57 protein-coding genes and 1 pseudogene (2 of these 58 cut by a window edge) are annotated in these 55,362 nt (G+C 69.2%); 28 read left to right on the forward strand and 30 right to left on the reverse strand.

The genetic code is table 11. The features are described from left to right. Both OIE13_RS02115 and OIE13_RS02120 read left to right on the forward strand, forming a co-directional pair. Positions 1 to 1,463, forward strand: partial view of a PEP/pyruvate-binding domain-containing protein gene (locus OIE13_RS02115; RefSeq protein ID WP_326829456.1) — the 3' portion only. The gene continues 1,195 nt to the left of window position 1, outside the view; only the last 1,463 of its 2,658 coding nucleotides appear in the window; the start codon falls outside the window, past its left edge; the stop codon is at positions 1,461 to 1,463. A 240-nt stretch (positions 1,464 to 1,703) separates the two neighbouring features. After that, on the forward strand, positions 1,704 to 2,873 hold the full coding sequence (locus OIE13_RS02120; protein WP_326643692.1) for a M20 metallopeptidase family protein: 1,170 nt from the start codon (positions 1,704 to 1,706) through the stop codon (positions 2,871 to 2,873). A gap of 176 nt (positions 2,874 to 3,049) precedes the next feature. On the opposite strand, the gene OIE13_RS02125 is transcribed toward OIE13_RS02120, so the two are convergent. Next, entirely contained in the window at positions 3,050 to 4,015 is a 966-nt protein-coding gene (locus OIE13_RS02125; RefSeq protein ID WP_326643690.1) for a D-isomer specific 2-hydroxyacid dehydrogenase family protein, read from the reverse strand. Between the two features lie 863 nt (positions 4,016 to 4,878). Between OIE13_RS02125 and OIE13_RS02130 the strand changes: the two genes are divergently transcribed. Next, positions 4,879 to 5,832 (forward strand): hypothetical protein, encoded by a 954-nt coding sequence (locus OIE13_RS02130; RefSeq protein WP_326829457.1) that lies wholly within the window; start codon positions 4,879 to 4,881, stop codon positions 5,830 to 5,832. Positions 5,833 to 6,277: 445 nt separating this feature from the next. Here OIE13_RS02130 and OIE13_RS02135 read toward each other — a convergent pair whose 3' ends face one another. The 5 genes from OIE13_RS02135 to OIE13_RS02155 all read right to left on the reverse strand — a co-directional run bounded on the left by OIE13_RS02135 (position 6,278) and on the right by OIE13_RS02155 (position 12,869). Then, positions 6,278 to 7,537 (reverse strand): NAD(P)/FAD-dependent oxidoreductase, encoded by a 1,260-nt coding sequence (locus OIE13_RS02135; protein ID WP_326829458.1) that lies wholly within the window; start codon positions 7,535 to 7,537, stop codon positions 6,278 to 6,280. A gap of 68 nt (positions 7,538 to 7,605) precedes the next feature. Next, positions 7,606 to 9,024, reverse strand: coding sequence for an NAD(P)/FAD-dependent oxidoreductase (locus OIE13_RS02140; protein ID WP_326643683.1), 1,419 nt, complete (start codon positions 9,022 to 9,024; stop codon positions 7,606 to 7,608). Further along, positions 9,021 to 10,454, reverse strand: coding sequence for an FGGY family carbohydrate kinase (locus OIE13_RS02145; protein WP_326643681.1), 1,434 nt, complete (start codon positions 10,452 to 10,454; stop codon positions 9,021 to 9,023). The genes OIE13_RS02140 and OIE13_RS02145 overlap by 4 nt, the downstream gene beginning before the upstream one ends. Then, a complete protein-coding gene (locus OIE13_RS02150; protein WP_326643679.1) occupies positions 10,451 to 11,998 on the reverse strand; it encodes an amino acid permease in 1,548 nt (515 codons plus the stop codon). Before OIE13_RS02150 ends, OIE13_RS02145 begins: the two co-directional genes overlap by 4 nt. 103 nt (positions 11,999 to 12,101) lie before the next feature. After that, positions 12,102 to 12,869: a DeoR/GlpR family DNA-binding transcription regulator gene (locus OIE13_RS02155; protein ID WP_326643677.1), complete on the reverse strand. Its 768-nt coding sequence runs from the start codon at positions 12,867 to 12,869 to the stop codon at positions 12,102 to 12,104. A gap of 406 nt (positions 12,870 to 13,275) precedes the next feature. Between OIE13_RS02155 and OIE13_RS02160 the strand changes: the two genes are divergently transcribed. Then, positions 13,276 to 13,410 carry a hypothetical protein gene (locus OIE13_RS02160; RefSeq protein ID WP_326643676.1) on the forward strand — a complete coding sequence of 45 codons (135 nt, stop codon included), beginning with the start codon at positions 13,276 to 13,278 and terminating at the stop codon, positions 13,408 to 13,410. A gap of 429 nt (positions 13,411 to 13,839) precedes the next feature. Here OIE13_RS02160 and OIE13_RS02165 read toward each other — a convergent pair whose 3' ends face one another. Next, positions 13,840 to 14,181: a hypothetical protein gene (locus OIE13_RS02165; protein ID WP_326643675.1), complete on the reverse strand. Its 342-nt coding sequence runs from the start codon at positions 14,179 to 14,181 to the stop codon at positions 13,840 to 13,842. A 457-nt stretch (positions 14,182 to 14,638) separates the two neighbouring features. Here OIE13_RS02165 and OIE13_RS02170 point away from each other — a divergent pair, with 457 nt between their 5' ends. Then, on the forward strand, positions 14,639 to 14,827 hold the full coding sequence (locus OIE13_RS02170; RefSeq protein ID WP_326643673.1) for a hypothetical protein: 189 nt from the start codon (positions 14,639 to 14,641) through the stop codon (positions 14,825 to 14,827). A 562-nt stretch (positions 14,828 to 15,389) separates the two neighbouring features. On the opposite strand, the gene OIE13_RS02175 is transcribed toward OIE13_RS02170, so the two are convergent. The 3 genes from OIE13_RS02175 to OIE13_RS02185 all read right to left on the reverse strand — a co-directional run bounded on the left by OIE13_RS02175 (position 15,390) and on the right by OIE13_RS02185 (position 18,077). After that, entirely contained in the window at positions 15,390 to 16,304 is a 915-nt protein-coding gene (locus OIE13_RS02175; protein WP_326643671.1) for a hypothetical protein, read from the reverse strand. After that, a complete protein-coding gene (locus tag OIE13_RS02180) occupies positions 16,304 to 17,191 on the reverse strand; it encodes a DUF692 domain-containing protein (RefSeq protein ID WP_326643668.1) in 888 nt (295 codons plus the stop codon). Before OIE13_RS02180 ends, OIE13_RS02175 begins: the two co-directional genes overlap by 1 nt. A 259-nt stretch (positions 17,192 to 17,450) precedes the next feature. Beyond that, positions 17,451 to 18,077, reverse strand: a complete 627-nt coding sequence (locus OIE13_RS02185; protein WP_326643666.1) for a TetR/AcrR family transcriptional regulator — start codon at positions 18,075 to 18,077, stop codon at positions 17,451 to 17,453. 84 nt (positions 18,078 to 18,161) lie between these two features. Between OIE13_RS02185 and OIE13_RS02190 the strand changes: the two genes are divergently transcribed. Further along, positions 18,162 to 18,554 carry a VOC family protein gene (locus OIE13_RS02190; RefSeq protein WP_326643664.1) on the forward strand — a complete coding sequence of 131 codons (393 nt, stop codon included), beginning with the start codon at positions 18,162 to 18,164 and terminating at the stop codon, positions 18,552 to 18,554. Between the two features lie 208 nt (positions 18,555 to 18,762). On the opposite strand, the gene OIE13_RS02195 is transcribed toward OIE13_RS02190, so the two are convergent. The 6 genes from OIE13_RS02195 to OIE13_RS02220 form a co-directional block, all read right to left on the reverse strand. After that, the gene (locus OIE13_RS02195) at positions 18,763 to 20,901 is read right to left on the reverse strand and encodes a hypothetical protein (protein ID WP_326643662.1); all 2,139 of its coding nucleotides are present in this window, start codon (positions 20,899 to 20,901) and stop codon (positions 18,763 to 18,765) included. Between the two features lie 238 nt (positions 20,902 to 21,139). Next, entirely contained in the window at positions 21,140 to 22,285 is a 1,146-nt protein-coding gene (locus tag OIE13_RS02200) for a hypothetical protein (protein WP_326829459.1), read from the reverse strand. 281 nt (positions 22,286 to 22,566) lie between these two features. Continuing rightward, on the reverse strand, positions 22,567 to 22,986 hold the full coding sequence (locus tag OIE13_RS02205) for a PPOX class F420-dependent oxidoreductase (protein ID WP_326643659.1): 420 nt from the start codon (positions 22,984 to 22,986) through the stop codon (positions 22,567 to 22,569). Positions 22,987 to 23,335: 349 nt separating this feature from the next. Continuing rightward, positions 23,336 to 24,028, reverse strand: coding sequence for a formylglycine-generating enzyme family protein (locus OIE13_RS02210; RefSeq protein WP_326643657.1), 693 nt, complete (start codon positions 24,026 to 24,028; stop codon positions 23,336 to 23,338). Between the two features lie 255 nt (positions 24,029 to 24,283). Then, positions 24,284 to 24,688, reverse strand: coding sequence for a VOC family protein (locus OIE13_RS02215; protein WP_326643655.1), 405 nt, complete (start codon positions 24,686 to 24,688; stop codon positions 24,284 to 24,286). A gap of 303 nt (positions 24,689 to 24,991) precedes the next feature. After that, the gene (locus OIE13_RS02220; protein ID WP_326643653.1) at positions 24,992 to 26,137 is read right to left on the reverse strand and encodes a damage-control phosphatase ARMT1 family protein; all 1,146 of its coding nucleotides are present in this window, start codon (positions 26,135 to 26,137) and stop codon (positions 24,992 to 24,994) included. A gap of 279 nt (positions 26,138 to 26,416) precedes the next feature. On the opposite strand from OIE13_RS02220, the gene OIE13_RS02225 reads away from it, so the two are divergent. Then, complete coding sequence (locus OIE13_RS02225) at positions 26,417 to 26,809, forward strand: hypothetical protein (RefSeq protein ID WP_326643651.1); 393 nt, start codon at positions 26,417 to 26,419, stop codon at positions 26,807 to 26,809. Here the strand turns inward: OIE13_RS02225 and OIE13_RS02230 are convergent. After that, entirely contained in the window at positions 26,781 to 27,029 is a 249-nt protein-coding gene (locus tag OIE13_RS02230; protein WP_326643649.1) for a hypothetical protein, read from the reverse strand. The genes OIE13_RS02225 and OIE13_RS02230 overlap by 29 nt on opposite strands. Here OIE13_RS02230 and OIE13_RS02235 point away from each other — a divergent pair. Next, positions 27,015 to 27,389 (forward strand): hypothetical protein, encoded by a 375-nt coding sequence (locus OIE13_RS02235; RefSeq protein ID WP_326643647.1) that lies wholly within the window; start codon positions 27,015 to 27,017, stop codon positions 27,387 to 27,389. The two genes, OIE13_RS02230 and OIE13_RS02235, sit on opposite strands and share 15 nt — an antisense overlap. A 19-nt stretch (positions 27,390 to 27,408) precedes the next feature. On the opposite strand, the gene OIE13_RS02240 is transcribed toward OIE13_RS02235, so the two are convergent. The 3 genes from OIE13_RS02240 to OIE13_RS02250 all read right to left on the reverse strand — a co-directional run bounded on the left by OIE13_RS02240 (position 27,409) and on the right by OIE13_RS02250 (position 30,211). Then, complete coding sequence (locus OIE13_RS02240) at positions 27,409 to 28,191, reverse strand: hypothetical protein (protein ID WP_326829460.1); 783 nt, start codon at positions 28,189 to 28,191, stop codon at positions 27,409 to 27,411. Between the two features lie 32 nt (positions 28,192 to 28,223). Beyond that, positions 28,224 to 29,918: a hypothetical protein gene (locus OIE13_RS02245; RefSeq protein ID WP_326643643.1), complete on the reverse strand. Its 1,695-nt coding sequence runs from the start codon at positions 29,916 to 29,918 to the stop codon at positions 28,224 to 28,226. A 101-nt stretch (positions 29,919 to 30,019) separates the two neighbouring features. Then, the gene (locus OIE13_RS02250; RefSeq protein WP_326829461.1) at positions 30,020 to 30,211 is read right to left on the reverse strand and encodes a hypothetical protein; all 192 of its coding nucleotides are present in this window, start codon (positions 30,209 to 30,211) and stop codon (positions 30,020 to 30,022) included. Positions 30,212 to 30,288: 77 nt separating this feature from the next. On the opposite strand from OIE13_RS02250, the gene OIE13_RS02255 reads away from it, so the two are divergent. Then, positions 30,289 to 30,450: a hypothetical protein gene (locus OIE13_RS02255; protein WP_326643639.1), complete on the forward strand. Its 162-nt coding sequence runs from the start codon at positions 30,289 to 30,291 to the stop codon at positions 30,448 to 30,450. A 68-nt stretch (positions 30,451 to 30,518) separates the two neighbouring features. On the opposite strand, the pseudogene OIE13_RS36530 reads toward OIE13_RS02255, so the two are convergent. Further along, positions 30,519 to 30,647: pseudogene (locus OIE13_RS36530) on the reverse strand (hypothetical protein); the annotation flags it as partial. Between OIE13_RS36530 and OIE13_RS02265 the strand changes: the two are divergent. After that, on the forward strand, positions 30,607 to 30,810 hold the full coding sequence (locus tag OIE13_RS02265; RefSeq protein ID WP_326829462.1) for a hypothetical protein: 204 nt from the start codon (positions 30,607 to 30,609) through the stop codon (positions 30,808 to 30,810). The pseudogene OIE13_RS36530 and the gene OIE13_RS02265 sit on opposite strands and share 41 nt — an antisense overlap. Before the next feature lie 32 nt (positions 30,811 to 30,842). On the opposite strand, the gene OIE13_RS02270 is transcribed toward OIE13_RS02265, so the two are convergent. Beyond that, positions 30,843 to 31,619, reverse strand: a complete 777-nt coding sequence (locus OIE13_RS02270; RefSeq protein WP_326643636.1) for a crotonase/enoyl-CoA hydratase family protein — start codon at positions 31,617 to 31,619, stop codon at positions 30,843 to 30,845. A gap of 73 nt (positions 31,620 to 31,692) precedes the next feature. Between OIE13_RS02270 and OIE13_RS02275 the strand changes: the two genes are divergently transcribed. The 7 genes from OIE13_RS02275 (at position 31,693) to OIE13_RS02305 (ending at position 39,383) form a co-directional block, all read left to right on the forward strand. Then, entirely contained in the window at positions 31,693 to 32,925 is a 1,233-nt protein-coding gene (locus OIE13_RS02275) for an acyl-CoA dehydrogenase family protein (RefSeq protein ID WP_326643634.1), read from the forward strand. A gap of 100 nt (positions 32,926 to 33,025) precedes the next feature. Continuing rightward, positions 33,026 to 33,805 carry an IclR family transcriptional regulator gene (locus OIE13_RS02280; protein ID WP_326643632.1) on the forward strand — a complete coding sequence of 260 codons (780 nt, stop codon included), beginning with the start codon at positions 33,026 to 33,028 and terminating at the stop codon, positions 33,803 to 33,805. An 8-nt stretch (positions 33,806 to 33,813) separates the two neighbouring features. Continuing rightward, positions 33,814 to 35,001 (forward strand): CaiB/BaiF CoA transferase family protein, encoded by a 1,188-nt coding sequence (locus tag OIE13_RS02285; RefSeq protein ID WP_326643630.1) that lies wholly within the window; start codon positions 33,814 to 33,816, stop codon positions 34,999 to 35,001. A 63-nt stretch (positions 35,002 to 35,064) separates the two neighbouring features. Continuing rightward, on the forward strand, positions 35,065 to 35,889 hold the full coding sequence (locus tag OIE13_RS02290; protein ID WP_326643629.1) for an enoyl-CoA hydratase/isomerase family protein: 825 nt from the start codon (positions 35,065 to 35,067) through the stop codon (positions 35,887 to 35,889). Beyond that, positions 35,886 to 37,001, forward strand: coding sequence for an acyl-CoA dehydrogenase family protein (locus tag OIE13_RS02295; RefSeq protein ID WP_326643628.1), 1,116 nt, complete (start codon positions 35,886 to 35,888; stop codon positions 36,999 to 37,001). Before OIE13_RS02290 ends, OIE13_RS02295 begins: the two co-directional genes overlap by 4 nt. Next, positions 36,998 to 38,455, forward strand: a complete 1,458-nt coding sequence (locus tag OIE13_RS02300; protein ID WP_326829463.1) for a class I adenylate-forming enzyme family protein — start codon at positions 36,998 to 37,000, stop codon at positions 38,453 to 38,455. The genes OIE13_RS02295 and OIE13_RS02300 overlap by 4 nt, the downstream gene beginning before the upstream one ends. Beyond that, a complete protein-coding gene (locus tag OIE13_RS02305; RefSeq protein ID WP_326829464.1) occupies positions 38,445 to 39,383 on the forward strand; it encodes an acyl-CoA dehydrogenase family protein in 939 nt (312 codons plus the stop codon). The genes OIE13_RS02300 and OIE13_RS02305 overlap by 11 nt, the downstream gene beginning before the upstream one ends. Before the next feature lie 94 nt (positions 39,384 to 39,477). On the opposite strand, the gene OIE13_RS02310 is transcribed toward OIE13_RS02305, so the two are convergent. Together OIE13_RS02310 and OIE13_RS02315 are read right to left on the reverse strand one after the other, a co-directional pair. Beyond that, positions 39,478 to 40,230 (reverse strand): SDR family oxidoreductase, encoded by a 753-nt coding sequence (locus OIE13_RS02310; protein WP_326643623.1) that lies wholly within the window; start codon positions 40,228 to 40,230, stop codon positions 39,478 to 39,480. Positions 40,231 to 40,367: 137 nt separating this feature from the next. Next, positions 40,368 to 41,516 carry a thiolase family protein gene (locus tag OIE13_RS02315; protein WP_326643622.1) on the reverse strand — a complete coding sequence of 383 codons (1,149 nt, stop codon included), beginning with the start codon at positions 41,514 to 41,516 and terminating at the stop codon, positions 40,368 to 40,370. Between the two features lie 77 nt (positions 41,517 to 41,593). On the opposite strand from OIE13_RS02315, the gene OIE13_RS02320 reads away from it, so the two are divergent. The 10 genes from OIE13_RS02320 (at position 41,594) to OIE13_RS02365 (ending at position 50,588) form a co-directional block, all read left to right on the forward strand. Continuing rightward, the gene (locus OIE13_RS02320; protein ID WP_326643619.1) at positions 41,594 to 42,745 is read left to right on the forward strand and encodes an acyl-CoA dehydrogenase family protein; all 1,152 of its coding nucleotides are present in this window, start codon (positions 41,594 to 41,596) and stop codon (positions 42,743 to 42,745) included. 8 nt (positions 42,746 to 42,753) lie between these two features. Next, positions 42,754 to 43,794, forward strand: coding sequence for an LLM class F420-dependent oxidoreductase (locus tag OIE13_RS02325; protein WP_442811717.1), 1,041 nt, complete (start codon positions 42,754 to 42,756; stop codon positions 43,792 to 43,794). Between the two features lie 235 nt (positions 43,795 to 44,029). Further along, a complete protein-coding gene (locus OIE13_RS02330) occupies positions 44,030 to 45,118 on the forward strand; it encodes an ABC transporter substrate-binding protein (protein WP_326643615.1) in 1,089 nt (362 codons plus the stop codon). After that, positions 45,118 to 45,861: an SDR family NAD(P)-dependent oxidoreductase gene (locus OIE13_RS02335; protein WP_326643613.1), complete on the forward strand. Its 744-nt coding sequence runs from the start codon at positions 45,118 to 45,120 to the stop codon at positions 45,859 to 45,861. Before OIE13_RS02330 ends, OIE13_RS02335 begins: the two co-directional genes overlap by 1 nt. Positions 45,862 to 45,912: 51 nt before the next feature. Further along, positions 45,913 to 46,332 carry a VOC family protein gene (locus tag OIE13_RS02340; protein ID WP_326643611.1) on the forward strand — a complete coding sequence of 140 codons (420 nt, stop codon included), beginning with the start codon at positions 45,913 to 45,915 and terminating at the stop codon, positions 46,330 to 46,332. Between the two features lie 34 nt (positions 46,333 to 46,366). Then, on the forward strand, positions 46,367 to 47,239 hold the full coding sequence (locus OIE13_RS02345) for a branched-chain amino acid ABC transporter permease (protein ID WP_326643610.1): 873 nt from the start codon (positions 46,367 to 46,369) through the stop codon (positions 47,237 to 47,239). A 14-nt stretch (positions 47,240 to 47,253) separates the two neighbouring features. Then, the gene (locus OIE13_RS02350) at positions 47,254 to 48,234 is read left to right on the forward strand and encodes a branched-chain amino acid ABC transporter permease (RefSeq protein WP_326643608.1); all 981 of its coding nucleotides are present in this window, start codon (positions 47,254 to 47,256) and stop codon (positions 48,232 to 48,234) included. Continuing rightward, on the forward strand, positions 48,215 to 48,982 hold the full coding sequence (locus OIE13_RS02355; protein ID WP_326643606.1) for an ABC transporter ATP-binding protein: 768 nt from the start codon (positions 48,215 to 48,217) through the stop codon (positions 48,980 to 48,982). The genes OIE13_RS02350 and OIE13_RS02355 overlap by 20 nt, the downstream gene beginning before the upstream one ends. Further along, positions 48,972 to 49,733: an ATP-binding cassette domain-containing protein gene (locus OIE13_RS02360; protein ID WP_326643604.1), complete on the forward strand. Its 762-nt coding sequence runs from the start codon at positions 48,972 to 48,974 to the stop codon at positions 49,731 to 49,733. Before OIE13_RS02355 ends, OIE13_RS02360 begins: the two co-directional genes overlap by 11 nt. A 9-nt stretch (positions 49,734 to 49,742) precedes the next feature. After that, positions 49,743 to 50,588 carry an NAD(P)-dependent oxidoreductase gene (locus OIE13_RS02365; protein ID WP_326643602.1) on the forward strand — a complete coding sequence of 282 codons (846 nt, stop codon included), beginning with the start codon at positions 49,743 to 49,745 and terminating at the stop codon, positions 50,586 to 50,588. Positions 50,589 to 50,699: 111 nt separating this feature from the next. Here the strand turns inward: OIE13_RS02365 and OIE13_RS02370 are convergent, their stop codons facing one another. The 6 genes from OIE13_RS02370 to OIE13_RS02395 form a co-directional block, all read right to left on the reverse strand. Continuing rightward, positions 50,700 to 51,503, reverse strand: a complete 804-nt coding sequence (locus OIE13_RS02370) for a hypothetical protein (protein ID WP_326829465.1) — start codon at positions 51,501 to 51,503, stop codon at positions 50,700 to 50,702. Between the two features lie 14 nt (positions 51,504 to 51,517). Then, a complete protein-coding gene (locus OIE13_RS02375) occupies positions 51,518 to 52,075 on the reverse strand; it encodes a hypothetical protein (protein ID WP_326643599.1) in 558 nt (185 codons plus the stop codon). Between the two features lie 293 nt (positions 52,076 to 52,368). Beyond that, entirely contained in the window at positions 52,369 to 52,806 is a 438-nt protein-coding gene (locus OIE13_RS02380; RefSeq protein WP_326829466.1) for a hypothetical protein, read from the reverse strand. A 178-nt stretch (positions 52,807 to 52,984) separates the two neighbouring features. Beyond that, the gene (locus OIE13_RS02385) at positions 52,985 to 53,614 is read right to left on the reverse strand and encodes a DUF6879 family protein (RefSeq protein ID WP_326829467.1); all 630 of its coding nucleotides are present in this window, start codon (positions 53,612 to 53,614) and stop codon (positions 52,985 to 52,987) included. Continuing rightward, a complete protein-coding gene (locus OIE13_RS02390) occupies positions 53,607 to 53,876 on the reverse strand; it encodes a hypothetical protein (protein WP_326643592.1) in 270 nt (89 codons plus the stop codon). Before OIE13_RS02390 ends, OIE13_RS02385 begins: the two co-directional genes overlap by 8 nt. 581 nt (positions 53,877 to 54,457) lie before the next feature. Then, on the reverse strand, positions 54,458 to 54,811 hold the full coding sequence (locus OIE13_RS02395) for a hypothetical protein (RefSeq protein WP_326643591.1): 354 nt from the start codon (positions 54,809 to 54,811) through the stop codon (positions 54,458 to 54,460). 240 nt (positions 54,812 to 55,051) lie between these two features. On the opposite strand from OIE13_RS02395, the gene OIE13_RS02400 reads away from it, so the two are divergent. Then, on the forward strand, positions 55,052 to 55,362 hold the beginning of the coding sequence (locus OIE13_RS02400; protein WP_326643589.1) for a hypothetical protein. It continues 361 nt past the right edge of the window; 311 of the gene's 672 nt are visible here — the first part of the coding sequence; the start codon lies at positions 55,052 to 55,054; the stop codon falls past the right edge of the window.

Raw genomic sequence — 55,362 nt, forward strand, 5'->3', positions numbered from 1 at the left:
ACTCGCCGTGCCGGCTGCGGACCGCCACCTACCAGGGCTACCTCTACATGGGCGAGGACCTCGCCACCGGTGACCTGCCCGATGATCATCAGGTCGCGTACGAGGTGGCGATCGACCGCATGGTGGCCGAGGCCCCGGTGCGCTGGCGCGACGGGTGGCGCGAGGCGGTCCAGCGGAGCAGCAGGGAGATCCTGGCGGCGGACCTGACCGCCCGCTCCGACGCCGACCTCGTGGGCGGGCTCACCGCCTGGCTCGCCGGGCGGGCCGACGACGACGAGATCGGCGGCATGGTCGGCATGACACCGGTCTTCGTGATGGCACGCCTGGCCCGGATGGAACCCGAGATCGCCCAGGAGCTGGCCAAGCACGTCCTGCACGGCCTGCCGAGCATGCTCGGCGAGCTGGAGGAGGCGCTGTGGCTGCTGGTCAGGGAGCTCGAAGCCGACGACTGGACGCGCCGGACCCTGACGGGCCTGGAGGCGCCGGCCGCGCTGGAGGCGCTGCGCACCCGGCCGGAGGCGTGGGCTCCGATCGCCGCGTTCCTCGGTGAGTACGGCTATCACGGCATGGACGGCATCGAGTCGACCCCCTGGATGGAGGACACCGTCCCGCTGATCGCCGTACTCGCGGCCAAGGTCGGGCACGAGGAGGAACGGCCGAGCACCAGGCTGGCCAGGCTCGCGGTCGAGCGGCGGCACGCCGTGGACGCCCTGGTCGCCGAGCACCCCGGCCGGGCCGAGGCCATCCGCCGCCTCGTCGTCGAGCTGGAGTCGTGCCTGCCACTCGGGCAGGACCGTTATGTCGCGCTGACCGAGGTGGGGCACGCCGCCACCCGCTACCAGCTGCTGGAGATCGGCCGCAGGCTGTGCGCGCGGGATCTGTTGCGCGAGCCGGTGGACGCCCTGTACCTGGACGCCTCGGAACTCGAACAGGGCCTGATCGGAGGCCTGGACCGTCGAGGCCTCGTCGCCGAGCGCAAGCGCATCCGGCACTGGCAGCGGGGACTGCGGCCACCGATCACCATCGGGGCCGAGCAGTCACTCGACGCCGTGCCGTACGTGATCGACTCGATCCTGTCCGACCGGGCGAGCGGTCTCGACTTCAGCGTGGGACCGGGGTCGGCCGACGGCGAGCAGGTGCTGGTCAGCGGGGTCGCGGGATCGGCCGGTCGCTACGTGGGTCCCGCGCGGGTCTGCGCGTCGGTGGCCGATGCGGTGCGTCTGCGCCGCGGTGACATCCTGGTGTGCTCGACGACCTCGCCTGCCTGGACCCAGTACTTCGGCCTGATCGGTGCCGTCGTGACCGACCAGGGAGGGCTGCTGTCGCACCCGGCGGTGGTGGCCAGGGAGTACGGGATTCCAGCGGTGATCGGCGCCGAGGGCGCGACCACGACCATCGTCTCCGGCCAGTCGGTCGGGGTCGACGGCGGTAGCGGGATCGTCTTCACGCCCGGCTCTCCCTGAACTGTTGAAACCGCACCTGTGGTTCAGATGGTTCAGGAGGGTATGACGAGCCTTGTCATGTCCGGTAGCCGGGCCTGCCGACCACAGGAGAGTCTTCGATGGATCGCACCTGTCCGACAGGATCGCCGTGAGCAGCGGCGTGAGCGGGGGCATGAGCGGGGGCGTCGGCCCGGCCGTGGCCGCGCTCGGCGGGGAGGGGCGCATGAGGGGTGACCGCCCCCGCGCTCTCGGGGAGAGACCGTGAACGAGCTCGGCGCGCGGCTCCGCGAGGCGCTCCACGCCGAGTTGCCCGCCGCCTACCGGCTGCGGCGGGAGCTGCACGCCGAGCCGTGCCTGTCCGGCAAGGAGGAGCCGACACTCAAACGGATGCTGGACGCGCTGCCCGAGGGCAGCGCGATGGAGCGGGTGGCGGAGACCGGCGCGCTCCTCCGGGTCGGCGGCGACGGCCTGGCCGTCGGGGTACGCGGAGAGCTGGACGCCCTGCCGATCCCGGAGGAGACCGGGGTGCCCTGGGCTGCGCAGAACGGTGCCATGCACGCCTGCGGCCACGACGTCCACCTCGCCGCCCTGGTCGCGCTGACCAGGGCGGTCGACCACGTACAGGCGCCGGCACCGATGGTCGCGGTGCTGCAGCCACGTGAGGAGGGTCCCCCCTCCGGCGCCCGTGACATCGTCGCGTCGGGCGCGCTCCAGCGGAACCAGGTCGGCGCGATGATCGCGTCACACGTCCAGCCGGTGCTCGAAGCCGGTCAGACGGCCTGCACTCCCGGCGCTGTCAACGCCTCCTCCGACCGGTTCGCGGTCGTCGTCCGGGGCCGGGGAGGGCACGCGGCCTACCCCCACCTGGCCCAGGACTCGGTCCTGGCACTCGCCCAGATCATCGTAGCCGCGCAGCAGCTCGTCAGCCGCGACGCCGACCCGATGACGCCGACGGTGGTCACCTTCGGGATCGTGTCGGCGGGCACCGCCCCGAACGCGATTCCAAGGAAGGCCGTCGCCCAGGGCACCTTCCGTACGATGTCGGAGGCCTGGCGTCAACGGCTGCACCAGCGCTTCCACGAGATCGCCGAGGGTGTCGCCCGTGCCTACGGCTGCGAGGCGGAGGTGCGGATCACGTACGGGGAGCCGGTGCTCGTCAACGACGCCCGCCTCGCCGAGGAGACCGGCTGCATCCTCGTCGAGACGGGCCACCACATGCCCGCCACGCTGCGCTCCTGCGGTGCCGATGACTTCGCCCACTTCGCGTCGGTCGTGCCGTCGCTGATGCTGTTCGTGGGCACCGACACGGTGGCCGGGCTGCACAGCCCGCACTTCCTGCCGGGAGACGAGACGGTGAAGGCGCTCGCGGAGAGCCTGCTCGCCGGTTACCTCGGGGCCGCGCAGGTGATCGGCGCGGGCCAGGGCCACTGACAGAACCACCCGCTCCGGTCGCGGGACCGTTTTCCCGGCCACGGCGGCTCACCGGTGCCGTCTCCGGGAACCGAGGAGCGCGGGGGCGACACACCGCCGGCCGAAAGCGCCTAGGTGAGCCGGATCCACCGCGATGCCGGTTCCGCGGTCCGGGACGCAGACGATCGCGGAGCCCGTCAGTATCCCGCGGCGGGATCGATGACCCCCTCCAGCGGGAGGCCCGTCCGCAGATTGCGCACGTTCCGCTCGACCCGCTCGCAGAACATCCGGGTGACGTACTCGGCGGAGTCGGCGCAGTGCGAAGTGATGAGCACCCTGTCCTCGGCCCACAGCGGGTGCCCCTCGGGGAGCGGTTCCGGGTCCGTCACGTCCAGCCCGGCGGCGGAGATCGTCCCCGCGCGGAGGGCCTCGACGAGCGCGTCGGTCTGAATGTGCGCGCCGCGGGCGACGTTGACGACGACGGCGTGCGCCGGCAGCAGAGCCAGCTCGGCGGCGCCGATGACGTGCGTCGTCTCCGGCGTCAGGGCGAGGGCCAGCACCAGGATGTCGGTCTCCGGAAGCACGGCGGGCAGGGCCTCGGGCGGCAACGTCTCCTCGGCGCCCTCGATCCTCTCCGCCCGGCGGCGGATCACCCGGATCCGGCACTCGAACGGCCGCAGGAGCCGGATGAGCTCGGTCGCTATACCGCCGCCGCCGAGGACCGTCACCCTCTGGCCGTGCAGAGACCTGGGATCCACCGGGTACCAGCGGGGGGTGCGCGCCTGCCGGGCGAGGTTGCGCAGGCAGGCCAGCACCAGCATGAGCGCGTGCTCGCCGACCTGCCCGGCGAACGCCCCCTTGGCGCAGCTGAAGACCACGGGGCGGTCGAGCACCCCGGACGCGGTGAACCTCTCCACCCCCGCCCAGGGGAACTGCACCCAGCCGATCCGGGGGTGGGCATCCAGAGCCGAGCGGAGCAGTTCCGGCTCGCCAGGGATGAGCCACACCAGGCCGTCCGCCTCGGCGAGCGGGACATTGACGCCACCGCCGCCGGACACGGCCTCCTCGACCCTGAGGCGCAGGCGGTCGAGGCCGGGGGAGTTGGGACGGTCGTAGGCCGCCCCCGCCTCCGGGGACGGGGCTATCGCGATTCGGGCTTCCATGAACGACATTCTGTACGTGGCCCACCGGCCGCGTACCTCGGCGTCCCGCACCCGTCACCGAACGGGATCGATCACCCGAACCCGTCACCGAACGGGATCGATCACCCGCACCCGTCACCGAACGGGATCGATCACCCGAACCCGTGCCTCTCACGTTCCTTGACCAGCTTGAAGAACTCGTGCTCGGAGGCCGCGACGCGGGAACGGCGCCGCCACCAGCTCACCTGCTCGTGTCGAGGAAGGCGTTGGAATCCCTCCCCTGGAGGGCGTGTGCTGCCGTTGCCGACGGATGATCATCGTGGGATCGGCCCCTGCGGGGCAGTTGGACACGGGTTCATACCTACGGCACCGCCCAGGGCATGTACGGGGTGGTTGGGGGCCGTTGGCACCTGCGGCGCTGTCCGGTGTGAAGGTCAAAACCGCGTCGAGGGTGAGTGGGTGGTCAAGCGCCGTTCGGATTTGCGGGCTGTCCGGGGCTGAAGGTCAAAACCGCAGCGACGGCAGGTGGACGGGTGGGCGCCGTTGACGCCTGCGGACCGTACGGGGTGAAGGGCGCGTTGGGGGAGGTGGTTGGGGGTGGTGATGGTGGGGGTGGTGATGGTGGGGGCGAGGAGAGGGGGCAAAGCGGGGCAAAAACCTTACGGTCGGCCTCTGGTGAGCTTTTCCGTAGGGGGTTCCTTGATCTGGGTGATTGAGCACACCCCCGGTGTGCTCAATCACCCAGATCAAGGACTGATCGGTGCAACTCATCGGGCGGATGGGGGCAGGGTGCTTATCCACAGAAAGGAATTCGGTCCTACGGGCTTCCTCTCTCACAGGGCATCCTGCGGCGTATGCGAGCACTGGCCCATCAACGTCTCCCCTTGGCACTGGAGCGCCTGATGCACCATCAGGCGGGGGTCGTCACCCGGCAGCAGGTGCTGGGATACGGAATCTCCCGGAGCGCCGTCTCCCATTACCTTGGTGGTTGTCGGTGGCGGGCCGTCTATCCCGGCCGAGGCGTCTATGCGACCTTTACCGGACCATTGAGTAGAACCGCTGAGCTGTGGGCCGCGGTTCTCGCCTGCGGGACAGGCGCGATGCTCAGTCACCACACCGCTGCAGAGTTGTGGGGAATCACCGAACGGCCGAGTGGCCTGATCCACGTGACGCTGTCCCACGGTCATTCGGTCAGAGCACTGAGGGACATACGGATCCACCGATCTTCCAAGGCAGATCGGATCAGGCATCCGGCGGCATCTCCGCCGCGAACCAGGTTGGAGGAGACGGTCATCGCGCTGACCCAGCTCTCCTCTGATCTTGACGAGGTCACCGCATGGGTAGCGCAGGCTTGCGGCTCCCGACTGACCACCGCGGCTCGGCTGGCCACCACACTCGCAGGGCACGGCAAGCTTCGCCGGCGGCCGGAGTTGATCGCGTTCGTGGGTGTGGCCGCCGAAGGTGCCCATTCGCTGTTGGAGACACGCTACTTCCAGAGAGTCGAGCGGGCTCATGATCTCCCCCGAGGTCGACGCCAGCTCCGGCGCACCGAAGACGGCGTCAGCCAGTACGACGACGTGACTTATGAGCAATATCGCACGATCGTTCACCTCGATGGCCGAGTCGGTCACCTTGGGCGGGATGTCTTCCGGGACATGCGCAGAGACAACGCCGCCACGGAAAAGAACAAAGCCTCGCTCCGATATGGCTACGCGGATGTCACCCACCGCTCCTGCGAGGTCGCCGCCCAGATCAGCCACGTCCTCATCGCCCATGGCTGGACCGGGCGCCCCAGTTCCTGCGGTCTGGCCTGTTCGGTCCTTGATCTGGGTGATTGAGCACGCTGGGGGTGTGCTCAATCACCCAGATCAAGGAAAACCCCTACGGAAAAACGCGCCAGAGGCCGACCAGTAAGCCTTTTGCCCCGTTTCGTCCCGGCCCTTCGCCTCGACCCCCAACTGCCTCCCCCCAACCGCCTCCCCCCAACATGCCCTTCACCCCGTACGGTCCGCAGGCGTCAACGGCGCCCGCCCGTCCACCTGCCGTCGCTGCGGTTTTGACCTTCAACCCCGGACAGGCCCGCAGATCACACCCTCGGCGCATCCCCGACCTTCACCACGGACGACGCCGGACGTGTGAACGGTGCCTGTCCACTCACCTGCCGTCGGTGTGCCCCTCACCTTGCACATACGAGCGGCCCCCGACCAGTGTGGCCGGGGGCCGCTCGTTGAAGGTGTGTCAGGGCTCCACGCCTGTGGCCGGGGGCCGCTCGTTGAAGGTGTGTCAGGGCTCCACGCCGATGTGTACCGGACCGGCGTCCGGTCTGACCGCGCTGAGGATGCTCGTCGGGATGCGGAACACCCGGCCGGGAGCCGCCGGCCACCACAGCCGCTTCCGCACGACGACCTTTCCCTCTTGCCGAAGAACGATCCGGGGGAACGGGATGTAGCGGTCGCTCCACAACAGCAGGCGGCGACGGGCCGGGGCCGGATCCTTCGGGCGGAAGATCTCCGGCGCCACCCAGCGGAAGGGCGCGTCGGCGACGAGACGTACCTGTTCGGCCGGTGTCCTCCTCCCCTCCACCCAGGCGATGACGGAGCGCACGACATGGGCGCCGTCGATCGCCGCGATGTCGGCGGTGTCAACCGGGTGGAGCAGGTTGCCCACGGCGAACACGCCCGGCCTGTCGGTACGTAGCGCGTTGTCGACCAGCGGGCCGTTCGTGCCGGGGTCCATGGCGATTCCCGCCGCGCGCACCAGCTCGTGGTCGGGGATCCAGTCGCCGGTGAGGACGAGCGTGTCGCACTCGACGACCCGCCTCCTGCCGGTGTCGATGTCCTCGATCTCGACGGCCCGCAGCTCCGGTCGGCCGATGACCTTCGTCACCCGGGTGCGGGTGGCGACCCGGGTGCGGAAGAGGATCCTGCCGGGGACGCTGAACAGGGAGTAGGAGTCCGGCCGGGGATACTCGGTGGTCATCAGGACGGTCCGGCAACCGGCCTCGCGCAGGGTCAGCGCGGCCGACCAGCTGACCAGTTCGGCGCCGACGATGACCGCTCTCTTCCCGACCTTCCCGTGCTGCAGGTGGACGAGATTCTGCAGGTGCCCTGTGGTGTAGACGCCGTGGGCGCGGTCTCCGGGGATGAGCCGGGCCGGTCGTGGACGCTCCCGGGCGCCGGTGGCCAGGATGACTGCCTGCGCCTCGACGCGGATGCGGCCCCGCGGGGTGGTGGCCTCGATCGCGCGGTCACCGGCCCAGTTCGTCACGGTGGCGTTCGTCAGGATCGTCGCACCGGCGGCCTCGGCCTGCCGGACGAGCCTCCTGGCGTAGGCGGGACCGCTCATGAAGCGTCTCATGTCCCTGATCCCGTAGCCGGGATGGTCACTGTGCCGGGGAATGCCCCCGGCCGTGCTCTCCCGGTCCAGGACAAGGACCTCGCCGTTGATTCTCGGCGCGAGTTCACGGGCGGCGCTCAGCCCGGACGGTCCGGCGCCGATGATGACGACGGCCGGGGTGAGAGTGGTGATATCGCCGGACGTCATCGGCAGGCCTCCTGCGGTGATATCGCCGGACGTCATCGGCGGGCCTTCCGCGGTGTTGTCGCCGGACGTCATCGGCGGGCCTCCTGCGGTGCGTGGCTCTGCCCGCAGGCGCTCTCGCCCCTGCTTTCCAGCAGCTTCTTGACCTCGGCGCCGCAGAAGAACCCCTGGCAGCGTCCGTTCATCGCCCGGGTGCGGCGGCGCAGCCCTTCCAGGGTGGCCGGTGGGATCGGCGACCGGAAGGTGTCGCGGATCTCGCCGGCGGTCACCCGCTCGCAGAAGCAGACCACGTGGCCGTAGGCGGGGTCGGCGGCGATCCGGGCGGCGTCCTGGTACGGGCGGGTGAAAGCCTCCCCGAGGTTGGGCATGCGGGGCGGCTCCGGCAGGTTCTCCCGTGGTACGAGCACCAGCCCGGCGCCACGGGCGAGCTCGGCGACGTGCTCGGCGATGGCGATGCCGGCGGTCAGGCCGGTCGAGCGGATCCCGCCGACCAGCACGTAGCGCTGTCCGGCGTCGGCCTCGATGAGGTAGTCGGGGTGGTCGCTCGCCGCGCGCAGACCGGCGTAGGTCGCGGTGACCTCCTCGCGCAGCAGGTCGGGCATCAGCTTCTCGCCCTTGCCCAGCAGGAACTCCAGCCCCTTCTCCGAGGTCCCGGTGTCGGTGCGGTCGACGAGGTCCTCGGCGGTGGGACCGAGCAGCACGTTGCCGTAGACGGTGGGGCTGATCAGCACGCCCTTGCCGCGCGAGCTGGGCACCGGCAGAACGATCTTGTTGACCATCGGGCGGGCGAGCTTGTCGTAGACCAGTAGCTCACCGCGGCGCGGCGTGACCGTGAAACGGTCGTGGCCGAACAGCCGGTCGATGACGTCGGCGCCGAGCCCCGCCGCGTTGACCACCCAGCGGGCCTTCACCTCCCCGCCGGAAGCGCGCAGCACCGTGTGATCGCCGAGGTCCTCGACCGAGGTGACCGCCCGGTTCAGCAGCAGCGTCACGCCGCGGCCGACCGCGTCCGCGGCCAGGGCGAGGTTGGTGGTCCAGGTGCAGATGATCGACTCGTCGGGAACGGTCAGGCCGCCCAGGACGCCTTCCCCGAGGTGGGGAAGTTGCCGGTACACCTCCTCGGGGCCGACGATCTCCGTCCTGCCGTACCCGTTCTGCTCCGCCTTCCGGCGCAGGCCCGGCAGCGCGTCGAGCTCCTCGGCCGTCCAGGCCACCAGCAGGGCGCCGGTGTGCTCGACCGGAATGCCGGTCCGCGTCGCGTACTCGGAGAGCAGATGGTAGCCCTCGCGCACCAGCCGGGATTCGAGGGTGCCGGGTTTGGCGTCGAAACCGGTGTGCAGGATGGCGGTGTTCGCCTTGCTCGTGCCGTCACCGACGTCGTCGCGCGCGTCGAGCAGCGCGACGCTCAGCTCGTACCCGGCCAGCTTCCTGGCGATGGCCGAGCCGACGATGCCGGCACCGATCACCGCCACATCGAATGTGGTGTTCACCGTGCTCCCTCCCGCGTCAGGGCGGCGTTGACCGCCTCTCCCCACCGGGAGCGGAAGTCGGCCGCCTGATCGGCGGACCATCGGGGTTCGTAGGTCGTGCTGGGCTCCCACGGGTCCACCGCGTCCGCGAGGGAGAGCGACGGGTCCAGCGCGGTGCGGGCCAGCGCCACCGCCCCCATCGGGGTGGCGTGCTGGGAGGGGTAGACGTCGATCCGGATCCGCATCAGGTCGGCGACCGCCTGCATGAGGACCCTGCTCCGGGTGAGCCCGCCGTCCACGCGCAGCCGGGTCAACGGCTGCCCGAGGTCGGCGGCGACGAGGTCGCCGAGCTCGGCGACCTGCGCCGCGATCCCCTGCAGTACGGCGAGCACGAGGTGCCCGGAACCGGTGGAGAGGGTCAGCCCGGAGAACGACGCCTTGGCGTCGGGACGCCACCAGGGGGCTGCCAGGCCGGCCAGCGCCGGCACGCACAGCACCCCCTCGGCGTCCGCCGCCGCGACCACGTCCAGGTCCGCGGCGGTACGGATGAAGCCGAGATCCTGGATCCACCGTACGGCGGAGGCGGCCGTGTAGACCTGGCCGTCGAAGCAGTACGAGGTCTCCCCCCGGACCCGCCAGGCGACCGAGGCGGCCAGGCGGGCGGTGGAGCGCGCGGCGGAGGTGCCGGTGTTGGCAAGCAGGAACGCGCCGGTGCCGAAGGTGCACTTCGCCTCTCCGGCGTTCAGGCAGTTCTCGGCGAGCAGCGCCGCCTGCTGGTCGACCACGAGTCCGCCGACGGGCACGTGCCCGCCGAACGCGGAGGTGTGGCCGACCACCTCGTCGCAGGAGACGATGCGCGGCAGGCGCTCCCCGCCGAGCCCGAACAGCTCCAGCAGCTCCGGATCCCAGTCGCCGTCGTCGAGCCGGGTGACCAGCGACCGGCTGGCCGTGGCGACGTCCGTGACGAACTCCCCGGTCAGACGGTGGATGATCCAGGAGTCGGAGGTGGTGACCACCCCTTCACCCGTCACGTTCCGGCGTAGCCAGGCCATCTTCGGGGCGGAGAAGTACGGGTCCAGGATCAGCCCGGTGGTCGCGGCGATCCGGTCCTTGAACTCCTCCAGCTCCGCGCAGATGCTCTCCGAGCGGCGATCCTGCCAGACGATGGCGGCCGATAGGGGCTCACCCGTTACGGGGTCCCAGGCCAGGACGGTCTCGCCCTGGTTCGCCAGCGTGACGGCGTCGATCCGCACCCCGGCCCGCGCGACGGCCTGGCGACCGGCCGCCAGGACCGAGTCGAGCAGTTCCCCGGGGTCCTGCTCGACTCCGCCTGCGGGCAGGTAGGTGGGGCGGACCGGGAGCTCGGCGAGGCCGAGCACCTCACCGCGGGCGTCGACGACGATCGCCTTGGTGCCGGATGTTCCCTGGTCTATCGCCAGTACCGTGGTCACCGCCGGTGGGTCCCCTCCGTGCGCCTGCCCTTGGCCGCATCCGTGGCGTCGGTGGTCAGCTCCGCGTCGATGGAGTGCATGTCCGGCATCACCAGGCCCTTCGTGCCCTTGGTGAGAAGGAGGTAGGCAAAGTACACGGCGCCGATGGCGAGCATGATGAGCACGTAGATCCACGGCTCCACGAATGAGGCGTCACGGAAGAGCAGCAGTTCGAACGCGAGCCAGATCAGCGCGACGACGATCACCGGGATCTCCCAGCGGCCCAGGTCGAACCCCTTGCTCGGCGGCAGCGACTTCCGCTTGACCACGTACATGACGACGGTCCCGGTGTAGATGATCGCCGGCAGCAGGGTGGCGGCGGCGAACAGACCGAAGAGGGCGTCGGTCCGGGTGGAGAAGACCGCCAGGATCAGCTCGCCGATGACGAACATGAAGACGGTGGCGTTCAGCGGGGTGCCGAAGCGCGGGGAGACCTTGTGCAGGCCCTGCCAGCCGGGGAAGCGCTGGTCGCGGGACATAGCCCAGACCAGCCGCACGCCGGTCATCAGGATCACCATGCCGCAGGCGAAGATCGCGATGACCACCAGCACGAGCAGACCCGTACCCACGATCGGGCCGAGCGACCGGCTGATCACGTCCGCGACCGGGGTTCCCGACTTGGCCAGCTCGACCGGGTCGCCGGCGAGCAGTGTGACGGCGACCAGGAACAGGAAGCCGAGCACACCGGAGGCGAGAACCGCCTGCCACATGGCGCGGGGGACGACGCGGGCCGGGTCCTTGGTCTCCTCGGCGAGGTTGGCCGCCGACTCGAAACCGACGATCGTGAACGCGCCGAGCAGGAAGCCCAGCATCCACGGGCCGGCCGAGGTGAGGGTGCCAATGCTGAGGTAGCCCTCGGACGGGATGGCGCCGGTGCTGAACAGGTTGGCGAAGTTGACTTCCTTGGCGACGAATCCCACGATCAGCAGCAGCAGGACGAGGGCGATCATGCCGATCAGCTCCGCCGTCACGGCGAAGTTGTTGACCCGCTCGGTCCACTTCGTGGAGAACCCGACCAGCAGCGCCTGGCACATGATGACCACGCCGGTGATCACCCAGGCGTTCAGCGCGGTGCCCTCGTAGCCGAGCAGCACGGGCATCACGGTGGAGGCGATGGTGTAGTCCACCGCCACGACCACGACCGCGAGGAACGAGAACGAGACCCAGCCGATGATCCAGCCGAGGACGGGGTTGGCCAGCCGGGACATCCACTGGTAGGAGTAGCCGGTCACCGGGATGCGCGCGGCCAGCGAGCCGAAGATGAACGCGACGGCGAGCTGACCGATGATCACGATCGGCCAGGTCCAGATACCGGCCGGTCCCGAGGTGTTCAGCACCGAACCGTACGTGGTGAAGATGCCGGTGGCGATCGAAACGAAGGCGAACGCCACGGCGAACGAGGCGAAACGCCCGGTGCCCCGCGTCATCGCCTGCTTGTAACCGAATTCCTCAACACTTGCGCCGCTCTCCTGATTGCCCGGCGCGGGTGGTGAATACTGGGTCATGGACCTACAACTCCTGTGTTTCCTGTCAGATGGTGCATCGGTGTGGTAGTCCGAGCCGGGTGGCGTTGCCGCGCCGCCCGGCTCCTTCGACAGTCGAGAACGTTCAAGACAGCACGATCACCCCGCCCTTGCGGGTGATCGTGTCCTGGATGCCGGAGGGGGGTTCCGCCTCGGTGATGAGACCGGCGAACTCGCTCACCTCGGCGACCCGGTGCCGGGCGACCAGGCCGAACTTGCCTGAGTCGGCGAGCACGTAGGAACGCGTCGCGTTCCTGAGGATGATCTTCCGAACCGCGATCTCGTCCAGGTAGTAGTCGGTCAGGCCGGCCACGGCGTCGACGCCGCCCGATCCGAGGAACGCGATGTCCGGGTGCAGGTCCGCGAAGAACGCCTGGGCCACCGAGTTCGAGAGCGCGAGGTCTCCGCTCCGCAGCCTGCCCCCGCAGACGAGGACCTCGATGCCGGGGTGCTCGGAGAGTTCGGCGGCGACCAGCAGGGAACACGTGGCCACGGTCCCGGAGAAGTCAAGTGGCAGGGCACGGGCCACCTGGACGGCTGTGGTTCCCACGTCGATCACGATGGTCTGGCCGGGATGCACGAGCGCGGCCGCGGCGCGGCCGATGCGCCTCTTCGCCTCCGCCGCGGTCCCGGCGCGTTCGGCGAAGGGGAGTTCCTCACCGGACGACTGCCCGAGCGCGATCGTCGCGCCTCCGTGAACGCGCGCCAGCTTTCCCTGGCGTTCGAGCAGTACGAAGTCACGGCGGATCGTCTCCGCTGACACGCCGAGCTCGCGAGCGAGGTCGTCCGTGGTGACCACGCGAGAGGTCCGGAGCGCCTCCCCGATGCGCGAATGCCGCTCAGCGGGCAGCATGGTTGCCCGTTTTTGTGGAATTCTGTGCATGCATGACGGGAATTATGCTTTGGTGTGGTTACCAAGTCAATACTTTGCGCTATCGAGTTGGAAACTTTTGCTGGGATCCCGCTGTCGGCAGCCCGAGGGAGTCCCCCCTGACCTGGTTACATAAGTGAGCTATAAGGCCCCGGTGACTCTGCCTGTCCGTGACCGCCCCGGGCATCCTCGGTCATTCGCGGGCATCGCGGCCACTCTCCGGCCGTGCGGGCCGTGTGAGCCGTGCGGGCTGTGTGAGCCGTGCGGACTGTGTGAGCCGTGCGGACTGTGCGGGTCGCGCGGCGGCGCGGCCCCCTGCCGGGAGCCGGTCTCACCCGGGTGCCGGGCCCGTGGCCGACCGAAGGTGTCACGGGCCCGAAAGCCGCCCATGGCACGGCCGTGGCCGGTGTCCTGTTCGGACGGCACGGCACGATCGTGGCCGGGGTGGCCGCGCTGCGTGCTCGCGCACGACTACGCCGTCTACGTCGAACCCAACGTCTGGGTGCGCCATCCCCTGGACTGACCGGGCCCGCGAGCCCTCACCGTTCCCGCCGGATCAGAGCCGGGGCCGGGGCAGAGCCGGATCAGAGCCGGGGCCGGGGCAGAGCCGGATCAGAGGTCGGCCGCGCGCGGGGGTGTGATCTCGGTGCCGGTGTTGCCCGTTCATGGTGTTTTGCGAGAGAGACCCAATTGAGGGGGGCGTCAGGCTCTCCGCCTGGTCGAACGGGCGGCCCTGAATTCTGCACCGCCTCATCGCGTGTCTCTCAGGGTTTGGCCATGGTGACTTCGCGAGCGACGGCAGAGGGGGCGGCCGGCGGAGCTCCAACCCCCGGAAGGGCGATTTCGGGCAAAAGCCCTTCCGGGGGTTGGAGCTCCGCTTCTTCGTTCACGGCCGGTCCGGCCGATGAGACGTGCCGAACGCCTTGATTACCTCAGTGTGTTTGGTTCCTGTTTATCTACAGAACCTGTCGTGGCCGTCGTCGTAGCCGTCCAGCCAGCCCCTGTCGTAGTCGCTGATTCTCAGTGCGAGGCCGGGCAACTCGCCCGCTTTGGCCCTCGGCCTAGAACAGTCCTGTCCGGCGGCTCGGTAGCCGTCTCGGTAGCCGTTCCAGTACCCCCCTCTCGGGTCCCTGGCCGGTGGGGCCAGGTCCGTCGTTGGCTTGCTCTGTTGAGCGCTTGCCGCCGGCGGTGTGGGATCCGGCGTGGCCGAGGCGTGCGAGATCGAGGCCGGTCCGAGGGTCAGGGCCGCAAGAAGCGCCGGACCGAGCACCATAAGTTGTCGCTTGCCGTACATGGGTTCCTCCTCTGAATGGCCGCGAGCATGGATCACTTGGCGGCCATGGGCAACAGGCACGATATAAGGCGAATCCTTTGGCGCAAAGGATCTAATTGCTTGCTTTCTTGTTCTTGCGGCAGACTCCGGCAAAGCCAATTTAACCTCCGGATTTGTTTGTTCCGATTATTTTTGGGAACCTGTCGACTTTTCCGAAAGAGCGAAAAGGCCATGGGCACTCGCTTGACACGGGCGGCGCCGGGCACCGGTACGGACTGCTTGTCCAGGGGGGGGCTCGGCCTGAGGCCGAGTGGTGATGTCGATGATCGTGGTACGAGATCGCGCTGGGCCGCCGCCGGTCCGGGGGGCGGAGCCCTCGGCGCCCGGCCGCGTCTTTCCGAGGCGCCTGGAGGGGCGCGAGAAGATACGCGATGGAATGGCCGCGTACTATGCGCGATCGGTGGATAGCGACCGCAAGGTGAACGCGGACAGGTACCGGTACGTGCTGCACACCACCGCTGACCCGGATGTGTTCATCGCCGAGATCGATACCGCCTTCGACGTGCCAGGAGGAGCGACGACCATGTCGCTGGTACAGATCTTCCGCCTTCGCGACGGGAAGATCGCCCTGCTACGTGAACACTTCGCACCGGAGCAGGTGGACTGAGGAGATGCCGGATACCCCGGAGCCCTCTCCAGGGTTCCGGGAGCAGGTCACAGGTAGCGACCGCAGGGGTGGAAACCCCGGTGGTAGTGGAAGCACATTTCCACGACGAAGGGGCGGCCGTCCTCGTGGAACACGTCTCCCGTCTTCACCTGACATCCCATTAGGTACATCCCGTTAGGTCATCAATCATGTGGTGATCGGGGATGGCGGGTGAAAGGAGTGGGGTTGTCGAAGCCCCACTCCTCTTCTAGCTGTTGCCGTGACTCTGGCTAATGACCGCATCGACTACAGGTGCTCCCACCGCAGTGGTCTGGTGCCTGGGCGGAGGTGAGATCGACGATGGGCTCGAACACGAACGTTGGCGAGGTCGTTTGATCGGTGGTGGTATCGACCGGTGTGTTTGTGCTCATGGGCTTCCTTTCAAAGTGTGTCCCGCCGTGGGCAGGTCACAGATCGCCGACCCGTCGCCGGGTCGATTTCCGCGCTGTTTCAGGTGACCTCTGTGAGGTCGGCGCGGAGCCTGATGGGGATGGCCCTCGGGGAGTCGTGGCCGGGCCTTCCCTCAGTAACGGTCAGCGGCGACGCAGACCACGCCCTCGGTGACAAACCTGGTGAGCATGCCGGTGACCTGGTCAGAACCGACGCCGACCGCTGCGATCACCTCCGTGACGTTCCGGGTGCCGTCGCAGTGGTCCAGCAGGGCGGCGGTGGCGTCGTTGATCCGGTAGACCCGTACGGCCGGCTCACCCCACTGGCGTTGCAGCAGGATCGACGTGTGCCGGGCGGGTAGTCGCGCGGGCGGCACCTCGGCGGTGACGTCGTGATCGAAGAACGCGACCCGGACGGTGGGGGAGATGCTGAGCACCCCACCTGCCGGTGTGCCCTCACCGACGGCCCCGTCCGGAGCGAGGACCGGTTCGAGGACCGGTTCGAGGTCATCCGGAACGGCGGCGGTCGGTTTTCTGGCCACTTGGGCTGCTTGGGCTGCTTGGGCCGTATGGGCTGCCTGGGGCATTTGGGGTGCCTGGGTCGCCTGAGCCGCTTGGGCCGCCTGGGTCGCCTGCCGGTCACGTGCGAGCTGTCCGCACAGCAGTTCGTAGCGGGCGAAGTCGACCAAGGGCGCCGACGCGCGGCCGTCGATCCACGCCACCAGTCGCTCGGGCTCCCCGGAGCCCGTCAACCCCTCGCCCGGTTGCGGTCGGCGAACGGTGGCGGAGGCGAACCCCTCCAACAGCTCCGGGTAATGGGCCTTCAGCTCGGCGACGGTGACGGGCAGACAGGCTGTCACCTTCTGCACCAGCTTGCTGCGGACGCTCTCAGCGGTGACACGGAATCCCGCGGGTGGAGCGCCGGCCAACATGGCCAGCTCGGCATCGCTCAACCCGTAGCGGTGCTGCAGCCGCGCGGGATCCTCACGCAACGTCGCCAGTTCGGCCTCGCAGGTCAGCACCGCGGCCAAGGCCTCCTGTAGGCCCATCAGGTGCTCCCGGTCATGGACGGGCCGGCAGGCGAACGTCGTAGGAGGGTACGGGCCTGGTCGATCTCCACCAGCAGCTCGTACGGATCATCCGGGAAGTTCCGGTCGCGTTCCACCAGGGTGGCCTGAACGGTGGTGCGGCCCACCAGTTCGGCCAGCAGGTCCCACACGCGGGGTGGTACCGGTTCACCATGGGTGTCGAGGGACAACTCCCTATCGTCCCCGTCCTCACCGCCCGCCAGGTGCACCTGCGCCACCCGCTCCACCGGGATGGTGTCGAGGAACTCCAGCGGATCAAAATCGTGATTGCGGGCGTTGATGTCGAGATTGGTCAGGTCCAGCAACAGGTGACACTCGCAGTTCTCCATCACCTCGGCGATGAACTGCGCCTCGCTGAGCGGGCCGGCCAGATTCACGTAGTAGGTGATGTTCTCCAGCAGGAACGGTGCCCCCACCGCGTCCTGCACTTTCTGCGCCCTGCGTCCCAGCAGGCGCGCCGTCTCCCGGGTGCGGGGCAGCGGCGCGAGCACCCCCAGCGCGACCTGATCCGTCCGGGTGAAACACAGATGGTCGCTGAACCACGGCGCATCGATCTCGGCCACCAGAGCCGCCAGTGCCTCAAGGTAGTCTCCATCGACTTCACAGCCCGAGCCGATGGACATTTCAACCCCGTGCGGCACGATCGGGAATCGGGCGGCCAGCGCGTGCAACCGTTCCCGCTTGTCAGTAGGGGCGAACAGGAAGTGCTCAGTGATCACTTCTAGCCAGTCGATCCGGTCGGCATGCTGGTCGATCATGTCTGCGAGCTCGGTCCGGTAACCCAGGCCTGAGCCCAACTCGCGCAGTTCGAACACCGTGCACCCCCAAGATTCGGCGTGTGTCGCCATCTAGGGATCCTGGTTGCCAGTCCTTTTGAATGATGCCCGAGCCCGTTCCCGCCACACTCCCGAGATGGGCAAATACTGAATTAGGCTGATAAAAGCTGATATACACCGAAATATGGAAAGTCTTGATGATGAGTTCTTAGCGTCTGCGAAGATTCAATTTTCGAAGTGTCTTGGATATACGGGTCAGGGAGCCCCTCGGTGTTCGTCGCCGCGGACGATGGCCGGTGACCGCGGCTCGGCGTCTGGAAGATGCCGCAGGTCAGGGATCCGGGAGCAGGGCGTGGGCGAGCTGATCCGTGACCCAGCTCTCCCAGTGCTTCGTGGTCCACGCGCATTCGCGGGTCATGACGAGGAACAGGTCCGGTGAGAGCAGGGCGACGGTGATGTCGGTGGCCCGGCGCCGGGTCAGTCCAGGTCTCAGCGCGGTCAGCCCGGCGAGGACGGCGACGAACGTGCTGTGGGCGGTGCGCCGCTCCTCGCTGTTCTGGGCACACTGGGCGGCCATGTCGGCATCGCTCGCCGCCGCGTCGCGCACCACCGCCAGGACGGGGGCGACCCGGCCGAGGATGACGCCGGACTCGTGAACCCACCGCCGGATGGCCGTCGCCGGGTCCGGTGCGGCCTTCAGCGCGACGAACCGGGGCCGTTCGAGAAGCGGGACGGGCTCGTCGTCACCCATGGAGGCGACGTCGACGACGTGCTTGAGGAGACAGCCCTTGTTGCCGTAGTGGAAGTAGACGGTCGGGGCCGACACCCCGGCGGCGTCGGCGATCTCCTGGAAGGTCGTCCCGGTGTAGCCGTGGGTGACGAACAGCCGGTGCGCGGCTTCGACGATGCGGAGCCTGGTCTGCGCGGATCTTCGGTTCCGGCCGTTGACGTCTGACACCAAACTATAGTAACACTTTAAAGTATAACTTTAATAACTTCAGATCCGCGCCGACGCCCCTCGCCGGCCGGGAAGGGGTGACCGATGACGGCCCTGGGCGGATTCCATCACGTCAAACTGCCGGTCTCGGACGTGCGCAAGAGCATCGAGTGGTACGGGCGGGTGCTCGGCCTTGAGGTGGCGATCGAGTTCGTCGAGGCGGGCGTGCTGCGCGGTGTGGCACTGCGCGACCGGGACGGTACCCTCATGCTGGCGTTGCGCGAGGAGCCCAGGCTGGCAGGGGAGCTGCGGGGGTTCGACCCCGTCGCGCTCGGCGTACCGACCTACGACGCGCTGGTGGAGTGGTCGGATCACCTCGACGCCGCCGGCGCGGCCCACTCCGGAATCGCCGAGGCCAGCATCGGATGGCTGATCAGCGGGGTGACCGACCCCGACGGCATCGAGATCCGCCTCTACACCCTGCAGAAACGCGGGTGAACCCACCTCTGACCACCGGCGGCCAGGACGGCGCGGGTCCGCCGGTTCGACTACACCGAACTGGTGGCGCGGGTGCGGGCTCTGGGACGGCACAGCCAGGAAATCGGCCGGCGGCAGACCGGGCTCGGCCGCCGGCCTACCGCCGTCGTTTCCCTCATGACCGCCACGCTGCCCCGGATCTCGAAATAGGGCGGGGTGCTTCCCGGCGTCAGTTGGTGCGGGTGTTGGGGAGGTGCTCACCCAGGTAGCCGATCCAGACCTTGCCGGTGGTGCCGGCTGAGTCGTCGTGGAAGTACAGCCGGGGCGCGGGGTATCCGACGGGCCGGAGCTTGATGTGGGACTCCATCAGCATCTGCCCGCTCGGATGCACCTCGGGTGGTACGGCGAAGACGCGGGGGGCGCTGAACTTGGCGCGGCTGACCACGCTCTTGGACTCGCGCATGGACAGCATCCCGGTGGGGATGGTGAGGCGAGTGGGGGAGCCGTTGGTGCACCAGTCGTAGAAACCGCCGGCGAACTCCCGGCGGGAGCGCGCCCCCGCGAAGTCGTCCAGGGCGCGCAGCGCGTCCCACGCCTTCGCCGCCCAGGTACGGCACTGGACGTGATGCTCCAGGTCCAGCCGGGCGGCGGCGTCGTCGATGTCGCCGACGCCGATGTGACGCAGGCTCTCGCGGGCCTCGGCCAGGACCTCGATCAGGCCGCCGGGTTCGAACACGGGTTCGTCCCCGGTCACCCCGTACACCGGCTGGCCCGCCTCGGCGAGCCTGCGCTCCAGCCAGCGGACCCGCTCGGCGAGCTTCCTGGCGTTCGTGACGGCCTCGGCGTACTCCCCGCTGAGCAGTAGGTGCTCGTCGCGAAGCTTCCTGATCTCGGCGGCAAGCCGGTCGCTCGCGTCCTCCGTCCTGGCGGGAGGCTTGGCGTGAGGTCTGGGGGGAGGTTCGGAGTGAGGTTCGGCGGGGAGCCCGGTGGGAAGTACGGCATCGTGTCGTTCCGCGACGGCGTCACGCAGCTCGAAGACGATGTCGCGCAGGCCGGAAAGGTGCGGGCCGAGCGTGCGGACCTCGCGGAGCACCCGGCCGGAGTCGCCCGAGGCCTGGGACGACGTGGCGAGTCCCAGGGCCGTCTCCAACTCCCCGCGCAGTTCCTTGACCACCAGGTCCGCGACACTCTGGGCGATCTCCGCCACGCCGGAGGTCGGCCCGGCTTCCACGGCGACCGTCTCCCCGGTCTCCGTGTCCTTCCCGGCGGCGACCTCGGCGACCTCGGCGTTGCCCTCGGTCTCCCCGGTGTCCTCGGAGGGCTTGGCGACCGGGGAGGCCGTGGGCCGGGTCTTGGCCATCATCCGCCGCAGCAGGTCCTCGCGGGCGGCATCGGTCTTCGAGGGCCGGGACGCGGCGGCGGCGATCTCGCCCAGCTCGGCCCGTCCGGCGAGCACGCGGTAGACGGCACTGAGCGTCCGCCGCACGTCTTCGGGGAGCTCACGATGGGCGGTCTCGCCGATCGCCCCGTCGACGATCCGATCCAGGGCGGCGGCGCCCCAGCTGCGGATCTTGGCGTCGCCCATGGGCAGGTGCCGACGGGGGTAGCGCTCCCCGGCAGGATCGAAAGGGGTGAAGTAGGTGCGGATCGCTCCGCCGAACACGCCCAGCTCCGGGCCCATCGCCTCGTTGAACCGGTCCTGGGCGCTCAGGTCGGCCAGCCGTACGACCAGGCCGACCCCTGCGACGCCGTCGGCCAGTCGACCGGCGCGCTCCCGCGCCGCCTCGGGATCGCGGGGGTTCGTGGAGACGACCAGGACCGGCACCCGGCGGCGGGGTTCGGTCATCACGTGGACGAAGCGCCGCACGTCATCCTCGTGGAGGAGCACCGGGCCGCCCTCCACCTGGACGCCGCCGTCGCTGATCCGCGAGGTGCTCAGGTACGCCGGGAGGAAACCGGGTGCTTTCACCACCGCCGGTTCCTGCTGCGGCTCCGCTTCCCGGCCTTTCCGTCTTCCCGCCCTCGATCCCTGCCCGGTGGTCCCGGCATGTTCGGGCTCTCCATGCTGGTCCACGGTGACGACGACCCATCCGGTCATGCCCGGCACCGATTCGGCGTAGGTCACCCGGGTCCGCAGACGTGCCTCCCCCCACGGCTCGTCCAGCGTGTAGCGGCCGCAGTCGCCACGCCGCTCCATCACGAGCCGGGCTCCGCCCACCTCCGCCTCTACCTTCGGCGCCGCGGCGCCCGGGGCCGGGAACCCCTTCCGTACGACCCAGCCCGAGAAGGTACGGCGCAGCCGGATGGAGATCGGAGGTGTGGGGTCGCGTAGCACCGCCTGATATAACCGCGTCACGTTCGACGTCATGATCACAACACCTCATATGTCATCAACATCGGGGATGTACGGCTCGCGTCCGGTGAGCGGACGTCAGTCGCGCACGAGTTGGATGTCAGCGAGGCCCCGAGGGTTCCCGCAGGTGCGCATAGTGCGGCATGAACACTGATTTGGGAGGGAGTTCCGCAATATCGGTGCTGAATGAGGTGATATTTGGTGCTTTGGTGACGTGGAATCTCCGGCTGTCAAAGACCCGGCCGCCGCCCCCTCATCGGACGTCGCCAGTCCGGATACCGGCGGAAGGGGCGTTGTGGCAGACCTCGATCGCGAGGCGATGCGAGCAGTGGTGGAGCGGATCCGGCGCGAGCCTTCTGCTGGGCACGGGGGAGTTCCTCGCCGACCGGCTGCCGAGGATGCTGGTCCGGGGAGGATCGGCGGATCCCGGTAAAGTCCCCGCCGGGGGCTTCGACACCGGCGGATTTAATTTGGGATGAAAGGTGATGGGCGTGCTGGTGTGCACGAGCGCCGTTCCCATGACCGTCTGGCCGTCACGCTGCTTCCAGATCTCAAAGTGATAGAACCCCGCGGGGACGTTGACCCATTTGTGATGCTGCCAGGAGTTGCAGGTGAACTGCGCGACGGTGCCGATCGGACGCAGGGCCATCCAGTAAGTCGTGACACCGGACGGACAGGTGAGGTTCGACCAGATCTCGATATTGCCACTGACCGTCTGGGTCCAGTCCCCCGAGAAGATGCGCATGGTCATGCTCTCGATCGTTATGGGGAAACCGTGTCCAGAGGTTACCGGCGACGGACTGGCCGCCGGAGACGAGGTGGGGATGACCAGGGAGGGGACGGGACCCGTAGGGGTCGACAAGACTTTTTCTGTCACCCAGACCCCGGCGATCACCACCGCGGCCAGCACGACGATTCTCGCCACGGCGTGCACGGACTTTTTCCGTCTGGACGGCGCCGCTGCCATGGTGGCCCGAGCCAGCGCCGACCAGCGGTCCACCCAGGGAACAGGGTCGGCCCCACACGCCGTGGTGTAGGCCTTGACGAATTCCAGAGAGGGCAACGGCCCGGTTGGAACGAGGCGTCGCGCCAGAAAGCTGCCATGACGCCCCATATGTGCGCCGACCTCTTTGAATGAGGAGTTCCCGCGCAGTCGGCGCAGGTCCTCAATGAATCTTCTCGCCTCCGGAATCGTCGGCGCCTCAGGGTTTACTACCACCCCTTTTTTCCTTTGTGCGGCGACCTGATCAAATGTAAGGGCGGCTGCGAGCAATGCGACCACCAGACCGGCCGAACTGGATATCTTGTCCGCGGCCTCCAAGCCGACGTGCACATAGATGGTGATCGCTACGGAGGTCACACCCGCTACTGCCGCCCAAATGGCAAAACGCGTGTTCATGGCGATATTATGGATCACTCACAGAAGAAAATTACCCTGTCGGATGTGCCGCGAAAAAATTCTTTGGAGCAGCCGGCCGGAGTTTGCCGCCCCTCCGGGGGGCGGTTTCCTGGACAAAACGGTGCGATATCCGGGGTGACGGCGCCGATGGTGAAGGTCGTGGTGGCCGCCGGAGCTTGGCGGGTCAGGCTCCGGCCGTTTCCCTCCGCGGTTCCGGCCGGATCCGGCAGCGGGACCTCCGGACCAGGGGGTGTCGCCGAACTCCGGGTCGATTGTGGGTGTCAGCCGGGCTGGCTGCTGTCCTTGTGCTTGCCCCAGCCGTGCCAGTGGTCGATCTCGATCCAGGCGCTGACCCGGCCGCGGTCCCGCTGCGGATACTTCTTCCCGAGGTACTGCTGGGCCAGCCGGTCGATGTCGGTCAGATCCTTGTCGTCGCGTATGTCGGCGACGTGCCCGATGATGCTGACGTGGGTGTACCAGTTGTCCTCTTCGAGCACGGTGAGGGCGACCCGGGGGTCGTCGCGCAGGTGATTCAGCCGCTTGCGGCCCTCGTCCATGTTGACCAGGATCCGGCCGTCGTCCCAGAGATACCAGGTGGCGGTGGACACCGGCCGGCCGTCGGGCTGGAGCGTTGTGATGACGGCCGGATTCGGCCTCTTCAGCATGGCGACTGCTTCCTCGGGAAGCGGCGGGTTCGACATGATCTCTCCTCTTCGCGTCGGCGTCTCACGTCCCGGACGGTGACGGTTACGCTACCTTCCGTACGCGGTCCGTCCCGTGGTGGAGCGCCGAGGGAACGCCTGTCGAGGCCGGAATCCCCGGCCCCGCACAACCGGCCGCAGGAGTGAGAGTGCCCATCTCAGGTTGAGCCGCAAACCCTCGACCTTGGCACTTTTCCCGGACCAAGGCCGGTTTGGGGCTCATCAAGGGCAATACCTGTCCTTCGTGACTCCTCCGCTCCCCGAAGGCAGCGGCTTCTCGTTAAGCCGCTGCGGCGTCACAAAGGGCAAGCCCTGTCCTCAGGATATGGACGGCGAGAGGGGCGCCCACTCACCGCGATCGGGCGAGCCGGAACCCCAGGTCGTCGATGCGGAAGGTCGGGTGACTCTTGCGGCGGCACGACGCTCGGCATCCCCGGGGGTGATCGTACAGACCTCCGCCCCGGAACACCCGGTACGGGCCGTAGACCTCGGGATCGTAGACGTCCCAGCACCACTCCCACACGTTGCCGATCATGTCGTACAGGCCCCACGCGTTCGGCGCCCTGGTCGCGACGTCGTGCACCTCGCCGCCGGAGTTCCCGCGGTGCCAGGCGATCTTGTCCAGCTCCCCGTAGCGCACGCCGGAGGTCCCGGCCCGGCACGCGTACTCCCACTCCGCCTCGGACGGGAGGCGATAGCCGTCGGCTTCCCGGTCGCAGACCACGTCCTGACCGTCGGGGTTGTCACCCATCAAGTAGCAGGGGCCGAGCCCCGTCGCCTGAGAGAGCAGGTTGCAGAACCGGACGGCATCCATCCAGGAGACCTCGGTCACCGGCGTCCGCGGCCCCGCCGAACTCGCGGGCACCTCACCTCGAACGGTGCGGTACAGCTCGCGGGTCACCGGATACGGCGCCAGCTCAAAGGCGCCGACCTCGACCTTCCAGATCGCCTTCGTGCCCTCGTCCCGCAGGAAGATGCTCCCGGCGGGAATCTCGATCATGTGCTCGGCGATCGCCTGGCGCGGCGTCGACTCGGGGCTCATCGTAGGTCCTGTTCCACCCGGCTGGTCCGTGTGAACGACATGCGGACACACCTGTTCGCGAACGCTACCAGGGGAGGACGGGCAGCCCCGCGGGTCTCGCGCGCAACAGCAGCATGTCATCGGAGTCGATCATCGTCGCGTTGGCCCGATCCCGGTTCGCCTTCCAGGCCGGACCGCCGTAGAAGAGGGCTGCCCGGTGCCGGGCCGTCGATGTCCGGGCGGACTCGGCACGCCTGGGGATTCCGACGGGATCTCCTAGCCTCGGGCGGATATCTGCTGTACGGCCCAGCTGTTGCCGTCCGGGTCGTTGAAGAAGACGAATCCGACGTTGTCCAGGGGGTCAGGTTCGGGATTCGGGCTCTTGCCAAGGACCTGGATCTCGCTGACCTCCACCCCTCGCTCGACGAGCTGGGCACGCGCCGCGTGGAGATCCGAGACGACCAGTTGCAGCCCTCGGAGCGAGCCCGGCGCCATGTCCGTGAGCCCCTTCCCCACCACGATCGAGCAGCCAGAGCCCGGAGGGGTCAGCTGGACGACGTGAACGTCGTCGCCGACCTTGGTGTCGTGGTCCACGGTGAAGCCGAGTCGCTCGGCGTAGAAGGCCTTGGCGCGGTCCACGTCGGAGACCGGCACGACCACCACTTCCAGGGTCCAGTTCACAGTGCGTTTCCTCTCGGCGACGGGATGACTTCCAACGCACGTCTATCAGCTGCCCCCGACAAATCCATGTGATCGGGATGAGACGCCGGAGCGCGAAGATCACTCGCCGTGGCTGATAAGTCTGACGGCTCAGGTTGGGTAAGGATCGGTGGGTGCTCGGGGACCTCTCGTGTGCCGTCGATGCCCGCCCGGCGGACCGGGGTGACGAGGCGCAGTACAACGACATCTGTCGAGGCCATCAGGAACTGCTCAGGGCCGTGACGATGGACGGCGGGAATGTCGAGGACCGGGTCGAGAACAACGTCAGGAACCGCTCCCAGGCACCCTTTCCCGGAGGTCGGCCTGGAGGAGCCCGTAGCCGCCGGTGACGCGCCAGTCCGGGGTGTCCGCGTCGAGGTTTTTCAGGGTTGCCGGGGGGATGCCGACGGCCACGTCGGATTTGAGGGTGCGGAGCGCGGCGACCGGGCCGGGAAAGTACGCGACCGTGTCGGCGAACGGGGTGGTGGGCGGCCATGACCGGTCGCCCACCAGCCGCCGGTAGTTGAGATCGCCCTTCATGATGGTCAGTGACGCCCGCTCGAACAGAACCGCGAGGTCGGTGGGGAGACGACGGAAGGACCAGGGCGCGCAGTAGAAGTCGTGGACGTAGGGCGAGAGTCTCCCGTCCGCGGTCGCCTTCCGGAGTCGGTGGAAGGACGCGCCGTCTGTTTCGGCCAGGCGGGCCAGCGTGTCGGCGAGGTCGGCGGTGGTCGCGTCGGAGACGTAGTAGGGGTACGGCTTCAGATGGAGAGCGACCGAGGAGGCGTGCCCGTGTTCCAGGAGGTGGTCGATGAGAATCAGATCCGCGAGCAGTTCGCGCCCGCTGTTGTCGGCCACCACCACGACCTCGGCCCCGGGAGAGAGCGCGTTCCACACCTTCGCGCTGTCGTCGCAGACCAGCTCGGCACTCGATGATTCGGCGAGGGTGCCCATTTTGAAACTCAGGTCGGCGCGGTTGCCCCAGAGCGCGGCCAGCAGCTTTGCCCGACCGGACGCGCCGGCCGCCGGCCGCTCAAGGTCGTCGAGGGATGCCGGCTCGGCACGCTTGAGAGGGGCGAACGGATCCACTCCTTGCCACGGTCCCGGCTCGAAGAATCCGACCGCCTCAAGCACCCGCCGGTAGAAGTACGACTCCGACCAGAGGAAAGGGGCTTCCAACCATGGTTTTCCGAAGTGGTCGGCACCCCAGACCGCCCACACCTTCCGATCATGGGCCCGCGCGCCGAGCGGCTCCATCACCCCGGAGAAGATCTCGGTGAGCAACGCGTCGAGGGCGTCACGCTGCTCGGACCCGTACGAATTCGTGTCCTTGATCTTCGCTACCAGCTTCGGAGTACGATCGTGCCAGACCTGCCAGGCGTAGCCCTCCGGATCGCTGTTCAGCAACTCGGGCGGTAGCTCTTCATTCACCGAAGTTCTCTCGCTCCTCGTCGGCGGGTATCTGACGCGTGCGTTCCAACCGTACGCGTCGAGGTCGCGAAGACCGAACGCCACCCAGCTGGCCGTGACCGTACCTTCAACCGCGCGGACGCCGCCCAGCAGATCATGGCGGTGGGTCGGCCGCGCCTCTCGGGTCGCCCGCCGGAATGGTCGCAAATAGGTGACGGCGGTTCGGTGTGATGGGTTCTGTCGGATTTAAATGCTATTGATGGCCGTCGCAGTGATTCCGATGATTTGTGGAGCTATTAGATGGCAACGGTCACCTTCAGAGATGAGACCGCGGCGGGAAAGCCGAAAGAGGAGTTCACCCTCCCCGACCTGCCGGAGAGCATCTCGGCGCGGGAACTGGTCCGGCTCAGGGTCCGCGAGGAGGTCGCCCGGTACAACGAGGCCCCCGCCGCCCGGTTCAACGGCCTGGTCCGTCCCGAGGACGCCGAGGTGGAGTTGAACGGCTACCGGATGGGCGCGAAGCGGCGGATCGACTGGGAACGGCAGGCGGACACCGCCGAGCGGGCGTTCCAGCGCAACGGGTTCGTGCTGCTGATCGGGGAGCGGCAGATCGACGACCTGTCGGAGACGGTCGATCTGACCTGTGACCCGGTTGTGTCGTTCATCAAACTCGTTCCGCTGGTCGGTGGCTGACCAGGCCACCCGCCGGCTCGACACCTGAGAACCGCCCGGACGCGGACGGCCGCGCCCGGGGGTGATCAGGAGAGCTGGGGCGGGTGGCCGGCCGGGCGAAGAGGCCGTCCTGCACGGCCGGCAGCTCGTTGTAGGTGCCCTGCTGGACGATGCGTCCCTCGTCCATGACCACGATGCGGTCGGCGGCCACCACCGTGGAGAGCCGGTGGGCGATCACCACCCGGGTGGCGTTGTCGCCGGCGTGGCCCTGAGCCGCAAACCCCGCTACCTCGGCCGTACGGCGCAGGAGGCGCGGCTCGTCGCCCGCGGCGAGGCCGACTACCTCGGCATTCCGGGCTTCATGTTCGACGAGCCGGCGCGCGCCCGCACGCACTCGGTGCCCGACGCCCCGGTGGCCGGCGGAGGCGGCCGGTTCCGCGGCAAGCCCGGAGACCTGGCCGCGGTCCTGTCCAGGTACGGCCACCTGACCGTTCAGCAGGAGCGGGGGCCGGAGGCGCCGGCGTGGGTGAGGTCGCCGGTGGTGACGGTGACCGGCCGAGGGGGCGTACGGTGCCGTGCAGGAGAATCCACAACCTCATGATCTGAACCCCGAACACGCCCTAATCGGGTGACCCCGGGTTCGGGGACGTGGGGGCGCAGCCGTGGGTGACGAAGTAGATCTCCATGGAGATCGACCCGTTAGGGGCGGAGAGGTCGTGGAAGTTCCGGGTCACGGCCGTTCCGAAGATGCGCGGGTACGTCTCGCGGATGGCCGTGTTGACCCGGGTGGCCAGTTGAACGCCGCCTCTGGCGCCGCCGTCGGAGTCGGAGCCGAAGGTCAGGACCATGCCGACGCGCCGTCCGGCCAGGTTGTCCCGGTACCTGCGCAACTCTTGGCGGACCTGTGCGGTCAGTACGCCGTCACCGGCACCGGGGGTGACCCGGAACGAGAGCGTGACCGGTTTCGCCCGGACGCCTCCGATCAGGCCGGTGCAGGGAGAAGCCGAGGGGGCGGGTCTGGCGGGACTCTTTTCCCCAGGTTCCTTCTTGGCCGGGCTCTTCTTCTCCGAGGGCTCCTCGGGCTGGTGTTCTCTCTCCGAGGTTTCCTTCTCCGGGGTTTTCTTCTCCGAGCTCTCTTGCTCCGGGGCCTTCTTCTCCGGGGCCTTCTTCTCCGGAGGCTTCTCGGCTGAAGGCTTTTCGGCCAGGGGCTCTTCGGCCGGTAGCCCTTCGGCCGGGGGCTCTTTGGTCGGGGGCCGGGCGGGGGCAGGCAGGGACTGGAAGGGGTCCGGTTGGAGCCGAGCGGTGTCCGTCACGAGGTCGGTGGGTGAGGGGGGTGGTGCCTGCGCTCCCAGCATGATGATCGTGAGTCCGAGCAGCAGGTCGGCGAAGAGCCAACCGGCCATCAGGGTCGTGCTGGAGGTTCTTCGGCGGGCGGTCACTGCGGGGTCCGAGCTCTCTGGCGTGAGTCCGGCTCGTCGTCACCGCTGTCGTCTGCTTCGTTGTTGCCGTTGCCGTTGCCGTTGCCGTTGCCGTTGCCGTTGGCCTGGTCGTTGTCGCCGCCGTCGGCCCGGCCGCCTCCGCTGTCCCCGCCTCCGCTGTCCCCGCCGCCGTTGGGGCCCTCGCCGTTGCCTCTGCCCTTGTCGTTCTTCCCGTCCTTGCCGGGACCGCCGGCCGGGGCGAGAGCCCAGAGGCCGTCGGCCGGAAGCCGCAGCCGGGTACTCGCCTGCTCCGAGTCGGTCACCTCGCGTTCTGCGAGCTCCCTCGAAGGCAGGTCGGCCAGCACGCTCGCGAGCGCGGTGGGAAGCCGGTCGAGCGCCTCCCGCGTCTGCTCCAGCAGGGCGACCGTCTCGATGGTGGTGTCGATCCGGGAGGCGTGGATCCCGGTGGCGGCGGACCAGCTTTCAAGGGCCTCCCGGATCTCCGTACCGGTGCCCTCGAAGGTCCGGTGAAACTCCCTGGCCGTGCCCGCGATGCTGTCGGTGACCCGCGCGCCGAGCAGGTCGACCGCCTTCTCCGTCGACGAGCCGACCGAATCGATCGAGATGGCCGCGCGGTCGACGGCATGGCCGATGCCCGCCGTCACGCCGACCAGCTCGTTGATCCGGAGGTTCAGGCCGGAGACGCTGCCCTGAACCGACTTCATGGACCGTACGAGTTCGTCGTTGAACGCCTGGCGCATGTCGAGGGTGGTCCGGGAGATGGTCGTCGACAACTGGTCACCGGCATCGGTGACGGCCCGGCCGGCCGTGGAGCCCGCGATGTCGATCACGGCCGAGAACCGGGCCACCGCCGCGGCGAGGTCGTCACAGGTGCTGTTGACGGCCGCCAGGTGCCCGCCCAGATGCTCGACGGCGTCGCGCACGTCGATCGCGCTGCCGGCCAGCGCGTCCGTGGTCTTGCGGGTGGCCTCCAGGGTCAGGGTGAGCGCCTCGACCAACTCGGTGTGCACCTTGCGCGCCGTGGTCCCGACGAAGCCGATGTCGGCCGCCGCCTTGTTGAGTTCGGCCCCGAACCGCTCCGGTGAGGAGAGGCGGACCTTGCCGAGTACCAGGCTCGCCTCGGTCAGCGCCCCGCGAAGCCGGACGCGGAGGGCACGCAGCGTCCGCTCCGCGGCGTCCTCCCTGGTGTTCCGCGTGATGTTCTCGAACACGGTCCAGCAGATGAGGCAGAAGATGGCCGCGAGGGTGCAGAGCGCGATGTTGTCGAACTCGAAGAACCCCGGCAACCTGCCGTCGAAGCCCTGCTGCCACATCTCCAGGAAGGGCCGTCGGGCCGCGTTCAGGCCGCCGGCCTCAAGGACGTCGCCGTAGGCGCCGGTGGCCATCATCAGGCCGAGCCAGGTGATGAAGATCGGTACGAAGACGAGGGCGGGACCGATGGCGCCGCTGAGCCCTCGTCGCCACCCCGGTCTCCTCGGCGAGGACGTGGTTCCCGCCGGTTCCCCGTCCACGAGGATGGTGTCATCGGGGGCGAAGGCGGCGAACAGATCGACCTCGCACCAGTGTCCGGCCGTGTCGGGATCGGTGACCGCGTCTGCGAGGTCACGTAGCTGGTCCTGACGGGCCGCCAGGTGGGGGTGATCGGCAAGCTCGCGAAGCTCGCCGGCAAGCTCCAGGTCCGTCACGGACAACCGACATCCCCTCCTGATGGCGCTGAGCGCCTTTTCGGCAATCCGGATAGACCGATTCATGCCTCTGGGAGGCGTGATCATTTTGGCATATGGCGCGCATGTCAGCGGAAAGAACGGTCCGCGGCGGAGGAGAGCGCGCTGGATCGGCGCCGGCGGACGCGGACGGCGCCGTGCGGCACGGTGAACTCCGGTGGTGCGATGAACTCCGGTGGCACGGTGAACTCCGGTGGCACGGTGAACTCCGGTGGCACGGTGAACTCCGGTGGTGCGATGAACTCCGCGGTCAGGTCCATGAAACGGAGGCTTGGAGAACTCGATTCGTGGCATCGGGTGAAAGGGGGGGACCGGACCGAGGAAACGGAGTTCACGCTTGGGTGCGGAGACAGATCTGGACGACGCGGAGGTGATCAAGCGTGCCCGGCATGATCCCGCTGCTTTCTCGGTGCTGTTCGACCGGCATGCCTCCGCCCTGCACCGTTGTGTGACGCGGCGCCTGGGGGGCTCGATGGCCGACGACATCGTGGCCTGCTGAGCGGCGAGATCGGCGGTGATAGCGTCGGTGACCGCTGCCTCGGGCACATTGGCGGGGGTGATGCCGACCGCGGCGATCAGGCCGGTGTCCAGATCGGTCAGCACGTGCCGTTTGTAGCCGTCGAAACGTACCGCGCGGGATTTGCGGCCGTGGCGCATGTCGGTGTCCGCGGCGCCGATGCGCCGGTCCTTGGCCACGCCCCGGGCCAAGACCGTGCTGCCGTCCTCGGCGATGGTGACGTCCTGGTCGCGGATCTGGGTGGCGACGGCCGTGCTCGCCGCCGCGGCGTCGGTGCCCGGCCCTGCCGGCTGGACGGCGATGAACGCCTCGACCGCGGCCCGGCGGCTGCCGCGTGCGTAGCCGCGGTCGACGAGTGGGTGTGAGATTGATTCCTATCGGCCTTGCCAGACCGGGACGCGCTTCTCCTTGAACGCGAGCGCGCCCTCGCGTGCGTCGGCGGAGTCGAAGACCGGCGCGAGGATCTCGCCCTGGCGGCGGAACGCCTCGTCGGGCTGCCAGCGGGGCGCCTCGGCGATGATCTGCTTTGCCGCGGACACGGCCATCGGGGCGTTCGCCGAGATGGTGCGCGCGAGGTCCTGGGCGACCCGCAGCGTCTGGCCCGGCTCGGCCAGCCGGTTCACCAGTCCGTAGGCGTGTGCATCCTCGGCGGTGATCGGGTCGCCGGTGAGCAGCAGTTCCAGGGCGCGGCTGCGTGGCAGGTGGTGGAGAAGGCGGAGTGCTCCGCCGCCGCGGGCGACCAGTCCGCGCTTGACCTCGGGCAGGCCGAGGACGGCGGTCGAGGAGGCGACCAGGAGGTCGCAGCAGAGCAGGATCTCGAAGCCGCCGCCGAGCGCCCAGCCTTCCACGGCCGCGATCAGCGGCTTCGTCGGCGGCCGCTCCACGATGCCGGCGAACCCACGGGTCGCCGAGCGGGCGACCTCACCGTGGGTGAACGCGTCCAGGTCGAGTCCGGCGCAGAACGTGCCGCCGGCACCGGTGATCACGCCGACCCGCAGCGCGTCGTCCTCCTCCAGCCGGTCCAGCGCCGCGGAGACGCCCTCGGCGACCGCGCGGTTGACCGCGTTGCGCTTCTCGGGCCGGTTCAGTGTGATCGTGAGGATTCCGTCGTGCGCGTCCACTAGGACGGCACCACCCGTTTCCTTCTCCATGTGTCCTCCTCGGACGTCCCAGGCTGGCTGGCGTGTTATTCTACATCAAGAACAATGTTCAATGGAGGATGGAATGTCGACGACCAGGTTGTCCGAGGAGACGTCCGCGATCCTGAGTGGCCTGGAAGGCTTCCTCCAAGCAGAGGTCTTCCCGCTGCACGAGAAGCATGCTGCCGTGCTCAACGAACCGCGCGGCCGCTACGACGACAGCGGTCGGCACGTCGCTCAGGTCGAGGAGTGCCGCCGCCGGGTCCGTACCGCGTCCGCGGAGGCCGGCTTCTTCACGATGAACGTGCCCGAGGAGCTCGGCGGCGGTGGCCAGGGCGCGGTCACGACGTACGCCGCCTGGGAGCTGATCTACCGGCTCAGCGGGCCGCACCGCTGGCTCGCCCACGAGGCGCTGGCGCATTGGGCGACCGGTCCGAGCTTCGTCTTCGGGCTGGTCTCCGCAGACGTTCGCGATCGGGTGCTGCCGGGCCTGATGTCCGGCGAGAAGACGATGTGCTTCATGATGTCGGAGCCCGAGGCGGGTTCCGATGCGTGGTCGATGCGGACCAGGGCGGTTCCCGATCCGTCCGGCGGGTGGCGCCTGACCGGCACCAAGCAGTGGACGACGAACGGTCCCTACGCGGACTACGGCCTGGTCTTCGCGGTGACCGACCCGGCCGCGCTGGCCGAGCGCAGCGGCGGCCTCTCGGCCTTTCTCGTCGACATGGACGCGCCCGGGCTCCGGGTGGACAGCGTCATCGGCCTGTACGGCGAAAGCGGCGGCAACCACGCGATCATCTCGCTCGATGACGTCCACGTCGGGGCCGAGCTCCTCGTCGGCGAGGAGGGCCGGGCTGCCGGCATCGGCCTGGGCGGGATCAGCCTGGGCCGGATGTACAACTGCGCCAAGTCCGTCGGCCTGGCGCGCTGGGCACTCGACCAGGCGCTCGACTACGCCGCCGAGCGGCGCTCCTTCGGGAAGGTGCTCGCCGAGCACCAGGGGGTGATGTTCCCGCTGGCCGAGTCCGCGACGTACGTGCACGCCGCGCACGTCCTCGGCCTCGACACCGCCACCCGGATCGACGCCGGCGAGGGCGCCCTCAAGGAGTCGGCGATGTGCAAGATCCTCTCCACCGAGATGGCGACCCGGACGATCGACCGGGCGATGCAGACCCTTGGCGGCATGGGGATCACCACCGAGGTGGGGATGGCCGAGGCATGGCAGATGGTCCGCACCGTCCAGATCGCCGACGGGTCCGCGGAGATCCTGCGCCGACTCGTCGCCGGCCGTCTGCTCGCCGGCGACCGCAATCTCTGATTCCTTCGAGTAAGGTGGCGCGTTTCTGAAATCATTTGCCGAGTAAGATCGCGCGTTTCTGAAACGATGCCGACCGCGCGGCTCCGAAAGGACGAGATCCATGACCGATGACAAGGACCGGGCACCCGCGGTGACGCGCGCCTTCACGGTGCTCAGCGCCTTGGCGCAGGGCGGCCCCTCGGTGCTCGCGGACATCGTCGAGAAGACCGGCATCAACAAGAGCACGGTCTTCTACATCCTCCGCACTCTCACCGCCCTCGAGGCGGTCGACTACGACGAGCGGATGCGCACCTACCGGCTCGGCCCGGCCCTGCTCGAGCTGGGCGCGGCGGCGAGCAGCCAGTTCGGCGAGCTCTCCCTGGCGCGCCGCTACCTCGGCGAGCTGCTGGAGAGGCTGATGGCCACCATCGTGATCTACCGGCGGGTGAGCACCGAGGAGATCTCGCTGCTGGACAAGCTGGAGCGTCCCAACCGGGTCCGGATCACCCTCCAGCCGGGCGAGCGGATCCCGATCCAGGGCGGCTCGTTCGGTCGCGCCTTCCTCGCCTACGAGGACCCTGCCTCGCTGGAGGTGATCCTGCGGCACGGACTGCAGGCGTTCACCCCCAAGAGCCTCACCGACGTCGCGGCGTTCCGGCAGGAGCTGGACCTGGTCCGCGAACGCGGGTGGGCGGTCGACCACGAGGGATACGCGCTGGGCATCTCCACGGTCGCGGCCCCGATCTTCGACGCCGACGGGCGGGTCACCCTGGTGGTGGCCGCCGTGGGCTTCTCCAATCTCATCGACGACGACACCGCTGCCGAGTACGGCGTCGAGCTGCGCCAGGTCTGCGACCGGATCGGCGAGGCCAACGCGCAGTCGCGGCAGCTGAGTAGATAGGCACCGGCTTGACCCCACCCCCGGCGTACTTCCCTCAGGCCGGAGAGCAGGCTCTCACCGGCATCCGCGTGGTCTTCCCCGCGGCGCTCGGCCCGGTACCGTTCGCGGCGATGCTGCTCGCGGACCTGGGTGCCGAGGTGATCCGGATCGACCGCGCCGGAGCCGCCGGGGTGATCGACACCGCGCCGGCCGACGACCCGCGCACCCGTGGCCAGCGCTCGATCGGGATCGATCTGAAACACCCGGAGGGATGCGCGATCGCGGCCCGGCTCGCGGCCTCCGCGGACGTCCTCCTCGAGGGGATGCGCCCGGGGGCGATGGAGCGCCTGCGCCTGGGGCCGGCGGATCTGCATGCGGTCAATCCGCGGCTGATCTACGGCCGGGCGACCGGCTGGGGGCAGGACGGACCGCTGGCCCAGACCGTCGGACACGACATCAACTACATCGCGCGTTCCGGGGCGCTGCACCCGATCGGCGACCCCGACCGACCGCCCGCGGTCCCGCTGAACCTCGTGGCCGACTTCGGCGGCGGTGGCGCCTACCTCGCGCTCGGCGTGCTCGCGGCGCTCATGCAGCGCGAGCGGACCGGGCGGGGTCAGGTGATCGACTGCGCGATGGTGGACGGCGCGGCGTCCCTGACCACGATGATCCACGCCATGCTCGGCTCCGGCGCCTGGCGCCCGGAGCGCGGCGCCAACCTGCTGGACGGGGCCGCTCCCTTTTACCGCACCTACCGCACGGCCGACGGCCGGTACGTCGCGGTGGGCGCGATCGAGCCCGCCTTCTACCGCGCGCTGCTGGACGGACTCGGCCTCGAGCCGGCCCAGTGGCCGCAGCACGACCGGTCCTGCTGGGCCGGGCAGCGGGCCGCGCTGGCAGAGATCTTCGCCTCTCGGACCCGGGCCGAATGGGTGGAGCGGTTTCGCGGGAGCGACGCCTGCGTGACCGCGGTCTCCACGCCGGACGAGGCGGTCGCCGACCCCGAGCTCGCCGTGCGCGGCGTCTTCGTCGACTGGGACGGCGTGCCGCAGCCGGCGCCCGCGCCGCGGCTCTCGGCGAGTCCCGCGGTCGCCCGGCCCCGGTGCGGGCAGGCGGCGGACACCGCCGAGCTGCTCGCGGAGCTGGGTCTGGGCGAGGACGAGGTCGACGCGCTCTGCGCCGCCCGCGCGGTCTTCCGGGCACCCGCGCGTCCTTGACCCCGATAGCCAGGCGCTCGTACACTATAAAGAATACGGTTCTCCATAGTGAATGAGTGCGTGATGACTCTCCCTTCACACTCCGACCGCGGCGGCGCCGTGGAGTACGCCGGGTTCGACGTTTCGGTCATTGACCGCGTTCTCGTCGTCCGGCTCGACCGGCCCGAGGTCGGCAACGCCCTGAGCCGCCGGATGCGCGAGCCGATGGCGCGCATCTGGGCGCGCGTCAACGAGGACGACGAGCTCCGCGCCGTGGTGGTGACCGGCGCGGGCGACCGGCACTTCTGCACCGGCGCCGACGTCAAGGAGATCGCCGAGACCGGTGAGGTCCCGTCCGCGGCCGCCGCGCAGGAGCCGATCGTCTGGTCGCCCCTGGCAAGCGGCGTCCGCAAGCCGGTGATCTGCGCGGTCAACGGCATCGCGGCCGGAGGCGGCCTGCACTTCGTCGTCGACGCCGACGTGGTGATCGCCGCCGAGCACGCCGCCTTCCTGGACACCCATGTCAGTGTCGGCCAGGTCGGGGCGGTCGAGAACATCGGCCTGACCCATCGGCTGCCCTTCGGGACCGCGATGCGGATGACCCTCCAGGGCTCCTCCTTCCGGCTCGACGCGGCCCGGGCGCACGCGCTCGGACTGGTCGAGGAGGTGGTCCCCGCCGCCGACCTGGAGTCGACCGCGCTGCACGTGGCCTCCTGCATCGCCGCGAACTCGCCGCGCGCCGTCGAGTTGTCCCGCGCTCTGCTTTGGGACTCGCTGGGCCGTCGGCCCCACGACGCCGCGGAGGATGCCTGGCGCCTGGCTCAGCGGCACTGGTCGCACCCCGACTTTCTCGAGGGCGCCCGTGCCTTCGCCGAGAAGCGGCCGGCGCGGTGGACGGTGGGGTCATGACCGCTGAGCTCGCCGACGTCGACGCGTTCCGGGCCGAGGTCCGGGCACTGCTGGGCGAGATCGGCGACGGTCTCGACCCACGTCAGTTCTTTCACGGCCGAGGCGGCCCGACGCGGGCGCTCTACCGTGAGCTCGGCCGGCGCGGCTGGCTCTCGCTGGGCTGGCCCGGTGAGGACGGCGCCGCCCCGGAGACGCTCGCCCACGAGTTCGCGCTCTGGGACGAGCTCGCCTACGCCCGCGCCGCGCGCCCCGATCTCGCCGCCGGCATCGTCGCCAAGACTCTCGTCGTGCACGGCACCGCGGACCAGAAGGCGCGCTTCCTCCCCGGCATCGCGCTCGGCGACATCTCCTTCGCGCTCGGCTACTCCGAGCCGGAGGCAGGCTCGGACCTGCGCGGGGTGCGTACCCGGGCGGTCCGCGACGGTGGCGTCTACCGGGTCACCGGGGAGAAGCGCTGGACCTCCGACGCCCACCACTCCGACTACCTCTGGCTGCTGTGCCGGGCCGACGGGGTGGCCGACGGCGACCCGCACACGCTGCTCGTCCTCGACCTGCGAGCCGTCGGCGTCGACATCAGGCCGATCGAGACCATCGACGGGCACCGCCTCAACGAGGTCTTCCTCGACGACGTGGTCGTGCCGGTGACCGACCGGGTCGGTGAGGAGGGTCAGGCCTGGAGGCTGATCCGGGAGGCGCTGGCGGTCGAACGTCACCTGATGGTGCTGCCCGGCCGGGTCCGCCGCGACCTGGAGAGCCTGGTGGGCTGGGCGCGGGAGCAGGACGTCCTCGACGACCCGCTTCTGCGGGACCGGATCGAGCAACTCGCGGTCGACGTCCAGGCCGTCGAGGTGCTGGCCGCCGAGGCGCTGGCGCGCACCCTGGAAGGCGCCGACTGCACCGCGGAGGCCGCGCGCGTGAAGCTGGTGGGTTCGCGGGCGACCCAGGAGATCGCACGGGCCGCGCTGGAGCTCGGCTACCTGGAGGCCACCCGCCGCGAGGACGACCTGGCCTTCCTGTGGCGCGAGTCGATGATGGAAACCCTGGCCGGCGGTACGTCGGAGATCATGCGCGGCGTGCTGGCGCGCGCCGAGTTCGGGCTCGGTGGCCGATGACCGGCTCGTTCGTGGAGGTGGTGCGTCGGCATGCGCTGCAGACCCCGCAGGCGCCCGCGGTCACCGACCCGGCGACCGCGTGGAGCTGGGCGGATTTGTGGCGGCGCGCGCACCAGATCGGCGGCGCGCTGGCGGACCGCGGCATCGGGCCCGGCGACCGGGTGGGGACCGCGATGGACCCGGGAGCCGAGCACCTCGCGGTCCTGATCGGGATCATGGCCGGCGGCGCGACCGCGGCGCCGCTGAACGTCAAGCTCGCACCTGCCGAGCTCGCGCGGTACCTGGACGCGGTCCGGCCGTCCGCGATCGTGGTCGGCGACGGACATCGCCCGCAGACGCGGGTGCCGTCGTACCTGAGTGGCGAGCTCGTCGGCGCGGCCGCGTCCTGGCAGCACCACCGGACGCCCGGCGACGCGCCGACAATCGTCTTCGGGACCGGCGGGACGACGGGGACGCCTCGCGGCGCGGTCTGGTCGACGGCCGGGCTCGCCGACTACCTGGCCTGCAGCGCGCTCGCCCTCGAAGCGCGCCGGACCGACACCGAGCTGTTCTTCGCGCCGTTCTTCCACATCGCGCTCGCCACCTGCGCGCTCTCGACGCTGTACGTCGGAGGCGGTCTGGTGGTCGAGCCGCGCTTCGACGCCGGCCGGGCGGTGGACCTGCTTCTCACGGGCCGGGCGAACCGGCTGTTCGGCCCTCCGACCGCGCTCAACCGGATACTCGACCATCCCGCGTTCGACTCGTCCCGTACCGGACACATCCGCACCGTGCTCTTCGGCTCGACCGCCTCCGAGCCCGACCTGCCCGAGCGGCTCGGCCGCGGCTTCGGCCACGCCACCCTGATCACCGGCTACGGCGCCACCGAATTCGGCGCGGTGGCGCGGCTGCGTTCCTGGGAGAACGGAGGGAGGATGAGCGGGATCGGCTGGCCGGTTCCCGGCGCCGAGCTGCGGATCGTCTCCGCAGCCGGTGAGCCGGTCGCGGCAGGCGAGGTCGGTGAGCTGGTGGTGCGCGCGCCGTGGCAGATGGCGGGCTACCTCGTCGACGGGGTACCGCAGCCGGTGCCGGAGGAGGGAGTGCGCTCGGGCGACCTGGCCGCCCGCGCCCCGGACGGCAGCATCGAACTGCGCGGCCGGCTCAAGGAGCTGATCATCACCGGCGGCGAGAACGTCTTCCCCATCGAGGTGGAGCGGGTGCTGTGCGAGCACCCGGACGTGGCGCAGGCCGCCGTCGTCGGCGTTTCCGATCCCGGCTGGGGCGAGCGGGTCGAGGCGGTGGTGGTTCCCGCGGCAGGGTCCACCGGCGCTCTGGTCGGCGACCTGGACCGCCACTGCCGGGAACGGCTGGCCGGGTACAAGGTGCCCAAGCGGATCGTCGTCCGCGACGCGATGCCGCTGACCACGGCGATGAAAATCGACAAGCTCACGCTGAAGAGGTGGCTCGATGAGCACTGACTGGCCCTACTCCCAGGAACAGCGCGATTTCCAGCGCACGTTGGCGCGCATCCTGTCCGAGCTGCCCGAACCCGAGCCGAGGCCGATCTTCCCCCGGAACCGATGGACCGCGATCGCCGAGGCGGGGGCGCTGGGGCTCACCGCGCCCGACCTCGGTGCCGGCGCCCTGGACGTGGTCGCGGCCGGCGACGCGCTCGGCCAGGGCGGCTGCCCGGGCCCGTGGTGGCAGACCCTGCTGACCCTGGACGCGCTGCCGGCCGAGGACGCCGAGGCGGCGATGGCCGGCGCGCTGGTGCTGACCGCCGGCACCGCGACCGCGATGCCGTGGGGCGCGAGCGCCGACCGGATCTTCGAGCTGGGCCGGTACGACGAGGACGGCTGGCGGGTCCGGCCGGTGGCGCTCGGCGAGGTGCGCGAGGACTGGGTCTCGCTCGGCCACGAGCCGGTCGTCGCCGCAGAGCTCGTACCCGCGAGCCCCGAGGTGCTGGTCGGGCCGCGTACGGCGCTGCTGGCCCGGCTCGGTCTGGCCGCCTATCTGGCGGGCGCGGGCCAGCGCGTGCTGTCCGATGTCGTCGCCTACGCCGGACAGCGCACCCAGTTCCGGACCCGGATCGGCGACTTCACGGCGGTCGCCCACCCGCTGGCCGAGATCGACGCGCAGGTGCGGGCGGCGACGCTGCTGACGCGCCGGGCGGCCGACGCGCTCGACGACGCCGACGACCCGCGTGCGGCCGAGATCGACGTGCACGCCGCGCTGCGCGCCGCGGCGCGCTCCTCCCGGCAGGCGGTCTACCAGGCGCACCAGACCTACGGCGCGATCGGCTTTTCGCTCGAGGGCCCACTGTCCTGGCTCGGCCAGCGGGTCGCGCAGCTGGCCACCGAGGCCGAGAGGTTCGCTCGGCAGGTCAGGCTGGTACCGGCCGCCTGAGCCGAGCCGAACCGGCGACCGAACCGGCGACCGAACCGGCGACGAGGCGCGACCGTATCGGTCGCGCCTCGTCGTCGGTTCGGTCTCGTCCGGGTCAGCGCGGTGCCATCCGGATCGCGCCGTCGAGCCGGATCGTCTCCCCGTTGAGGTAGCCGTTGGAGAGGAGCTGGAGGGCGAGCTCGGCGTACTCGGCCGGATCGCCCAGCCGCTTGGGGTAGGGCACCGTCGCGGACAGTGCGGCGCGGGTCGACTCCGGCAGCCGAGCCAGCATGGGCGTGTCGAAGATGCCGGGCGCGATCGCGTTGACCCGGACCCCGTGGGAGGCCAGGTCACGGGCGGCCACCAGCACCATCCCGTGCACGCCGGCCTTGGACGCCGAGTACGACGTCTGTCCGATCTGGCCGTCGAAAGCGGCCACCGAGGCGGTCAGCACGATCGCCCCCCTCTCGCCGTCGACGAGGTCGTTGCGGCTGAGGCGCTGCGCGGCCAGCCGGAGCACGTTGTAGGTGCCGATGAGGTTGGTACGCACGACGTCGCCGAACGACTCCAGCGAGCCGGGCTGTCCGCCGCGGTCGAGGATCCGTACCCGGTCGCCGCCGCGCCCGGCGCAGTGGACCACCCCGTGCACGGCACCGTAGCGCTCCTGTGCGGCGTCGAAGACCGCGGTCATGGCCGTCTCATCGGTGATGTCGGCCTTGACGAACGGGATCGCGGTCGCGTCCGCCTCCTGCGGGCGCAGGTCGGTCCCGACCACGTTGGCGCCGCGGGTGAGCAGCAGATCGGCGGTGGCCCGCCCGAGACCGGAGGCGGCCCCGGTGACGACGATGGTGGACGACTCGATCTTCACACTGTGTCCTAATCAGTTCTGGGAGTAAGCCATCCGGCGGAACTCCGGGTCGGTAACCGCCGCAGGTGAGCGCTCTGATGTTCTGGGCGCGCCTACCACGACCGGCGACGCGCCCGTGGGTCCGGCCACGACGCCGCTCATGACCAGCGCTCGACGAGCGTGGCGTTGGCCATCCCGCCGGCCTCGCACATGGTCTGCAGACCGAAGCGGAGGTCGCGGTCGCGGAGGTGGTGCACGAGGCGGGTCATCAGGATGGCGCCGGACCCGCCGAGCGGGTGCCCGACCGCGATGGCGCCGCCGAGCGGATTGACCCGGGCCGGGTCGGCGCCGGTCTCCCGCTGCCAGGCGGCGACCACCGAGGCGAACGCCTCGTTCACCTCGAACGCGTCGATGTCGCCGATGCCGAGACCGGCGCGGGCGAGCAGCTTCCGGGTGGCGGGGATCGGCGCGGTGAGCATGGTGACCGGGTCGTCGCCGATGACCACGCCGTGCCGGAACGCGGCCAGCGGGCGCAGTCCAAGCTCGGCCGCCTTGCGGTCGGTCATGATCAGCAGCGCCGCGGCGCCGTCGGAGATCTGCGAGGCGTTGCCGGCCGTGACGACGCCGTCGTCGCGGAAGGCCGGCTTGAGGCCGGCGAGCTTCTCCGCTGAGGTGTCCCGGCGGATGCCCTCGTCGACGGCGAGAGAGCCCTCGGGGAGGTCGACCACCGCGAGCTGGTCCTTGAAGGCGCCGACGTCGGTGGCGGCGGCGGCCCGCTCGTGCGAGCGGAGGGAGAGCTCGTCGAGCTCGTTCCGGCTCAGGCTCCAGCGCTGGGCGATGGTCTCCGCGCCGAGGCCCTGGCTGAAGGTGTCGGTGCCGTAGCGGGCCCGTACCCGCGGCCCGTACGGGTTGCCGACCGCGCGCGCGGATCCGATCGGTACCGTCGACATCGACTCGACGCCGCCGGCGATCACGACGTCCTGCTGTCCGGAGACCACGGCGGCGGCCGCGAAGTGGAGCGCCTGCTGGCTGGAGCCGCACGCGCGGTCGACGGTGGTCCCCGGAACCGTCTCCGGCCAGCCGGCGGCGAGCGCGCCGAGGCGGCCGACGTTGCTCGACTGGGCGCCGATCTGGGTGACGCAGCCCCAGACGACGTCGTCGACGTGGGCCGGGTCGAGACCGTTGCGCTCGAGGATCTCGGTCAGCACGTGCGCAGTCAGGTCCACCGGGTGGACGCCCGCCAGGGAGCCGTTGCGGCGTCCGATCGGGGTGCGTACCGCATCGACGATGACAGCTGTGGCGCTCATGCAGACCCTCTCGACAAGGCTGTTCTGTATATTGTTCTATGTTCTTACTGGTGAACACATTAGAGCAAGGACGCCGGATGTCAATTGTGTTGAACACCGAGGAGCGGGACCTCCAGCAGGCGTTGCGCCGCTACCTCGACACCAAGATCGCACCGCTCGTCGCGGAGTACGAGAAGCGCCGCGAGTTCCCTTGGGACCTGCTCGGGGAGCTCTACGAGTTCGGGTACGTCCGCGGCGCGGTCGCCCGTGAGCACGGCGGCGACCAGGTGAGCGCGATGGTGCAGGCCATCCTCATGGAGGAAGCCGGTCGCTGCTGGGGCTCGCTGCGGACCACGGTGAACGTCCAGGGCATGGTCGCGATGCTGCTCAGCCGGGTCGGCACCGCCGCGCAGCGCGCCCGCTTCCTGGATCCGATGCTGGCCGCGTCCCGGTTCGGCTGGTTCGCGCTCACCGAGGCGGAGGCCGGCTCCGACGCCGGCGCGCTGCGCAGCACCGGCCGCCGCGAGGGCGACTCGTTCGTGCTCAACGGCCGCAAGATCTACATCACCAACGCGCTGCATTCCGAATTCGGGATTCTGCTGGCGCGCCAGCTCGACGAGGACGGCACCGACCGCGGGGTCTCGGCGTTCCTGGTCGACGCGGCCGAGTCGCCGTACGACGTCCACGACATCGCGCACATGCCGGTGCGCAGCACCACCAGCTGCGAGCTCGTCTTCGACGATGTCCGGATCCCCGCCGAGAACCTGCTCGGTGAGCCCGGCTCCGGGTTCGGGCTCGCGATGGCCGCGGTCAACCAGGGGCGGCTGAACATGGCGATGGGCGCGGTCGGCCTCTCCCAGGCGTGCTTGGAGGCGGCGGTCAAGTTCAGCCGGGAGCGCAGCCAGTTCGGCAAGAGCCTGGCCGAGTTCCAACTGGTCCAGCAGATGGTGGTCGACATCGCCGTCGGCACCCAGACCGCCCGGCTCCTCGGGTACGACGCCGCCCGCGTGCTCGACGCCGGCGGGGACGGGCGCTTCGAGTGCTCGATGGCGAAGTACTACTGCGGCGAGACCGCCGGACGCAGCGCGACGCTGGCGCTGCAGGTGCACGGCGGCGCCGGCCTGATGGAGGAGTTCCCCGTCGAGCGGTACTTCCGCGACGCTCGTGAGGCGACGATCCCGGAGGGCACCTCGCAGATCCAGGTTCTGCAGATGGGCAAGCACCTCCTCGGCCGATCCGCGCTGCGATGAGCGGGCCGCTGAGGCTGTCGGTGGTGCTGCCGCTCGGCGGCGAGCTGCCGCGGCTGCTGGAGACGGCGATCGCGATGGAACGGGCCGGCGTCGACGTGCTCGCCGTACCGGAGGCCTACAGCATGGACTGTGTCAGCCTGCTGGGGTTCCTGGCGGCGCACACGAGCCGGGTCGAACTGGCCAGCCAGATCCTGCCGATCTACTCCCGCACCCCGGCGCTGCTGGCGATGACGGCGGCCGGGCTCGACCGGGTCAGCCAGGGACGGTTCCGGCTCGGCCTCGGCGCCTCGGGACCACAGGTGATCGAGGGCTGGCACGGTGTCCGCTTCGACCGGTCGCCGGCCCGCACCCGTGAGATCGTCGCGGTGTGCCGCCGGGTGTGGCGCCGCGAACCGTTGTCCCACGACGGCGACCTGTATCCGCTGCCGCTGCCGAAGGGGCGCGGCGGCAGCGGCCTGGGCAAACCGCTGACCCTGATCGAGCGACCGGTGCGCGACCGGATCCCGATCTACCTGGCGGCGCTCGGACCCCGCAGCGTGGAACTGACCGCCGAGATCGCCGAGGGGTGGATCCCGTTCGTCTATGTCCCCGAACTCGCCGACCGGGTCTGGGCGGAGCCGCTGGCGCGCGGCCGGGAACGGCGGGACCCGGCGCTCGGGCCACTGCAGGTCTCGGCCGGCGGGCCGTTCGCGATCACCGATGCCCCGTGGCCGCTGCGTGACCTGGGACGGGAGCGGCTGGCGCTGTACGTCGGCGGTATGGGCGCTCGTGGCGCGAACTACTACCACGCGGTCGCCTCGGCGTACGGATTCGCGGACGAGGCCGACCGGGTCCAGGAGCTGTACCTGGCCGGGCGCAAGCCCGAGGCCGCGGCCGCGGTCCCCGCGGGACTGCTGGAGGGCACCTCACTGATCGGGGACGAGGACTACCTGAGGGCGCGGCTGCGCGCCTACGTCGACGCCGGCGTGACGACCCTGCAGATCGACCCGGTGGGCCCGCGGCCGCTGGCCGACATCGCCCGGCTGCGGGAGCTCGTCGATGCCCTGTGACTGCTCAGAGAACGGGCTTTGCAAGTCGTTGACGTGCTCCTGCGCCATGGATTACGGTACACAGAACGTTGTTCTCACATGAGAACAATCCAGATCCTGGAACTGCACATGATGGAGGCTCGCCATGGCGAATAGAACTCGAATTCTGGGGGTGAGCCTAGCTGCGGCCGTGCTGTCCCTTTCAGTCACAGCCTGCAGCGACTCCCCGGAGAGCGGAGGCGACATCGTCATCGGCATGATCGAAGACACCGCAGGTGGCATCGCCGCGACGTCCGCCGAGGCGACCCTGGGGATCGAGCTGGCGCTGTCGGAGATCAACGCCGGTGGCGGGGTCGACGGGAAGAAGCTGAAGCTGGTCCGGTTCAGCGACGGCGGCGAGCCCAGCCAGTCGCCGGCGCTGGTGCGCAAGCTGATCAACGCGGACGCCCGGATCATCTTGATGAACTCCGGTTCCGCGTCGGCGGCGCAGGTCAAGCCGGTCGTCCAGCAGGAGCACATCGCGACGATCTCGCCGACCAACATCCTCGGTGCGATCGCGCAGCCGCCGAACCACACCTACTCCTACATCCTGGCCAACCCGGTGACCGACGTGGGCACCGTCTACGGCGCCGCCTTCACCAAGGCCGGTTACAAGCGGGTGGCCGTGCTCACCGACGACTCCCCGACGATGGCGGGCCTCAACGACGCGCTGCTGCCGACCCTGGAGAAGGCGGGCGTGAACCTGGTCGCCAAGGAGAAGGCGCCGATGAACGCCACCGACGTCACCGCCCAGGTCAGCCGGCTGAGCGAGTCCAAGCCGGACGCGGTGCTGGTCTCCTCGCTCGGCGGTCAGCTGGAGGTGCTGTTCCAGAACGCCCTCAAGCAGGCGCTGCCGAGCACCCCGCGGTTCTCGCTCGCCTCGATCGGCAACCAGCCCGAAACCTGGGCGCTGGCCAAGCCGGGAACCCTGGACGGCCTGGTCTACGCGAGCGCGATCTCCTCGCAGAACACCCGGTCCAACGAGCTCATCACCAAGCTGAAGGCCCGTTACGGCGCCAAGTTCAAGGCGCTCACGGCGTTCTCGGCGCAGGGCTACGACAGCGTGCACCTGGCCGCGAAGGTGCTCAAGGACGCCGGCTCCGGCGCCGACTCGAAGGCGATCAACGCCGCGCTGCAGAAGATCTCCGGCTTCGACGCCAGCTTCGGTGGCGCCGGGTTCACGATGTCGTTCAGCGGTGACAAGCACATCGGCTCCGACGGGCTGTGCGGTATCGTGCTGCGCACCTTCGACGCCCAGAACCAGCCCGGGCAGAACTGGGCCGCATACCAGCCGAGCTGCAACTGATGGCCGGCCGGCCACTGGTGGTGATCACGGGCGGCGCCCGCGGAATCGGACGCACCCTCGCCGAGGCGTGGGTCGCCGACGGCGCCCGGGTGGCGCTCGCGGACCTCGACCTCGACCAGGCCGAGGCCACCGCCGCCGAGCTCGGTCGCGACGTCGCCCGCGGGGTGCGCTGCGACGTCGGGGACGACGAGTCGGTCCAGTCGGCGATCGAGGAGATCGCCGACTGGGCCGGCCGGATCGACTGCCTGGTCAACAACGCCGGGTTGCACCTGATGGCCTGGTCCCGCCCGGCCACCGAGATCGACAGTGCCGGCTGGATGTCCATCCTGTCGGTCAACGTCGTCGGCCTGGTCCGGTGCGCCCGTAGCGCCCGTCCTTGGCTGGCCCGGTCCCCGAACGCCAGCATCATCAACGTCTCGTCCGTGTCCGGCATGGTGCCGCGGGACGTGTACGGAGTGACGAAGCTGGCCGTGCGCGGTGTGACCACTGCGCTCGCCGCCGAGCTCGCCGCCGACGGGATCCGGGTCAACTGCGTGGCGCCCGGACCGATGGACACCGACTCCGCGATGGCCGACCTGCCGTCGGCGCTGCTGGAGGACTTCATCTCGACCAAGCAGTTGATCGCGCGACAGGGCCGGACAGCGGACCTGGTCGGCCCCGCGCTGTTCCTCGCCTCGGAGGCCGCCGCCTTCGTCACCGGCGAGACCCTCATCGTCGGCGGCGGCTTCCCGCTGCGGATCTGACCCCCCTGTCCTCGAACGAGAACCAAGAGAACCGAGAGAAACGAAGGAATCATGAGCTGGCAGCTGCACCACGTCAACATCCCCGCCCACGACGTCCGGGCGATGGTCCGCTTCTACCAGAGCGTCTTCGGCATGAACGAGATCCAGTTCCCCTGGTCCGGCGATGGCAAGCAGGGCCAACTCGAGACCGGGAGCGACTTCGTCGCGCTGTTCGAGGACGGCAACGGTCGCCAGATCCATGTCTGCAAGCCGACCCCGTCACTGCCCTGGGACAACGACCTGCGACTGCACCCGGTCATCAACGGCCACATCGCCATCCAGGTCGACGACATCAAGGGCGTCATGCAGCGCCTCACCGAGCAGGGCGTGCCCTTCAACGACGCCGGCACCTGGTCCTACAAGGGTTTCCACCAGCTCTACACCTACGACCCGTCGATGAACGTCGTCGAGGTGAACCAGCGGGTCGAGTGATCCGCACGCGCTGAGAGACGGAGAAGGAGTCCCCATGCCTGTCGAGCTCGTCATCCCCACGCTGGAGACGGGGTGTTTCCTGGGCCTGATCGCGTTGGCCCTGTTCATGGTCAAGGAGAGCGCCGCACTGTTCAACTTCGCCGTCGGCGGCCTGGTGGTCGTCGGGGGGATGGTCAGCTCGGCGCTCACGGTCGGCGCCGGTCTGCCGCTGGTGCTCGGCGTGCTGGTCGGGGTGGTGTCCGGCGCCGTGCTCGGCCTGTGCATCGAGGTGCTGGTGGTGGCCCCGCTGGTCAAGCCCGGTGGGGGTGAGGACCACCACGTGGTGATGGCGCTGGTGGCCGGTCTCTTCGCCGTGCAGCAGATGGCCGGGGTCGCCTTCGGCAAGTCGGCGCTGCCGGGGGTGACCTGGGTGAACGGAGATGTGCTCGAGTTGGGCAAGCTCGTGATCAGCGCACAGGCGCTTATCGAGATCGCGGTCACCGTCGCCCTGTTCGCCGCCGTCGGGCTGCTCCTGCGTCGTACCAAGCTCGGGCGGCAGTTCCGCTCGATCGGCGACAACACGCAGGCCGCGACCATGCTCGGGATGCCGGTACGGCGGATCCGGCTGCTCGCATTCGCCGCGTCCGGCCTGTTCGCGGGGCTGGCCGGCGCGCTGTTCGCCAACCGTGCGGGGGTCGCGTTCACCAGCGCGCTGCAGTTCACCCTGTTCGGGTTCCTCGCCTTCGTGATCGGCGGCGCGGCCAACGTCTGGGGGCCGCTCGCCGGAGGGCTCGGCCTGGCCTTCCTGCAGGCGCTGGCCATCTACCACTTCGGTCCCGCGGCGCTGAGCTACGTGACCTTCGCCGCCGCAGCGATCTTCTTCGCGCTGCGCCCGGAGGGAATCTTCGTCAAGCGGGTGCGCGCATGAGCCGGCTTAGTCGTTTGAGTCGGCTTAGTCGTTGGCGGACGCCCATCGCGTTCGCGGTGCTGATGCTGGTCGTGGTGTGGGTCGGCCAGAACGGCTACCGCCAGGACCTGGCGATCCTCATGGTCACCTACGGCATGATCAGCCTCGGTCTGTACAGCCACTACATCATGGGCAACTCGATGTCGGTCGCCTACAACGCCTACGTCGCGATCGGCGGCTACGCACTGGGCATTCTGTGCGTGCGCACCAACCTGTCGCTGTTCCTGGCGCTGCCGATCGGGATCGTGATCTCGGCGGCGGTCGCGGTGCTGCTCGGGCTGACGACGTACAAGCTCTCCGGCTTCTACCTGGCCGCGGTCACCCTGCTGTTCGGCGAGGCGTTCACGGCCTGGCTGGTGGACAGCACCGACCTCACCGGCGGCCCGGCCGGGGTGGTGCTGACCCGGGGGCTGACCGTGTTCGGCCACGAGGTCACCCGCCAGCAGTTGGTGGTCGCCGCGTTGCTGACCCTCTTCCTGGCGGCCTGGGGGCTGGACCGACTGCGCACCTCGCCGTTCGGGATCGCGTTGCGGGCCAAGGGCGAGGCGGCCCGTGCCGTCGAGTCCTCGGGCGTTTCGACGCGAGCGCTGACGTTGATCTCGCTCGGTATCGGCGCCGCCCTCGGCTCCGTCGGCGGGTGGTACTTCGCCGCGGTGAACCTGTCGATGCTGCCCGAGTCGGTGCCGCTCTCAGTCGCCTTCGTGGCGTTGTTCATCCCATTCCTCGGCGGCTACCAGTCGCCATGGGGATCGGTGGCCGGGGCGGTGATCGTCACCCAGCTGACCTTCAACCTGACCTGGTTCCAGGACACCGGCACGCTCGCGTTCGCGGTCGCCGTGCTGTTGGTGCTGATCTTCGCGCGGCGGGGCCTGCTCGGTCTGCTCGACGATGTCCTGGCGGGACTGACCCGGCTAGGTCGCAAGGAGGGGAGGGACCATGTCCAGCCTGGCGCTTAGCTGTCAGGGCCTGCACAAGGCGTACGGCGGCGTGCGTGCGGTCCACGACGTCAGCTTCCACGTGTGCAGTGGTGAGGTGGTCGGCCTGGTCGGGCCGAACGGCGCCGGGAAGAGCACGGTCGTCGACCTGATCAGCGGCGAGCAGTCCGCGGACACCGGCCAGGTCCTGGTCGCCGACCGGGTGCTGAGCGGGCCCGCGGCCCGGCGGGCCAAGCGGGCGAAGCTGGCGCGTACCTTCCAGTACCCGCAGATCGCACACGAGCTCACCGCGCTGGAGAACGTGCTGATCGGCGCCTACGCGACGACGTTCACCGGACCGCTCTCGTTCGCCGCGACGCTGATCCACGGACTGCTCGACCCGCGCGCGGAGCGGCTGCGGCGCCGCGCCGAGGAGGTGGCCGGCTCGCTCAGTCTCCGCGACCTCGACCGTCCCGCCTCGGAGCTCACCCTGGGTGAGCTCCGCCTCTTGGAGGCGGCGCGCGCGCTCAGCCAGGATCCGGAGGTGGTGCTCCTCGATGAGCCGTTCGCCGGGCTGGACGCCGACGGCATCCAGGGACTCTCCCGCGCGATCCGCACGATGGCCGACGCCGGTTGCGCGGTGCTGCTGGTGGACCACAACATCGACATCGTGGTCTCCCTTGTCAACCGGGTGGTGCTCATGGCGCACGGTGAGGTGCGCTTCGACGGAGACCCGGCCGAGTGCATGGCGAGCGCGGAGATGAAGGAGGTGTACTTCGGTGACGACTGAGAACGATCGGGTGGCCCTGGAGGTGCGCGATCTCAGAGTCGGCTACGGCAAGGCGGTGGCCCTCAACCTCGCCGGTCAGGCACTCGTCGTCCCCACCGGCGGTGTGACGCTACTGCTCGGCGCCAACGGTGCCGGCAAGTCGTCGCTGGTGAACGCGGCGTACGGGGCGGTGCGCAGCACGGGCGTGGTGCTGCTCGACGGTGAGGACGTCTCGGCCACGAGCGCGGTCGACCGGGCACGCCGAGGGATGGCGCTGGTCCCGCAGGGGCGGCAGCTGTTCCCCCGCATGACGGTCCGGGAGAACCTTCAGGTGATGGCGGAGATGCTGGACCTCCCGGACGCGGCGGTGGAGCGGGGGATCGAGCGGTTCGAGCCGCTGCGCCGTGGCGTGAACAAATCCGCCGGCGTGCTCAGCGGCGGCGAGCAGCAGATGCTGGCGATTTCGCGGGCGTTGCTCAACGAGCCGCGAGTCCTCCTGCTCGACGAGCTCTCGACCGGGCTGGCACCGGTGATCGTCAGCGAGCTGCTCGACCTCCTGACCGGTCTGGCCGAGGAGGGGGTGGCATCGTTGCTCACCAGCCCGACCAGCACGCGACTGCTCCGCTATGTCGACAGCGGCTACGTGCTGGTCCGCGGTGGCGTCTACGCCGGACCGCTCGCTCCGGACGACCTCGAGGCCGCCTACGCCGAGGCGCTCGGCAGCGTGCAGCGCAACGTGCGCGACGGCTCCGTCGCCGGACACCGGATCTGAGGCCGGTCGATGCGGACGGAGACGGGACCCCCGACTGTCGGTGTCGTCGGGCTCGGGGCGATGGGCGGAAAGCTCGCCGACCGCCTGGCGACCACCGGTTGGCCGGTGCTCGGCCACGACCCTTTCGGGGGCACCACGCAGGCCCACCGTGTGGACAGCCTGGCCGCGCTGGCCGAGGCGGCGTCCGTGCTCCTGCTCGTCCTCCCCACGCCGCCGACGGTGCGCGGCGTCATCGGGGAGCTCGCGCCGCTCTTGGGCCCGAACCACTTACTGGTGAACCACTCCACGGTCGCGGTGCAGGACGCTGTCGCGCTCGGCTCACTCGCCGAGACCGGCTGCCGGGTGCTCGACGCGCCGTTCTCGGGCGGCACCGAGTCGGCGGTGGCCGGGACGCTGACGGTCTTCGCCGGAGGTGACCGGAGCGCGCTGCTCACGGCCGAGCCGGTGCTCGCGGCGTACGCGTCCCGCGTGGTGGCATGCGGCGCGCTCGGAGCAGGGACGACCGTGAAGCTCCTGCACCAGCACCTGGTCGCGGCGCACGTCGTCGCGGCGGCCGAGATGTTCCGGCTGGCGGCGTCGGCGGGTCTGGCGGAGACCACGATTGCCGAGCTGCTGGCGGGGACGGCAGCCGACTCCACGATGCTCCAGGTCCTCGTCGCGCGGCTGGTGGAGGAGCCGGGGACCGTGCGCGGCAGTACCCGGATCCTGCACAAGGATGTGACCCTGGTCGCCGAACTCGCCGAGAGTCTCGGCGCGCGGCCGGATCTGCTCCCCGCGATCCGGCAGGTCCTGGAGCGTCACCTCGACGGTGTCAGCGCCGATGTGGACATCGCCGCGCTCGCACGCGACGGCTGAGTTCGACATCGACCCCGATGAACCACTCCTGGCCGAACTCCGCGAACGCCGGCTCACCGCTGACCCGGGAGAGCTTTTTCCGAGGCCGACCCGAGAGAAGCGCCGCCGAACTCAATCGACGTGTGAACGCGATCCTTCGGGCCGGTCGGCCGTGAGCATCAACGGGGTGTCGACCCCGTTCTGGGAGCCCGCCTCGGCGAGGAAGGCGGCCAGCCATCCCAGGGCGTCCAGTGACCACTCGGCGAGGATGCCGCGGAACGTGGCCCGGTGCCGGGCGGGCCCGCGCCACAGCTCGTCGATGACGGCGGGTTTCAGGACCGTGTCGTCGTCGGTCAGGGAGAACGAGTCGCACGAGAAGACGTCCTGCGTGAAACCCCGCATCCACCGGAGCATCTCGGGCGCCGCCGAGCGGATGGACGGCTCCTGTCCGCCGTCCAACGTCACCCGCACCGGCGTTCTCAGCCGCGGGTCAACGTCGGCGAACCAGCCGGCCTCCTGGAGCAGGGGTATCACACCCCTCACCCGCGACGACGCGTCGAGGCTCTGCACCGGCAGCAGGAGCTGAACCGCTCGCAGGCGCGGAGTGCCGATACGCGCCACCACGTCCCCCGCACATGAGAGGAACGCCTGAACCGGCAACGGCAGGCCGTCGGGAACCGGTTCGGTCAACGACACCTGAAACCACGCGATACGTGACGGATCCGACCCGGAATCCGGACCATGCCCGGCGTCGTTCATCCCCCAGAGGCCGCCGGACGCGTTCTCGGTGGCTTCGGTGAGCCATCCCATCGCGGACGACCGCGCGACGAACAGGCTGTACGCGTCCGAGGAGGCGACGTGAGGATCTCGCCACGGATGTGACACCAGCTCGCCGTGCAGAGCCGCGAACATGGTGCTGTCGGGTCTGATGCTCACGTCGCCCTCTTCCGCTATCGCCTGCAGTAGATGTTCCGGCTCGGTGTGTAGAGCTTGCCCGGGTCGTCGGCCAGACCGACCAGGTCCACGTCGACGACGCTACGCCATCCCGTCAGGCTGTTGCTGTTACAGCCGCCGCGTCCGGTCGCGCGGTTGCCGGCGCCGCCGCCGGATCGCACCGTCGCACGGCCCACCGTACCGGCGTTTCTCCAGCTGCCGTCGGAGTAGTACTGCTGTAGCTGCACCGTGACGACCGCCAGGGTGGCGTTGCAGTTGCCGTTGACCCACCAGCCGTGCCCGGAGGCCTCGAAGGCGGACGAGGAGACGTGGACGTAGTCCCCCGCGGTGTTGAAGACGCACAGCGCCCGGGTGTTCGCTGTGGAACCGGTGTTCTCCAGGGTCGCCTCGCCCCCTGCGGGAGCCCGACCGGTATCGGGAGCCGGAGCGGGGGCGGGAGGGGGTGCGAGGACGGACTTCGACGGAACCGCGATCGCCGCGGTCTGCGACATCCCGAGGAGCGCTGCGCTTACGATGCCAGCCGTCATGGAGATCTTGCGGAGTGATTGACGCATGATCGTACCTCCGTGCTGAGTCGAGTCGAGCGGGGGCAGAGGCCGTTGTGTGAATCTTGTCCGGCGGTTGGAAATGTGCACGGTGCTGATCTCACGTGATGGCGCCAGACATTGGTAAACGTGTCATTTACGCTCTGCCGTGTCAATGGAAAAAGAATTATCGGCGGCGTTTCGATAGCTGCTCGATCTGCGATTCACGAACATAGGCGGACAATCCGCCGAATAATTATTTATTTCCTGCTAAAGCCCATCAAGGGTCCCATGTTTTCGTGGGTGATAATTCATGACAGGGCTCAGGAAGGCGGCCGTCGTACGGTCAGACAGCCCGCGCTCCCGGGCAGCAGCGGACGGACCTGGTCCGGCGTCGCCGCGTTGTCCAGGACGATCAGCAACCGGCGGCCGGCCAGCCGCGAGCGGTAGAGCGCGGCGGCGGCGTCGGGATCCTGCGGCACGGAATGGGCGCGGACGCCGAGAGCGACCAGGAAACGGTGCAGGGCCTCCTGGACGGTGACCGGCTCTCCCGGGTCGTAGCCGCGGAGATTGATGTAAAGCTGCCCGTCGGGAAAGCGGTCCCGAACCTGATAGGCCCAGCGCAGCGCGAGTGATGTCTTCCCCACGCCCGCGGTTCCAGCGATCACGCACACCGAGATGACGCGCGGATCACTGTCTTCGCCGATCAGAACCGTGTTCAGCTCTTCGAACTCGCCGGTGCGGTTGACGAACCCGCGCACATCGGCCGGTAGCTGCCGTGGGGTGAGGTTCGCGGGGCCGCTCCGGTCCGGTCTGCCATGTTCGTGGAAATGGACTCCGCCACTGACGTCCCTGGCCTGTACGACATCACGCGAGGACCCCGACAGTTCGGAATGCGAACCGCCGGGGTTCTTCTCGTCTTCTCCGGGCTTTTTACGCCTACTCCGTCTTCGTCGTGGGCGAGGGAAGGTGTGCCACCTCGCGGTCGAAGTAGGACATCACATCTTCACCGACCTCGTAGAGGCTTTTGATGTATTTCTCCCAGCCTCCGATGAGACCGGGGTCGGTGTAGCGAACCGCGCCGTTCGGGACGCCGGTTTCGGTGTAGAGAACGTGGTAGAGAGTTCGGCCGCCGAGGATGACCACTTCCGGCAGTGGAGTGGTCCTCTCCGAGGCCGCCACCTTTTCCACGCCGACCACGCGGACCCGCTCACCGCATTCGGCACGCAGCCGCAGCGAGTACAGCTCCCACCGCATATATGGCGTGAGCGGCGTCTCGACCACGCGTACCCGGTGGAAGAAGGAACCGCGGCGCTCGTCCTCCCGGGTGACCGCGAGCAGGTCGTCTCGCCTTTCATCGAGAAGCCGCAGCGCTTCCTCCCAGTCACCTCGGCGAAACGCGTCACGGCTGGGACTGCCCTGTTCCTCGAAGTGCTGCCGCCGCTCGAACTTCCAGGAGTCCCGGTTGCGAATCTGCGCATCCCGTTGCCGGAAGTCGCGTCGGTAGGCGTCCCTGACGAGTCTTTCGCCCTGCGCGGGAACAAGGAAGGGCGCGCGGGGATCAAGCATCGGCGATGTCCGCCTTCGCCGCGCTGAGCATGATGCCCGGGATGACGACCAGTCGTTCATCCGGGGCGAGGGACACGCCCTCCGGCAGGCGAGGGCTGTAGGCGGCGGTGAGGTCCCTGCCGATCACCGCGATGTCACCGTTGTCGAGTTGCCAGATATCTGGGCATTCGTCGCGGCCGTCCGAACGGTCTAACTCTTTGGCCGACTTCCCTAATCGCCGCTCGAACAACGCGGAAGGGTCAGCCTCCCAGGAACGAGCCATGCCCGCCTCCACTCGGCTTGGCTGTGCGTTCTACCTGTGCGGAGCATATGTTGGACGGCACTCCGGGACAACGGAATGGGTGGATTATCGCGCGAACGTGGCCGAAAAAACAAACCGCCTGTCCGAAACAGTGGACAAACGAGCTGAACGGAAGGTGTTCACAGCACCTACGCACCGATTTTCGGTGCGTAGGGTGACGAAGGTTTGACACCGAACCGGCCTCGGCCTGCCGGTCATCGATCGGGTTCGGGCCGCAGCGGATATTTTCCGGATCCGTGCTACGGCCGCGCATTCCGACATCCAGCACGTCGGTGCTTGATTCTGGTTGTCAGTGGACTTCGGAGACGTCGAGAACATCGCGCCAGGAACAGTGCGTGCGGGATTCTCTGCTGCCAGAAAGTCTCATATTTAATGAGAAGGGGGCAGAAATGCCGGTGTCATCGCCGATCAGGACTCCAGTGGCGGCGCCCGAACTGCCGATCACGGCAGATTCACGTGCGCACAATTCACGATCTACGGCTGGAGTGCGGGCCGATACAAGGGCAGCTGATCGGGATTGCCAGTCGTCTGTCGCAGGATGGTCAGTCCATCTCCTGTGCTCTGTGAGGTTTTGGAGTGCCGAAGGTGATCCCGCCTTCGATGTCCCTGGCCTGCACGGCGCTACCGTGCACGGTGCCACTGATCTCGTTGTGGACACCGCCGGGCTCGGGTTCAGGCTCGGTGTCCTTGGGAGGTGAGGAAACGGTGTCCTTGGGAGGCGAGGAAACAACGCCGAAAACCGCCAGCCCCAGCCCCAGCAGCCCGACGAAGGCGCCGAGCACGCTGGCGAGCTTGTCGGCACGATCCAGGCCGACCGCGATGAAATACCACCCCAGCGCGGCCAGTGCCGCCAGCGCCACGGTTACGCCCAACCAGATCAGTGTGCGTTTCGACATGCGTTCAGTGTCGGCCAGGTTTCAAAATGGGGGAAGCCCGCCGCGAAACTCATCGCGTCCGGCGCCCCGGTGCGTTGACCGCGATGCTCCGTCCCTCGCGAGCAGGCATCCGTTCGTCCATGGCAGGCGCTGCTTCGTCGTCCAACGGTTTCGAGGGGGCTTCCGAGATGGCTTCCGAGATGGAGTCTCCGTAGGCGTTGTCCTCCTCGGTGACGGTGGCGGGTCCGTATTATTCGTGTTGTGTTCCCAGCCGGTGGTCCTGCCCCTCACTATCACTACAACACCGATGGGCGTGTTTCCGGCCGGCCTCCCTGGTGGAACTTCCCGCTCAGCCTGATCTGGGCGCTGGCCCCGCTTTACACCCTCGGACTCACGACCCCCTTCATCATCGGACATGCCGCGGTGCGGCTGAAAAGCCGGTTCGCCGGATTCACGACCTGTGTCTACAGCGTTCTTCTGCTGGCGTTCGCCATCATTTCCGGAATTTATAGCGACAATGACCCCACGACCAAGGAGCCGGAAGTCGATGCGATCGCGGGAGTCTTGATCCT

Origin of the sequence: Streptosporangium sp. NBC_01810, assembly GCF_035917355.1 — a bacterium.
Taxonomy (GTDB): Bacteria; Actinomycetota; Actinomycetes; order Streptosporangiales; family Streptosporangiaceae; genus Streptosporangium.

Excerpts from the sequence above, each read along its gene's own strand:
- OIE13_RS02305 (WP_326829464.1), top strand. The coding sequence starts at position 38,445 with ATGAGCACTGACTGGCCCTACTCCCAGGAACAGCGCGATTTCCAGCGC.
- OIE13_RS02330 (WP_326643615.1), top strand. The coding sequence starts at position 44,030 with ATGATCGAAGACACCGCAGGTGGCATCGCCGCGACGTCCGCCGAGGCG.
- OIE13_RS02320 (WP_326643619.1), top strand. The coding sequence starts at position 41,594 with ATGTCAATTGTGTTGAACACCGAGGAGCGGGACCTCCAGCAGGCGTTG.
- OIE13_RS02300 (WP_326829463.1), top strand. The coding sequence starts at position 36,998 with ATGACCGGCTCGTTCGTGGAGGTGGTGCGTCGGCATGCGCTGCAGACC.
- OIE13_RS02240 (WP_326829460.1), bottom strand. The coding sequence starts at position 28,191 with ATGGCCGGTTGGCTCTTCGCCGACCTGCTGCTCGGACTCACGATCATC.
- OIE13_RS02375 (WP_326643599.1), bottom strand. The coding sequence starts at position 52,075 with ATGCGTCAATCACTCCGCAAGATCTCCATGACGGCTGGCATCGTAAGC.
- OIE13_RS02250 (WP_326829461.1), bottom strand. The coding sequence starts at position 30,211 with ATGGACCTGACCGCGGAGTTCATCGCACCACCGGAGTTCACCGTGCCA.
- OIE13_RS02270 (WP_326643636.1), bottom strand. The coding sequence starts at position 31,619 with ATGGAGAAGGAAACGGGTGGTGCCGTCCTAGTGGACGCGCACGACGGA.
- OIE13_RS02165 (WP_326643675.1), bottom strand. The coding sequence starts at position 14,181 with ATGTACGGCAAGCGACAACTTATGGTGCTCGGTCCGGCGCTTCTTGCG.
- OIE13_RS02295 (WP_326643628.1), top strand. The coding sequence starts at position 35,886 with ATGACCGCTGAGCTCGCCGACGTCGACGCGTTCCGGGCCGAGGTCCGG.
- OIE13_RS02175 (WP_326643671.1), bottom strand. The coding sequence starts at position 16,304 with ATGGGCCTACAGGAGGCCTTGGCCGCGGTGCTGACCTGCGAGGCCGAA.
- OIE13_RS02280 (WP_326643632.1), top strand. The coding sequence starts at position 33,026 with ATGACCGATGACAAGGACCGGGCACCCGCGGTGACGCGCGCCTTCACG.
- OIE13_RS02160 (WP_326643676.1), top strand. The coding sequence starts at position 13,276 with ATGGCACGGCCGTGGCCGGTGTCCTGTTCGGACGGCACGGCACGATCG.
- OIE13_RS02315 (WP_326643622.1), bottom strand. The coding sequence starts at position 41,516 with ATGAGCGCCACAGCTGTCATCGTCGATGCGGTACGCACCCCGATCGGA.
- OIE13_RS02355 (WP_326643606.1), top strand. The coding sequence starts at position 48,215 with ATGTCCAGCCTGGCGCTTAGCTGTCAGGGCCTGCACAAGGCGTACGGC.
- OIE13_RS02195 (WP_326643662.1), bottom strand. The coding sequence starts at position 20,901 with ATGACGTCGAACGTGACGCGGTTATATCAGGCGGTGCTACGCGACCCC.
- OIE13_RS02340 (WP_326643611.1), top strand. The coding sequence starts at position 45,913 with ATGAGCTGGCAGCTGCACCACGTCAACATCCCCGCCCACGACGTCCGG.
- OIE13_RS02125 (WP_326643690.1), bottom strand. The coding sequence starts at position 4,015 with ATGGAAGCCCGAATCGCGATAGCCCCGTCCCCGGAGGCGGGGGCGGCC.
- OIE13_RS02180 (WP_326643668.1), bottom strand. The coding sequence starts at position 17,191 with ATGGCGACACACGCCGAATCTTGGGGGTGCACGGTGTTCGAACTGCGC.
- OIE13_RS02290 (WP_326643629.1), top strand. The coding sequence starts at position 35,065 with ATGACTCTCCCTTCACACTCCGACCGCGGCGGCGCCGTGGAGTACGCC.
- OIE13_RS02390 (WP_326643592.1), bottom strand. The coding sequence starts at position 53,876 with ATGGCTCGTTCCTGGGAGGCTGACCCTTCCGCGTTGTTCGAGCGGCGA.
- OIE13_RS02155 (WP_326643677.1), bottom strand. The coding sequence starts at position 12,869 with ATGCTGCCCGCTGAGCGGCATTCGCGCATCGGGGAGGCGCTCCGGACC.
- OIE13_RS02345 (WP_326643610.1), top strand. The coding sequence starts at position 46,367 with ATGCCTGTCGAGCTCGTCATCCCCACGCTGGAGACGGGGTGTTTCCTG.
- OIE13_RS02200 (WP_326829459.1), bottom strand. The coding sequence starts at position 22,285 with ATGAACACGCGTTTTGCCATTTGGGCGGCAGTAGCGGGTGTGACCTCC.
- OIE13_RS02365 (WP_326643602.1), top strand. The coding sequence starts at position 49,743 with ATGCGGACGGAGACGGGACCCCCGACTGTCGGTGTCGTCGGGCTCGGG.
- OIE13_RS02265 (WP_326829462.1), top strand. The coding sequence starts at position 30,607 with ATGTCGGTGTCCGCGGCGCCGATGCGCCGGTCCTTGGCCACGCCCCGG.
- OIE13_RS02395 (WP_326643591.1), bottom strand. The coding sequence starts at position 54,811 with ATGTCGAAACGCACACTGATCTGGTTGGGCGTAACCGTGGCGCTGGCG.
- OIE13_RS02205 (WP_326643659.1), bottom strand. The coding sequence starts at position 22,986 with ATGTCGAACCCGCCGCTTCCCGAGGAAGCAGTCGCCATGCTGAAGAGG.
- OIE13_RS02135 (WP_326829458.1), bottom strand. The coding sequence starts at position 7,537 with ATGACGTCCGGCGATATCACCACTCTCACCCCGGCCGTCGTCATCATC.
- OIE13_RS02190 (WP_326643664.1), top strand. The coding sequence starts at position 18,162 with ATGACGGCCCTGGGCGGATTCCATCACGTCAAACTGCCGGTCTCGGAC.
- OIE13_RS02385 (WP_326829467.1), bottom strand. The coding sequence starts at position 53,614 with ATGCTTGATCCCCGCGCGCCCTTCCTTGTTCCCGCGCAGGGCGAAAGA.
- OIE13_RS02275 (WP_326643634.1), top strand. The coding sequence starts at position 31,693 with ATGTCGACGACCAGGTTGTCCGAGGAGACGTCCGCGATCCTGAGTGGC.
- OIE13_RS02225 (WP_326643651.1), top strand. The coding sequence starts at position 26,417 with ATGGCAACGGTCACCTTCAGAGATGAGACCGCGGCGGGAAAGCCGAAA.
- OIE13_RS02210 (WP_326643657.1), bottom strand. The coding sequence starts at position 24,028 with ATGAGCCCCGAGTCGACGCCGCGCCAGGCGATCGCCGAGCACATGATC.
- OIE13_RS02335 (WP_326643613.1), top strand. The coding sequence starts at position 45,118 with ATGGCCGGCCGGCCACTGGTGGTGATCACGGGCGGCGCCCGCGGAATC.
- OIE13_RS02150 (WP_326643679.1), bottom strand. The coding sequence starts at position 11,998 with ATGACCCAGTATTCACCACCCGCGCCGGGCAATCAGGAGAGCGGCGCA.